Annotated in this window: 48 protein-coding genes (1 of these 48 running past the window's edge); 24 read left to right on the forward strand and 24 right to left on the reverse strand. The window is 35.8% G+C overall.

From position 1 onward, the window contains the following. Positions 1-64: 64 nt before the first annotated feature. The 10 genes from A8L32_RS06395 to uxaC all read right to left on the reverse strand — a co-directional run bounded on the left by A8L32_RS06395 (position 65) and on the right by uxaC (position 11,724). Complete coding sequence (locus A8L32_RS06395; protein WP_066629171.1) at positions 65-1,438, reverse strand: T9SS type A sorting domain-containing protein; 1,374 nt, start codon at positions 1,436-1,438, stop codon at positions 65-67. A gap of 122 nt (positions 1,439-1,560) precedes the next feature. Then, positions 1,561-2,610, reverse strand: coding sequence for a LacI family DNA-binding transcriptional regulator (locus tag A8L32_RS06400; RefSeq protein WP_066629173.1), 1,050 nt, complete (start codon positions 2,608-2,610; stop codon positions 1,561-1,563). A 121-nt stretch (positions 2,611-2,731) separates the two neighbouring features. Continuing rightward, positions 2,732-4,192: a TRAP transporter large permease gene (locus tag A8L32_RS06405; RefSeq protein ID WP_066629179.1), complete on the reverse strand. Its 1,461-nt coding sequence runs from the start codon at positions 4,190-4,192 to the stop codon at positions 2,732-2,734. Beyond that, entirely contained in the window at positions 4,192-4,665 is a 474-nt protein-coding gene (locus A8L32_RS06410; RefSeq protein WP_066629182.1) for a TRAP transporter small permease, read from the reverse strand. The genes A8L32_RS06405 and A8L32_RS06410 overlap by 1 nt, the downstream gene beginning before the upstream one ends. 2 nt (positions 4,666-4,667) lie before the next feature. Then, entirely contained in the window at positions 4,668-5,651 is a 984-nt protein-coding gene (locus A8L32_RS06415) for a TRAP transporter substrate-binding protein (RefSeq protein WP_066629185.1), read from the reverse strand. A 135-nt stretch (positions 5,652-5,786) separates the two neighbouring features. After that, a complete protein-coding gene (gene uxuA, locus A8L32_RS06420; protein ID WP_198931733.1) occupies positions 5,787-6,974 on the reverse strand; it encodes a mannonate dehydratase in 1,188 nt (395 codons plus the stop codon). Between the two features lie 237 nt (positions 6,975-7,211). Beyond that, positions 7,212-8,057: an SDR family oxidoreductase gene (locus tag A8L32_RS06425; RefSeq protein ID WP_066629187.1), complete on the reverse strand. Its 846-nt coding sequence runs from the start codon at positions 8,055-8,057 to the stop codon at positions 7,212-7,214. Between the two features lie 112 nt (positions 8,058-8,169). Continuing rightward, a complete protein-coding gene (locus tag A8L32_RS06430; RefSeq protein WP_066629189.1) occupies positions 8,170-8,841 on the reverse strand; it encodes a bifunctional 4-hydroxy-2-oxoglutarate aldolase/2-dehydro-3-deoxy-phosphogluconate aldolase in 672 nt (223 codons plus the stop codon). A gap of 427 nt (positions 8,842-9,268) precedes the next feature. Further along, on the reverse strand, positions 9,269-10,306 hold the full coding sequence (locus tag A8L32_RS06435) for a sugar kinase (protein WP_066629192.1): 1,038 nt from the start codon (positions 10,304-10,306) through the stop codon (positions 9,269-9,271). Positions 10,307-10,317: 11 nt separating this feature from the next. Beyond that, complete coding sequence (gene uxaC / locus A8L32_RS06440; protein ID WP_066629194.1) at positions 10,318-11,724, reverse strand: glucuronate isomerase; 1,407 nt, start codon at positions 11,722-11,724, stop codon at positions 10,318-10,320. Positions 11,725-12,124: 400 nt separating this feature from the next. Between uxaC and A8L32_RS06445 the strand changes: the two genes are divergently transcribed. The 6 genes from A8L32_RS06445 to A8L32_RS06470 all read left to right on the forward strand — a co-directional run bounded on the left by A8L32_RS06445 (position 12,125) and on the right by A8L32_RS06470 (position 18,072). Continuing rightward, positions 12,125-13,129 (forward strand): LacI family DNA-binding transcriptional regulator, encoded by a 1,005-nt coding sequence (locus A8L32_RS06445; protein ID WP_066629197.1) that lies wholly within the window; start codon positions 12,125-12,127, stop codon positions 13,127-13,129. 40 nt (positions 13,130-13,169) lie between these two features. Further along, positions 13,170-14,006, forward strand: coding sequence for a 5-dehydro-4-deoxy-D-glucuronate isomerase (kduI, locus tag A8L32_RS06450; RefSeq protein WP_066629200.1), 837 nt, complete (start codon positions 13,170-13,172; stop codon positions 14,004-14,006). A 136-nt stretch (positions 14,007-14,142) separates the two neighbouring features. Then, complete coding sequence (locus tag A8L32_RS06455; protein WP_066629206.1) at positions 14,143-14,940, forward strand: gluconate 5-dehydrogenase; 798 nt, start codon at positions 14,143-14,145, stop codon at positions 14,938-14,940. Between the two features lie 10 nt (positions 14,941-14,950). Then, positions 14,951-16,120, forward strand: a complete 1,170-nt coding sequence (locus A8L32_RS06460) for a DUF4861 family protein (RefSeq protein WP_066629341.1) — start codon at positions 14,951-14,953, stop codon at positions 16,118-16,120. Between the two features lie 259 nt (positions 16,121-16,379). Continuing rightward, positions 16,380-16,631, forward strand: a complete 252-nt coding sequence (locus tag A8L32_RS06465; protein ID WP_066629209.1) for a hypothetical protein — start codon at positions 16,380-16,382, stop codon at positions 16,629-16,631. Between the two features lie 154 nt (positions 16,632-16,785). After that, positions 16,786-18,072 (forward strand): metallophosphoesterase, encoded by a 1,287-nt coding sequence (locus A8L32_RS06470; protein ID WP_066629212.1) that lies wholly within the window; start codon positions 16,786-16,788, stop codon positions 18,070-18,072. A 51-nt stretch (positions 18,073-18,123) separates the two neighbouring features. Here the strand turns inward: A8L32_RS06470 and A8L32_RS06475 are convergent, their stop codons facing one another. Continuing rightward, complete coding sequence (locus A8L32_RS06475; RefSeq protein ID WP_066629215.1) at positions 18,124-18,450, reverse strand: hypothetical protein; 327 nt, start codon at positions 18,448-18,450, stop codon at positions 18,124-18,126. Between the two features lie 132 nt (positions 18,451-18,582). After that, positions 18,583-20,271 carry an alpha-amylase family protein gene (locus tag A8L32_RS06480; RefSeq protein WP_066629217.1) on the reverse strand — a complete coding sequence of 563 codons (1,689 nt, stop codon included), beginning with the start codon at positions 20,269-20,271 and terminating at the stop codon, positions 18,583-18,585. Positions 20,272-20,551: 280 nt separating this feature from the next. Here A8L32_RS06480 and A8L32_RS06485 point away from each other — a divergent pair, with 280 nt between their 5' ends. The 5 genes from A8L32_RS06485 (at position 20,552) to menB (ending at position 28,341) form a co-directional block, all read left to right on the forward strand. After that, a complete protein-coding gene (locus A8L32_RS06485) occupies positions 20,552-23,521 on the forward strand; it encodes a TolB family protein (RefSeq protein WP_075590217.1) in 2,970 nt (989 codons plus the stop codon). Between the two features lie 99 nt (positions 23,522-23,620). Further along, positions 23,621-24,670 carry a nucleoid-associated protein gene (locus tag A8L32_RS06490; RefSeq protein ID WP_066629221.1) on the forward strand — a complete coding sequence of 350 codons (1,050 nt, stop codon included), beginning with the start codon at positions 23,621-23,623 and terminating at the stop codon, positions 24,668-24,670. Next, the gene (locus A8L32_RS06495; RefSeq protein ID WP_066629223.1) at positions 24,670-25,785 is read left to right on the forward strand and encodes a chorismate-binding protein; all 1,116 of its coding nucleotides are present in this window, start codon (positions 24,670-24,672) and stop codon (positions 25,783-25,785) included. The genes A8L32_RS06490 and A8L32_RS06495 overlap by 1 nt, the downstream gene beginning before the upstream one ends. After that, on the forward strand, positions 25,786-27,483 hold the full coding sequence (gene menD, locus A8L32_RS06500) for a 2-succinyl-5-enolpyruvyl-6-hydroxy-3-cyclohexene-1-carboxylic-acid synthase (protein WP_066629224.1): 1,698 nt from the start codon (positions 25,786-25,788) through the stop codon (positions 27,481-27,483). It abuts the gene before it with no gap. Positions 27,484-27,519: 36 nt separating this feature from the next. Beyond that, the gene (menB, locus tag A8L32_RS06505; protein WP_066629227.1) at positions 27,520-28,341 is read left to right on the forward strand and encodes a 1,4-dihydroxy-2-naphthoyl-CoA synthase; all 822 of its coding nucleotides are present in this window, start codon (positions 27,520-27,522) and stop codon (positions 28,339-28,341) included. 78 nt (positions 28,342-28,419) lie between these two features. Here menB and A8L32_RS06510 read toward each other — a convergent pair whose 3' ends face one another. Further along, entirely contained in the window at positions 28,420-28,926 is a 507-nt protein-coding gene (locus A8L32_RS06510) for a hypothetical protein (protein WP_066629230.1), read from the reverse strand. Between the two features lie 747 nt (positions 28,927-29,673). Here A8L32_RS06510 and A8L32_RS06515 point away from each other — a divergent pair. The 9 genes from A8L32_RS06515 to A8L32_RS06555 all read left to right on the forward strand — a co-directional run bounded on the left by A8L32_RS06515 (position 29,674) and on the right by A8L32_RS06555 (position 41,046). Next, positions 29,674-30,576, forward strand: a complete 903-nt coding sequence (locus A8L32_RS06515) for a 1,4-dihydroxy-2-naphthoate polyprenyltransferase (protein WP_071797451.1) — start codon at positions 29,674-29,676, stop codon at positions 30,574-30,576. A gap of 15 nt (positions 30,577-30,591) precedes the next feature. Beyond that, positions 30,592-31,635, forward strand: a complete 1,044-nt coding sequence (locus A8L32_RS06520; RefSeq protein ID WP_066629234.1) for an o-succinylbenzoate synthase — start codon at positions 30,592-30,594, stop codon at positions 31,633-31,635. Beyond that, positions 31,617-32,681 carry an AMP-binding protein gene (locus A8L32_RS06525; protein WP_066629237.1) on the forward strand — a complete coding sequence of 355 codons (1,065 nt, stop codon included), beginning with the start codon at positions 31,617-31,619 and terminating at the stop codon, positions 32,679-32,681. The genes A8L32_RS06520 and A8L32_RS06525 overlap by 19 nt, the downstream gene beginning before the upstream one ends. A gap of 248 nt (positions 32,682-32,929) precedes the next feature. Beyond that, positions 32,930-34,129 carry a C1 family peptidase gene (locus tag A8L32_RS06530; protein WP_066629240.1) on the forward strand — a complete coding sequence of 400 codons (1,200 nt, stop codon included), beginning with the start codon at positions 32,930-32,932 and terminating at the stop codon, positions 34,127-34,129. A 196-nt stretch (positions 34,130-34,325) separates the two neighbouring features. Continuing rightward, positions 34,326-34,715 (forward strand): SRPBCC domain-containing protein, encoded by a 390-nt coding sequence (locus A8L32_RS06535; RefSeq protein WP_066629242.1) that lies wholly within the window; start codon positions 34,326-34,328, stop codon positions 34,713-34,715. A gap of 100 nt (positions 34,716-34,815) precedes the next feature. After that, positions 34,816-36,855, forward strand: a complete 2,040-nt coding sequence (locus A8L32_RS06540; protein ID WP_071797453.1) for a ComEC/Rec2 family competence protein — start codon at positions 34,816-34,818, stop codon at positions 36,853-36,855. 162 nt (positions 36,856-37,017) lie between these two features. After that, entirely contained in the window at positions 37,018-38,358 is a 1,341-nt protein-coding gene (gene trkA, locus A8L32_RS06545; RefSeq protein WP_066629247.1) for a Trk system potassium transporter TrkA, read from the forward strand. A 288-nt stretch (positions 38,359-38,646) separates the two neighbouring features. Next, positions 38,647-40,083, forward strand: coding sequence for a TrkH family potassium uptake protein (locus A8L32_RS06550; RefSeq protein WP_233145463.1), 1,437 nt, complete (start codon positions 38,647-38,649; stop codon positions 40,081-40,083). 201 nt (positions 40,084-40,284) lie between these two features. Then, a complete protein-coding gene (locus A8L32_RS06555; RefSeq protein ID WP_066629255.1) occupies positions 40,285-41,046 on the forward strand; it encodes a T9SS type A sorting domain-containing protein in 762 nt (253 codons plus the stop codon). Positions 41,047-41,078: 32 nt separating this feature from the next. Here the strand turns inward: A8L32_RS06555 and A8L32_RS06560 are convergent, their stop codons facing one another. From A8L32_RS06560 to A8L32_RS06585, 6 genes are all read right to left on the reverse strand, one after another. Beyond that, the gene (locus A8L32_RS06560) at positions 41,079-41,855 is read right to left on the reverse strand and encodes a prephenate dehydrogenase/arogenate dehydrogenase family protein (RefSeq protein WP_066629258.1); all 777 of its coding nucleotides are present in this window, start codon (positions 41,853-41,855) and stop codon (positions 41,079-41,081) included. Positions 41,856-41,951: 96 nt separating this feature from the next. Continuing rightward, the gene (locus tag A8L32_RS06565; protein WP_066629263.1) at positions 41,952-43,031 is read right to left on the reverse strand and encodes a bifunctional 3-deoxy-7-phosphoheptulonate synthase/chorismate mutase type II; all 1,080 of its coding nucleotides are present in this window, start codon (positions 43,029-43,031) and stop codon (positions 41,952-41,954) included. A gap of 72 nt (positions 43,032-43,103) precedes the next feature. Beyond that, entirely contained in the window at positions 43,104-44,273 is a 1,170-nt protein-coding gene (locus A8L32_RS06570; protein WP_066629266.1) for a pyridoxal phosphate-dependent aminotransferase, read from the reverse strand. 2 nt (positions 44,274-44,275) lie between these two features. Beyond that, positions 44,276-45,172 carry a prephenate dehydratase gene (locus tag A8L32_RS06575; RefSeq protein ID WP_066629273.1) on the reverse strand — a complete coding sequence of 299 codons (897 nt, stop codon included), beginning with the start codon at positions 45,170-45,172 and terminating at the stop codon, positions 44,276-44,278. A 397-nt stretch (positions 45,173-45,569) separates the two neighbouring features. After that, positions 45,570-47,438, reverse strand: a complete 1,869-nt coding sequence (locus tag A8L32_RS06580) for an ABC-F family ATP-binding cassette domain-containing protein (RefSeq protein ID WP_066629276.1) — start codon at positions 47,436-47,438, stop codon at positions 45,570-45,572. A gap of 92 nt (positions 47,439-47,530) precedes the next feature. Next, complete coding sequence (locus tag A8L32_RS06585) at positions 47,531-47,713, reverse strand: hypothetical protein (protein WP_066629279.1); 183 nt, start codon at positions 47,711-47,713, stop codon at positions 47,531-47,533. A 169-nt stretch (positions 47,714-47,882) separates the two neighbouring features. Here A8L32_RS06585 and A8L32_RS06590 point away from each other — a divergent pair, with 169 nt between their 5' ends. Both A8L32_RS06590 and A8L32_RS06595 read left to right on the forward strand, forming a co-directional pair. Beyond that, positions 47,883-48,989: a hypothetical protein gene (locus tag A8L32_RS06590; RefSeq protein ID WP_066629291.1), complete on the forward strand. Its 1,107-nt coding sequence runs from the start codon at positions 47,883-47,885 to the stop codon at positions 48,987-48,989. A 106-nt stretch (positions 48,990-49,095) separates the two neighbouring features. Continuing rightward, the gene (locus A8L32_RS06595; RefSeq protein ID WP_158027205.1) at positions 49,096-49,629 is read left to right on the forward strand and encodes a DUF4251 domain-containing protein; all 534 of its coding nucleotides are present in this window, start codon (positions 49,096-49,098) and stop codon (positions 49,627-49,629) included. A 57-nt stretch (positions 49,630-49,686) separates the two neighbouring features. Here A8L32_RS06595 and A8L32_RS06600 read toward each other — a convergent pair whose 3' ends face one another. Next, the gene (locus A8L32_RS06600) at positions 49,687-50,235 is read right to left on the reverse strand and encodes a DJ-1 family glyoxalase III (RefSeq protein WP_066629345.1); all 549 of its coding nucleotides are present in this window, start codon (positions 50,233-50,235) and stop codon (positions 49,687-49,689) included. Positions 50,236-50,442: 207 nt separating this feature from the next. On the opposite strand from A8L32_RS06600, the gene A8L32_RS06605 reads away from it, so the two are divergent. After that, positions 50,443-52,920: an AMP-binding protein gene (locus tag A8L32_RS06605; RefSeq protein ID WP_066629295.1), complete on the forward strand. Its 2,478-nt coding sequence runs from the start codon at positions 50,443-50,445 to the stop codon at positions 52,918-52,920. Positions 52,921-53,357: 437 nt separating this feature from the next. On the opposite strand, the gene A8L32_RS06615 is transcribed toward A8L32_RS06605, so the two are convergent. The 3 genes from A8L32_RS06615 to A8L32_RS06625 form a co-directional block, all read right to left on the reverse strand. Further along, positions 53,358-53,819 (reverse strand): hypothetical protein, encoded by a 462-nt coding sequence (locus A8L32_RS06615; RefSeq protein ID WP_066629308.1) that lies wholly within the window; start codon positions 53,817-53,819, stop codon positions 53,358-53,360. A 200-nt stretch (positions 53,820-54,019) separates the two neighbouring features. Next, the gene (locus tag A8L32_RS06620) at positions 54,020-54,427 is read right to left on the reverse strand and encodes a bacteriohemerythrin (protein ID WP_066629311.1); all 408 of its coding nucleotides are present in this window, start codon (positions 54,425-54,427) and stop codon (positions 54,020-54,022) included. A gap of 89 nt (positions 54,428-54,516) precedes the next feature. Beyond that, positions 54,517-55,251 carry a lysophospholipid acyltransferase family protein gene (locus A8L32_RS06625; protein WP_066629314.1) on the reverse strand — a complete coding sequence of 245 codons (735 nt, stop codon included), beginning with the start codon at positions 55,249-55,251 and terminating at the stop codon, positions 54,517-54,519. A gap of 149 nt (positions 55,252-55,400) precedes the next feature. Here A8L32_RS06625 and A8L32_RS06630 point away from each other — a divergent pair, with 149 nt between their 5' ends. Next, positions 55,401-57,290, forward strand: coding sequence for a HAMP domain-containing histidine kinase (locus tag A8L32_RS06630; RefSeq protein WP_066629322.1), 1,890 nt, complete (start codon positions 55,401-55,403; stop codon positions 57,288-57,290). Positions 57,291-57,359: 69 nt separating this feature from the next. Here the strand turns inward: A8L32_RS06630 and A8L32_RS06635 are convergent, their stop codons facing one another. Further along, a protein-coding gene (locus A8L32_RS06635) for a 3'(2'),5'-bisphosphate nucleotidase CysQ family protein (RefSeq protein WP_066629324.1) crosses the window boundary here: on the reverse strand, positions 57,360-57,671 show its end. 612 nt of this gene lie beyond the right edge of the window; 312 of the gene's 924 nt are visible here — the last part of the coding sequence; the start codon falls outside the window, past its right edge; the stop codon is at positions 57,360-57,362.

Here is a 57,671-nt window from a genome sequence, read left to right on the forward strand (position 1 = left end):
GACACTATACAAGACTTTCAGAACATTAAAATAAATCGTTTAGGACGAATTGATTATATAATACTTACCTCTTTATAAACTTTTTAATAATTTGCTTTCCTTCAGTTTCTATTCGAATAAAATAAATTCCGTCAGTCAAATCACTTATAGAAATAGTTAAGTCTTCATTATTTGAGTATTCTGTTTTTACCAATACACCAGAGGTGTTGTAAATAGAAATTTGGTCTACAGGGATAACTTTGTCTGATAGAATGCTGATTTTATCTTTCGCGGGATTTGGAGCAATTGAAATAGATTCCATCAAATCGTAATCAATATCAGTAGTTGTTTCTTCCACCACTTTAATAGTCCATGTTTGTATTGTGTTTGGCGAAATAGTTTGATTAATAGTATAAGTAACATCATTAGTGAAATCAAGGGCGGTACTTCCACTAGTTTGAGAATCTCCATCCACCAATACTTCGGTATATGCAGGTAATTCATAAGTTGGAATTAATGATGTTACATCTGTATTTATAGGTACAGTTAGTGTAACAATTCTATTCTCATAGTCTATATCTCCTTCAACCGATAAAGCTTCAAAGTTGAATAGTTTAAAATCATGCTGGCGATACAAGTTAACTTCTAATTCATAGCTAGCTGTATACTCAGTCCATTTATCAACAATTAAATAATAGGTTTGTGCGTAGTAACAATAACCATCCTCAAAACTACCGCTCCAATCACCATAACCCTCAGCAGCCTGAGTGTCTAAATGTGGACTATATTTGTCAAATGTGCTTGGTTTTTCTCTAATCAGAATAACCGCAGGTCTTGGGGCAAAAGAACCCGCCCAATCTGCTGTTACTTTTGCATCCACATACATTTGAGTTTCCGTTGTATTAAAAGCATATACAATATCTTCCTGTTGCATATAGTTGATGCTTTCGAATTTCTCTCCATAGTTATCTGTATACATTATATACTCTTTACTATCTAAATATGGAAAAGAAGTAATTACAAAGGGTTCGTCATCGACGTCTCCAATAAGATAGTTGATCACCTGTTCTGTATGCTCGTTATTGCTTAAGTCTTCGTCTCCGGTAAGTGTAATTTTACCAATGATTGGATAAGTAGCTCCATCAGTTCCCATAACAGCGGTGTGAGAGCTAAATGTATAAGTTAAATAACCATTTGAATTAATAGTTTGGGAAACTACCTCTTCTTTGTAGGTATTTCCTCCATCTTGAGAGAACCCAACAGTAAAATTAGAAACGGCTTCTGTTCCTATATTTTTAATGGTAAAACGTACTGTTTCATTATCTGTTAAGGCGCCTTTGGAGCGAGGAGCCGACCAGGAAAATATTTCCAAATCTTTTGTAAACTGTGCACTTAATTCAGATTGACTACTGAATAGTATAATGCCAGATAATAATGTTAAGAGTATAAGATGTTTCATGTAACGTATTATGAGTTAATAATGAGAATAATACGATACTGTTATAAGAAAGTTATTACAGATGTGCTTTTTAAATTATTATATTGATTTGTTCAATAATTAAAAAACGATGAATAAGATTTTCACACAAGATCCATATTTTCGGTATTGATAATATCAATGGGCTGATAATCTTTTTTATCAGGAACAGCATTGTGAGCCATAAAGTCAAATAGCTTTCTAAATGTTTTTTCGGCTTGCTCCATTGGTCGCTGACCTATTAAAAAGTTAATGACTCTTTGTTGTAAGAAATAGCTGTTTTTGCCAAATAACTCATAACCCACCAGAAACAAGTTAGAACGATTGTTTTTTTGAAGATAGTCGGCAATTACAAAAGTCCTGGAACTAGATACAAAAACACCACCAATGTTAGGGTTGTTTTTAAATACCTGATCTAATTTTTCTTTTACCACTTTAGGGTTGGTATCCGGAATTTCAATGCTAATTTTTAAACCATTGTTATCGCCCGCATCCATAAAGTAGCTCTGGAAACCTTGATTACGAAGGTTAAGGTGCTGCACATTTTCCAGGTTTTTAGCAATGTTCACGATTAAAATATCCTTGACTTTAGAAATACCTGTATCAATTAAACTGGCAGCCACTCTACCTGCTTGGTAAGCATCCTCACCAACAAACGAAAGGCTATTAGTACCTTCAATATTGGTATCAATAAACACAAAAGGAATTTGTAAATCATCGAGTTTGCCACAAAGTTCCAGCGATTCATTTTTTAAGATAGGAGCCAGAATAACGCCGTTAGCTTGCCACTCTAATAAGGCTGCAGCTTGTTTCAAAAAATCGGCGGGATTGTGCATTTCGTAATAAAAGAACTCCAAAGTACAAGCAAACGGATAAATCGCTTCTTTCCCATTTTCAATACCAATGGGGTGTTTACTCCAGAAAATATTATCGTCCTGAGCAAGTGGGAGTAATACGGCAATTTTGTAATTGGTAGGCGATTTTAAAGCACGAGCAGCAATGTTGGGTTTGTAATTCAGTTTTTCGGCTATGGCCATTACCTTTTCCTTGGTGGCTTTTTTTACCTCACCTCGGTTATGTAATACGCGGTCAACCGTTCCAATAGAAACACCTGCCTTTTCTGCAATATCCTTTATTCTAATTGTTTTGCTCATGTAATGGCTAAAATTCTCTGTGGTTATCTCTGTGTTCTCTGAGTGTTGAGTAAACAAAAATTTTCACAGTATAAATTTAGGGCTTCACTGAAAGCGAAGCCCTAAATATTTATTCGTTTAATTAAAATCCAAACAATTGAGGTAACAGTAAACTGATTTTTGGAATATAAGTCACCATCAACAATACTACAACCATAGCTAAAAACATAGGGAGTAGTGGTTTAATCACCTTATCTATTTTTATATTGGCCACACTACAACCAATAAATAATACCGAACCTACTGGTGGTGTGCATAAACCAACACTTAAATTAAGTACCATGATGATACCAAAGTGAGTGGGGTCAACACCCATGTTAGTTACAATCGGTAAAAATATAGGTGTAAAGATAAGTACAGCAGGGGTCATATCCATAAATACACCAACAATTAGTAATATTAGGTTGATGATTAATAGGATAACGATAGGATTATCACTGATGCCTAATAAACCTGCACTTACGTTTTGTGGTATATTTTCGTAAGCCATAATCCATGAAAGACCAATACAAGTAGCTACTAATAATAATACGATAGCGGTTGTTTTAACCGATCTTAAAATGATATCAGGAATGTCTGCAATTTTGATTTCTTTATAGATTAAAGAAAGTACCAATGCATAAAGTACGGCCACAGCAGAAGCTTCGGTTGCAGTAAATAATCCACCCACAATACCTCCAATAACTACAATTAGTAAGAATAAACTAGGAACTGCGTCCCACAATACTTTTAATCCTCGTTTGATAGAGGCAGGACGCTTTACTGAGAAACGTACAATAAAGAATAAAAGGATAGCTCCAATGCCTGCCCAAACTAAGTTGTAAGCTAACACGGATTGTCCTTTAATCATGAATATACCGTAGATAGCAATGAACGTTGCTGCAGCACCAGCCGTTACTTTAAGTACAGCTAATAAAGAAGCTTTAAGTCCACTTTTGTATTTAATAACTAAAGCCATTGAAGTTAACATGATGGCTAATCCAGTTAGTATTCCAGGTAAATATCCTGCCAAGAAAAGTGCTGTAATAGAAACACCGCCACTGGCTAAAGAATATACAATAAGAATATTACTCGGAGGGATAGATAAACCTGTTGTGGCCGAAGAAATATTTACAGCAGCACTAAAGTTTTCGTCGTATCCATCTTTTTTCATTTCAGGCCCCATAATAGAACCAATAGCTGAAGCTGATGCAGCAGCAGAACCCGAGATAGCACCAAATAACATGTTGGCAAATACGTTTACATAAGCTAAGCCTGCAGGCCATCTGCCCACCATTATTTTGGCCAGGTTAATGAGTCGTATGGCTATACCGCCCCGATTCATAATATTACCTGCGAGTATAAAGAAGGGAATCGCCAATAGGGCAAAACTATCGAGGCCTGTGGCCATTCGTTGTGCGTAAGTTGTAAATGCTGGTAAAGAATCGATGCTCACCAACATGGTTAAAATACCCGAAATACCAATACTAAAGGCGATGGGCACTCCACATACGAGTAAAAATATGAAGGAAAATATAAGAACAAATATACCTAAGTAGTCCATTATGCCAAGTTTTCGTTAGGGTGAATAATAAAGTAAATTGAATAGTATACAATGAGTATTCCGCTGATGGGCATCACCAAGTACACATATCCTAAAGGAATTTGCAAGGCTGCTGAGGTTACCTCAAACTGAAAGCGAGTAATAGCTAACCAAGCTCCTCCAACAACCATAACTGTAATGGCAAATAAGGCAATGCAAATATTAATGAATAAGTACAACCTCGACTGATTAGCCGCTGATGATTTTTGAATCAAAAGGTCAATGGCTAAATGCTGACGTTGCCCTGCTACATAAGCAGCTCCCAATATTCCTACCCATATTAAAAGAAATCCTGCTAACTCATCGGTAAACGAGCTTGGCGAAGAAAGTATATAACGACTCAGTACCTGCCATAATACATCAAGCACTAATATGCTCATGATAAAAATGAGTACCTTTTCCAGATATCTATCTAATGTTTGTTTTATTTTCATGACTATTGTACGTTTCTAATGCGTTGAATCAAATCGTATATCTTAGGCTGAGATTTGTACCCCTCAAAAATAGGTTCTGCTGTTTTCATGAAAGGAGCTTTGTCCGGGCGAATAATCTCTACACCAGCTTTCTGAACTTCAGTTAAAGCTAGTTCTTCAGCCTCTGCCCAAAGTACTCTTTCCTTAGCAACAGAAGCATCAGCTGCAGCTTGTAACCACTTTTGCTCTTGCTCGGTAAGTTTATCCCAAATTACAGTGCTGATAATCATGATATCGGGCACGGCAGTATGTTCGTTTAGTGTGTATTTTTTACAAACTTCGTAATGACGAGAAGTATATAAACTAGGAGGATTGTTTTCAGCTCCATCCACTACACCACTTTGAAGTGCCGTGTATAGTTCTCCCCACGAAATTGGCGTAGGAGAACCGCCCATAGCTTTTACCATATTCATGGCCGTTTGGCTTTTCATTACCCTGATTTTCATGCCTTTTAAATCTTCAGGAGAATTAATGGCTTTATCAATAGTGTAATAACTTCTGAAACCAGCATCGTAAAAACAAAGTCCTTTGATGTTATATTTTTCAGTTGACTTCAGAAACTCTTGTCCAATTTCACCATCTAATACTTTAAAAGAATGCTCTCTAGAACGCCATATATATGGTAATCCCAGCACTTGATAATTAGGTGTAAAACTTTCCATTACAGCGGCTGATACTTTTGTAATAGCCAAGCTGCCTATTTGTAATAGTTCAACACATTGCTGCTCTCCACCTAATTGTCCACTAGGATAAATCTCCAACTTCATTTTTCCGCCAGATTCTTCCTCTAATTTTTCGGCCATATATACCATGGCATTATGAACGGGGTGTGTTGGATCTAAACCATGCGCTAATTTCAGCGTGGTGGTTTTATTGGCGCTTTTACATCCTCCCAGAAGTAAAACCATACCAACAACCAATATGGGCACTATTGATTTTAATTGCATGTGTAAATTTTTCAGTGATTTATAGTTTCGTATATTTTGTACAAACGTTTGTATTATTGCGAATATAACAAAGTTGAGATAAAGAATAATTAGCTCGTGGCTTTTAGCTTTGTTGCTATAACCACGAGCTGATCACTATATTTTTAGACTTCTTCTGATTCCTAATTCTAAGCCTCTGATTTCTGCAAGCCCTTTCATTCTGCCGTAAAGAGAATATCCTGGGTTGTTATCTTGACCAATATCGCCTAACATTTGGTTTCCATGATCAGGGCGTACTGGAATAGAAATGTCTTTACGACCATCTTCTTTTCTGCTTTCTTCTTCTTGAACGATGGTTTTAAGCACCGAATAGATATCAACATCACCTTCAAAAAGATAATCTTCGTTGAAATTATAATCTGTATCTCGCTTTACATTACGCAAGTGCGCAAAGTTAATGCGGTGCGAAAGTTCTTCAGCCATTATGGATAAATCGTTGAAGTGACCAGCACCCCACGAACCAGTACAAAGAGTAACTCCGTTAGAAATAGAATCAACCGTTGAGATGATTGATTTAGCATCTTCCAAAGTGCTTACTACACGTGGTAAACCTAAAAGTCCCCAAGGTGGATCATCGGGATGGATTGCCATTCTAACGCCTGAATCTTCAGCCACAGGAACAATTGCTCTTAAAAATTCCTCTAAGTGCTTTTTCAATTTAGCATTATCAATACCTGCGTATTCATTTAATACTGCTTGAAATTGTTCGAGTGTATAACTTTCTTCTGCTCCAGGAAGGCCTTTAATTACAGTGTTGGTTAATGCTTCTTTTCCAGCATCATCCAAACCATCGAAATACTCTTTGGCTTGTCCAAGTATTTTTTCTGAGTAATCGTTTTCTGCTCCTTTTCTTTTTAAGATAAATAAATCGAAAGCAGCGAAAACCTTTTGCTCATATATTAAAGCTAATGATCCATCTTCGAAAGAACTATTTAGCTCGGTACGAGACCAGTCAAGCACAGGCATAAAGTTGTAGCAAATTGTTTCAATACCACATTTGCCCAAATTTTTAATAGACTCTTGATAGTTTTTGGTGTATAATTCCCAGTTTCCAGTTTGTTTTTTGATGTCCTCATGTACAGGAACACTTTCAACAACCGACCAGGATAAACCCGCATTTTCAATCATGTTTTTGCGGGCAATAATTTCTTCTACAGTCCACACCTCTCCGTTAGGGATGTGATGCAGTGCTGTAACAATACCGGTAGCCCCAGTTTGTTTTATATCGGCCAGTGAAATACGGTCGTTTGGACCATACCATCGCCATGTTTGTTCTATAGCCATTTTTCAAGTTTTAGCTAATAGTTACTTAGTCACTAGTCATTTGTCAATGGTTATTATTGATTCCTGTGACGTTTAACTTTTTGACCTATACTACTAACTTGTTTTACAGTTTTTATTTTCACGTAAAGCAAAGAGCAAAGTGCTTTTTTTGCAGGGCAGCAAAGTTTAAGCGAGCTCTTTAAAATCACTCTTATTCCATTGACTATTGTCTAATGACCCATAATCAATGAGCAGAAGTTATACTCCCGAGTAAGCACTAAATCCACCATCTACAGGAACTACAACTCCGGTAATAAAGTTGGCCCAGTCAGAAAGTAAATAAAGCATGGTTCCTGCTAATTCTTCAGGTTCGCCGTAGCGTTCCATAGGTGTATTTCTGATGATTTTTTCACCACGAGGAGTTGCTTCGCCAGTTTTTTCATCAATCAATAAAAAGCGATTTTGATTGGTTAATAAGAATCCTGGAGCAATAGCGTTAACCCGAATACCTGTTTTTGCAAAATGTACTGCCAACCACTGCGTAAAGTTATTGATAGCTGCTTTGGATGCTGAGTATGCCGGAATTTTGGTTAGTGGCGTGTAGGAATTCATTGAAGAAATATTGATGATTGAACCATCTTTTTTGTTCAGCATATCCTTGGCAAAAACCATAGAAGGAAGTAATGTTCCTTGAAAGTTTAAGGCAAAAACTTTGTCAAAGCCATCCATTTCTAATCCAAAGAATGTGTCTTCAAGATTATCTGAATCATCGCTAGCCATAATTTCAGTTTGGGTAGTTGCTGACGCAGCATTGCCACCAGCACCATTTACTAAATAGTCTATACTACCTAACTTTTCGTTGATAACAGCTTTTGCTTCTTCCAACGATTTTTTATCCAACACATTGGAAGAAATACCTACGGAAATAGTTCCGTATTGTTCTGTAATTTCTTTAGCTACATTTTCTGCAGCCTCTAAGTTAAGATCAAGAATAGCTGTTTTTACTCCGTGAGAAGCCAGGGCTTTGGCCATTGTGGAGCATAATACACCACCACCTCCGGTAATAACAGCTACTTTGTCTTTTAAATTTAAGGGCACCATCATTTTAAATAAGTATAAAGTATAAAGAATTAAGTATAAAGATCTTTATCATTATAGAGTAAGGTTTAAGGGCATAAACCTTACATCTTTTGTCTGTATACTTAATACTGAAATATTATTTTCTTACTGCTTCAATATCAGTCATCAACTGTTTTACCATGTCAGTTAAAGCATTCCAATCTTTATTAGCCATAATATCTTTAGGAAATAAAGCAGAACCCATACCAACACAAGTAACTCCTGCAGCAAACCATCCTTTTAAGTTTTCTTTAGAGGTGTTTACTCCACCAGTAGGCATAATATCGGTCCATGGCATTGGTGCTTTTACTGCTTTAACAAAAGAAGGTCCACCAACTTCTGAGGCAGGGAAACATTTTACTAAATCAGAACCTAGTTCTTGCGCTTTATTAATTTCAGAGATAGTTCCACATCCAGGAGACCACATCACTTTTCTGCGGTTACAGATTTTAGCCATGTTTTCGTTTAATAAAGGAGAAACAATAAAGTTAGCACCTAACTGAATGTAAAGAGCCGTTGTTGCTTCTTCTACTAAAGAACCTGCACCTAAAATCATGCCTGGAAGGTTTTCTAAAGCATACTTGTTTAACTCTCCGAATACTTCGTGTGCAAAATCACCACGGTTTACAAATTCGAAAACACGAATTCCACCATCGTAACATGATTTAACTACTGCTTTACACACTTCAATATCTGAATGGAAAAATACAGGAACTACACCTGTTTCTTTCATTGCATTAAAAACCTCTAATTTTGAATACTTAGCCATTATATGTTTTGTTATAGTTATTTAAAAATAAAAGTGATGATAGATTGCTTCGAAATTTTTACCCCCAGAGGTATTGATGAAAAAATCTTTTTGCCCGAAAGACTTTGTTGATGAATTCTAACAATCTATCATCGTAATAAAGTTGTAAACCAAAGCTGCATCCTTTAAAATATGCCACCTATTGTCTATAAAATAAAGGTCTGATTAGGTATAAACATGTTTCTTAGTTGATGTGGAAGTTTAACTGATTCGTTAACCTAGTAACTTCCGGGTCTCTAAATTTTCTTCAAAAACTATATTCTATGACCAGCAATTGGAATAAGAATAATACATGTTTACACGTTAATCAACGCAAGCTTTTTTCTTTTGAAGCTAAACTTTAATAGGTAAAGTTAGGCAAGCTTCTATTTTGTTATATAGTTATAAACTACCTTGAAACTCTTCCAGAAGCGTCTCCACCCATTAACTTCTCCACTTCTTCTATAGTAGCTAAGTTATAATCGCCATGGATAGTGTGCTTAATACACGATGCAGCTGTGGCAAAGTTTAATGCTTTCTGATCGTCTCCTTCGTAAGTCAATAATCCGTAAATTAATCCACCCATAAATGAGTCGCCACCACCTACACGATCTACAATGTGCGTAATTTGGTAGGTAGGCGCTTCAAATAAAGTTTTTCCATCATAAAGAACACCCGACCATGAGTTATGATTGGCGTTAATGGAACCTCTTAAAGTGGTAATTACTTTTTTAACTCGAGGAAACTTAGCCATAATCTGTTGAGATACACTTCTGTAAGCTTCTGCTTCAACATGTCCGCCGGTTACATCAACACCTTCTGGATGAATATCTAACATCATAGCTGCATCTTCCTCGTTACCTAAAACGATATCGCAACCAGCTACTAGTGCAGGCATTACCTCACCACCTGTTTTACCATATTTCCATAGGTTTTTACGGTAGTTTAAGTCCGTTGAAACCGTTACGCCTAGTCGGTTAGCTACTTGAATAGCCTCTAAACATGCATCCGCTGCTCCCTGAGAAACTGCTGGGGTAATACCTGTCCAGTGAAAGAAATCGGCATCTTTTAATACCTCTTCCCAGTTGACCATACCAGGTTTAATTTCAGAAAAAGCAGAGTAAGCTCTATCGTAAACCACTTTACTAGCACGAGCAACCGAGCCTGTTTCTAAATAATAAGTTCCTAATCTATCTCCTCCGTATACAATTGAGTCGGTGTTTACAGAGTGTTTTTTCATCTCCATTTCACACGCTTTTGCTATATCGTTTTTGGGTAAACGCGTAACAAAAGAAACATCAACTCCATAGTTGGCCAATGAAACTGCTACATTTGCTTCACCACCGCCGTACGACGCATTAAACGAAGTTGCCTGCGAAAAACGTTGGTATTGAGGTGTAACAAAACGGAGCATAATTTCTCCAAAGGTTACTACTTTCTTTGCCATGGTATTATTATTTAAAAATTAAAATATTCTTTAGCATTGTTGTATGAAACACCTTCAATTAGTGTTTTCAACAAATCTTCGTCATCAGGAATTAGGCCTTTTTCCACCTCTTTGCCCACGTAGTTACAAACTATTCTGCGGAAGTATTCGTGACGTGGGTAGGATAGGAAACTTCTTGAATCCGTTACCATTCCTACGAATCTGCTTAATAAACTTAAAGCCGATAAATCTTCTAAATGGCGTTCCATGCCTGTCTTTTGATCCAAGAACCACCACGCTGCACCGTAAGTTACTTTAGAGGCGGTTGTTCCATCCACAAAGTTTCCGCACATGGTTAGTAACATCTGATTGTCAGCAGGATTTAAGTTATATAATATCGTTTTAGCCAATTGATCAGAGCTATCCAAGAAGTTTAGGAATTGCGACATTTTTAAGCTTGGCTGAGAATCGTGAATAGAATCGAAACCCGTATCTGCACCCAGTTTATTGTACATACGGATGTTGTTGTTTCTTAATGCACCCACGTGATATTGCTGTACCCAAGCTCTTTTGTGATTCATGTAAGCCAATTCTGCCATTACAGCAGTGCAGTACTTTTCTTTTTCATCTAATGAGATGGACTTACCATCCATTAATTTAATGAAGATGGCCGAAACCTCTTCTTTGGTAAATGGTGCAAAAAAGAAACGGTCCGGACCGCTATCTGAAATGCGAGCTCCCATACTATGGAAAAACGCATGTCTGCTATCTAAAGCGTTAATTAATTCTGTATATGATGAGATAGAGATATCTGCAGCTTTGCCCAACTTTTCTATGTAAGCCACAAAGCTTGCCGAGTCATCTACTTTTAGTACGTTATCTGCTCTAAACGATGGTAAAACCTTAACCTCAAAGCCATCGTCGATTAGTTTTTGATGATATTCTAACGAATCCGCAGGGTCATCTGTAGTTCCAATCATTTCAACATTCATTCGTTTGATGAAATTTTTGGTGCTGAATTCAGATGACTTCAACATTTCTTCGGTATCATGATAAATCTTTTCTGCTGTTTTAGGCGATAATAGTTCGTTGATATTAAAACAACGAGCAAGCTCTAAATGAGTCCAGTGATAAAGAGGGTTAGCAACAGTATACGGCACTGTCTCCGCCCATTTCATAAATTTTTCTTTGTCTGTGCTTTTGCCAGTAATAAATTTTTCGTCCACACCATTAATGCGCATAGCACGCCATTTATAATGATCGCCACCCAACCACATATTACCTAGGTTATTGTATTGGTAATCTTCTGCAATAGCCTTAGGGTCTAAATGACAATGAAAGTCAATAATAGGTTTATTGACAGAGTATTTATGATACAATTGGTGAGCAGTGTCGTTTTCTAGGACAAAGTCATCGTTTATAAATGTTTTGTTATTCATGATGTGATATAGCGAAATGTGTTCTTTTTAATACCGTTAACGAACACGAAATTACACACAATTTTATTACTACCAAATATTTTAACATTTAATTTTTTGATCTACATGTACTTTGTAAGTTGTAAGGTGCAGTAATGTAGGTGTTTAAGTTTGTTTGGGTTGTAGGTCGATGATGAATGTTTATTTATTAGAATGATGATTGTAGATAAAGAGTTTATTTTTAAAGTTGGTTTTGTATATAGATTATGTGTAATGTGCACATAATTAATGTGTAGTGCATTTTATTAGCTGCTTTAGTATTCTGTTTATGGGCGTATTTTATCAGATAGTAAAAGAAAAATGAGGCAAGGTGTTGGAATTTGTGCAAACGTTTGTATTTTTGTTGTGAAATTTATCAGAAATGAAAAGGATTACCATAAATGATATTGCTAAGGAATTGAATGTTACACCTTCAACGGTGTCGAGAGCTTTAGCAGGAAATACGCGTGTTAGTGTAAAAACGCGCGAGCTGGTAACGCAGAAAGCGAAGGAGTTAGGGTATCAGCAAAACGTTATTGCAGCTTCCTTACGAAAAGGAAAAAGCGATACTATTGGTATGATTGTACCTCGTATTAATCGTCATTTTTTCAGCAATGTAATAAGTGGGGTTGAGGAGATCTTAAATCCTGCAGGATATACTTTGGTGATTGTTCAAAGCGGTGAGAATCTTATTAAGGAAAAAAAAGCTATTGATATGCTCTTGGCTAATCATGTGGGCGGAATAATTCTTTCATTATCGGTTCAAACCAATACTTACCAACATATAGAAACGGTTATTAATCGAGGAATTCCTTTGGTTCAGTTTGATAGAGTCAATTTGGATATAAAGAGCTCCAAAGTGTTGAATGACAATTTTACAGGAGCATATCTGGCTACAAAGCATTTAATTAAAAGTGGTTATCAACGCATTGCTCACTTGGGTGGTGCACGTTCCTTAAAGGCTTACGATGAAAGATTTAAAGGTTATAGTAAGGCTATAGAAGAGTCCGGAAGGTTGATTGAAGATGCTTTGGTTTATGAAAATGCTATTACACGTGAGGCTGGATACAAGGCTATTAACCAAGTGATGGAAAGGGCTAATCCTGATGCTGTTTTTTGCGCAGGCGATTACTCTGCTTTGGGTGTGCTGGATGCGCTGAAGGAAAAGAATTTAAAAATTCCTGAAGAGTTTGGTGTGGTTGGCTTTGCCAATGAACCTTTTTCTGAATTAATTCATCCAACATTATCAACGGTGGAGCAAAATGCCTTTGAAATGGGAACACGTGTAGCAACAGCTATGATTAAGAATTTAGAAGGTAAACATTACGAAGAAGAAGAGGTGATTCCTACTCGACTAATTGTTAGAGATTCATCCTGGAAAAAGTAATTTAAGTTATTATAATATAAATATTTAATACATATTAGTTATGAATTTTGAAATAAGATATGCTGTCCATCCAGAGGACATGAAAAGCTACGATACAACACGTATTCGTAAGGAGTTTTTAATTGATAAAGTGATGATTCCTGGCGAAATTAGCATGGTGTATTCATTTTATGATAGATACATTATTGGCGGTGCTGTACCTACAGATAAGCCAATTAAATTAGAGGCGCATGACGAATTAAAAGCCGATTACTTTTTGGAGCGTCGTGAGATGGGTATTGTAAATGTTGGAGGAGATGCAAAAGTTACTGCTGACGGAACTGAGTACACTTTAAAATATAAAGAGGCTTTGTATTTAGGGCGCGGTGTAAAAGATGTAGTTTTTGAATCTTTAGACTCATCTAAACACGCTCATTTATATATTAATTCATCTCCTGCACACAAAGAGTGTCCTTCGCGTCATATTACTTTAGGCGATGCAAATGTTTTACAATTAGGTAGTTTAGAGACTTCTAATGAGCGTCAGATTAACCAGTTGTTAGTAAAAGAAGTAGTAGAGACTTGTCAGCTTCAGATGGGAATGACTGAGTTAAGGCCAGGTAGCGTTTGGAATACAATGCCAACTCATACACATAATCGTAGGATGGAAGCTTATTTCTATTTTGAGGTGCCAGAGCAACAAGCAGTTTGTCACTTTATGGGAGACCCTGATGAGACGCGTCATATTTGGATGAAGAACGAAGAGGCTGTTGTTTCACCTTCATGGAGTATTCATAGTGCTGCAGGAACTTCTAATTATATTTTTGTTTGGGGTATGGCAGGTGAAAATCTAGATTATACAGATATGGATATGCGTCGTCCAGACCAACTAAAATAATATTTAATAGTTTAAGGTCTAATTAACTTTACGCCTTAGTTTTCTGATAATAATAAATAAGCGTTTTTTTTGTGGATATGAGCAATCGATTGCACAATAATTATTTCACAAGAAAAAATGCGTAAAAAAATATAACATGATTAACGAATTATTCGATTTAAAAGGAAAAATAGCTCTAGTAACGGGTGGAACACATGGTATTGGTATGGCTTGTGGTAAAGCTTTAGCTGCCGCAGGAGCTAAATTATGTGTGAATGATATTAACGATGAAAAATTGGAAGAGTGTAAGGCAGAATATGCAAAAGATGGCATTGATGTATATACAATCAATTTTAACGTTTGTAGTGAAGAAGGTGTTGATAAGGGAATTAGCCAAATAGAAAAAGAAGTTGGTCCAATCGATATTCTTGTAAATAACGCAGGTATCATTAAGCGTATTCCTATCTTAGATATGAAAATAGCTGAGTTTGAACAGGTGATTGATGTAGATTTAGTAGCTCCGTTAATTGTTGCTAAGCGTATTGCTCCAGGAATGATTGAGCGTCGTCAGGGAAAAATCATTAATATGTGTTCTATGATGAGCGTTTATGGTCGTCAGAATGTATCGGCTTATGCAGCTGCTAAAGGTGGTTTAAAACTACTAACAGAAAATATGACTTGCGAGTGGGCTAAATATGGTTTGCAAATCAACGGAATCGGACCTGGTTATATCGCTACTGCGCAAACTGCTCCTATCCGTGTTGGTGGTCATCCATTTAACGATCTAGTTATGACTCGTACACCTGCAAACCGTTGGGGAGAGCCTGAAGATGTTGGTAATGCTGCCTTATTTTTAGCTTCTAAAGCGGCTGATTTTGTTAACGGTCACATTTTATATGTAGATGGTGGTATCTTGGCTAACTTTGGTTACGTTAAAGGAGAAAACGAAATTTAAGCTACTTATTATGGGTAATCTTATAAAGATATTTTCAATATTAATTGCAGCTATTGTATTCAGTAGTTGCAATCATAATCAGAACGCATTAGTTGTTTCTGTTACTAATCCGCTAAATGCGGAAAGATACAGCGAAACGATTAATGTTGCACTTGGAACTTTGGCTTCTTCGTCTAAGGATATAGTTGTGATTGATCAAGCCAGTAAAAAGGAAATTCGCAGTCAGTTGTTAGATGTGGATGCGGATGGAATTTTTGAAGCAATTATTTTTCAATCATCATTTAAGGCAAATGAGAAAAAAGAATTTGCCATTAAGCAAGGAAAAACTGAGATAGAATCTTCAGAAGTTAAAACCTTCGCTCGTTTTGTTCCTGAGCGTACGGATGATTTTACCTGGGAAAATGATAAAGTGGCTTTCCGTGTATACGGTCCTGTTGCGCAACAGTTGGTTGAAGCAGGTAAAAAGGGCGGAACGCTTTCTGGTGGAGTAGATTGTTGGTTGAAGAAGGTAGATTACTCTATTATTGATAAATGGTATGCTGGAAATATGGAAAAACCGGGGTATTACCATAACGACCATGGCGAAGGTTTAGATAATTACCATGTGGGCCCAAGTTGCGGTTGTGGTGGTACTGGTGTGATGGTGAATGGAGAATTATATCCACATGTTAATTATACTGGTTATAATGTGCTTTCTAACGGACCAATCAAGTCAGAATTTGCATTGGATTATGCTCCTTATCAAGCTGGAGAGTCTACTATTCAAGAGAAGAAAACATTGTCGATTGATTTAGGAAGTAACTTTACCAAGTTTGTAATTGAGGTTGAAGGAACAGACACCTTGACGGCAGGGATTACTTTGCATGATAACATAGGTGTAATCACTGCCAATGAAGATTTAGGATGGGCTAGCTATTGGACACCGCATGCTGGAGAAGAGTTAGGAACGGCCATTGTTGCTTCATCAAAATATTTTGCAGGTTATACAAAAATCATATCGGATGTTAAAGATAAGAGCCACTTGCTAGTGAACCTTAAAGTTATTGATGGTAAAGTGGAGTATTACGCTGGATTTGCTTGGAGTGGAAGTAAGCAATTTTCTAATCAGGAAGAATGGAAAAGTCATCTTTCTGAATTTGCTCAGAAAATTGACACGCCTTTAAAAGTAGAGGTGAAATAAAAGTACCATTATAGTTTTTGTAAATAAGGATTAAGCTCTGGAAGTATCATGCTTTCAGGGCTTTTTTACTTGTTGTCATTAGGATTGATATTACATCGGTTTATCCTTAAGATGCAGCAGAATATCAATTCGCTGGAGTATTTGCATAAGATTGTTTGGTTTTAAGGATAAAACATTATACATTAGTTGCGAAGTTAGTACATAGGAGGTTAGTTAAATGTGCAGCTTCGTCATTTGGATTTTGGAGCAACTTTTTTTAATGAAAAACAAACAAGGTTTATTGGACTATTCAGGCTTATTGTTTGAGTGTCCACTAACAGAGGAGCTGGATACTTGTATTTTTAAAAATATTCGAAAGATGAATTTAAAAGACAGGGTAGAGATGTGGCGGAATCTATCTGATCAGGATAGAAACCAATATATCAATGCACACCATGTTTGTATTTATCAACGTGAACATCACTCTTTCGATCCCGTTAACCTACTTCAAAAAGAGAATAAACTACAGTAATATTTACCAATTGAATACTTCTTCTAAATATTAGAATATCGCCTTTTAACCTTTATTAAGATAACATTGCCACAATAATTGCGTAAGATTGCAAGAGTTTTGGAGACCAGGATTATAGACAACAGAAATGAATGTGGGGTAATTTAATGTTGATATGAAGATAACTATATCGGGTTTTATTTTTATAGCTGTATTTATAGCTATTATAGATTTATTAGGTTTATGGGTTTGGAAAAGAGAACTTAAAGACCTAAAAAGTAAGAAGTACAATTGGATTGCTTTTGTATTATTAGGTGTTATTCCGCTTATTGAGATACTTTCTTACTTATACTTTTCGTTACAAATTCGTTCGGCAACATCTCCTAATTTTTATATTTGGTTTATGTCTGCCAACATCACGTTTGCAATTATTTATTTTCCTAAAATACTATTCTTATTTTACTACTTTGTTTTTTTAGCGGTTTCGCGAATTACAGAAACGGTTAAAAACAAAAAGTACTCGAAGGAGCAAACGACTATTCGCTATCCTAAAATAAGCAGGAATAAATTTTTAAGTCAGGTTGGTATTATATTAGCTACGGCACCTATTATTTCCTTAGTGTTTGGAATGCATAAAGGGCGGTTTAACTTTTTTACGCGTCATCAAAGATTAAATTTTCCGAATTTACCCTCCGCATTTGATGGGTTTAAAATCATTCATATTTCAGATATTCATTTGGGTTCGTTTGCCAGTAATTTTCATAAGTTGGAGGGAATTGTTGATTTGATTAATGCAGAGAATGCTGATGCTATATTTTTTACGGGCGATTTAGTGAATAATTTTGCTGAAGAAACCTTGGGATGGGAAAAAGTATTTACCCAGTTAAAAGCCAAATATGGTAAGTTTTCTATTTTAGGAAACCATGATTATGGCGATTATACCGATTGGGATAGCCCTGAAGAAAAGGCGAAGAATTTTAAGGGAATTGTAGATGCGCACCAAAAATTTGGTTTTAGATTATTAAGAGATCAATCGGTTGCTATAGATATTGATGGGCAAGAAATTGCATTAACTGGAGTGGAGAATTGGGGGCACGATCCTTTTCCTAGATACGGAGATTTGCAAAAAGCCATGAAAGGAACAGATAAGTTTCCGTTTAAAGTATTACTATCGCATGATCCTGACCATTGGGATGCAGAGGTGACTGATAAAACTGATTTTGATATAATGTTGGCGGGGCATACGCACGGAATGCAATTTGGTATTGATTGGAAAGGTTTTAAATGGAGTCCAGCTAAATATAAATTTAAACGTTGGGATGGTTTGTATCAGCATAAAAATCAATTTATGTATGTGAACCGTGGACTGGGCTTTTTAGGAATGCCGGCTCGTATTGGTATGCCTCCTGAAATTACTATTTTACAATTGGGTAAAGGTCCTGTGAGTACCGAGCCTATGTAATAAAAAATAGCAGCTATTGGGTATTTAGCTGCTATCTGAAAAATAGTATGGTTATGCTACGCAACAATTGTGCACATACCACGAAACGGGATGTTCTTCACCGTTAATCAATTCTTCAATTATTTTTTCATCGTTCCATCTATTGCTGTAACTGCAAGTTTGATCAAGTGCTCTGGAAAGTAGTTGCCATTCTTTAATGACTTTTAATGTTAATCTCCCCTCAAATTGTTTAAGAATATTTAAACACTTGTTGCCAATAAAGTGTATGGTAGGCTCTTCTCGGGTTAACGATTCATAGGTTGTATAAATGTGCTCTCCCACTTGAACAAATTCAGAATCGTCCAAGGTAATTTTTAAAGTTATATCAACTTGCGACATATATTATTCCTCCAGATAATGATTAATAAATATGCTATTTAAGATAGCGTATTTGTTGTTCAAATAAAAGGAGTACAGTGAGTTATGTTTTAATTTAAAATGTATATAAATAGAAAATGACTATTAATGCAATTATTCCAGTTCGTAAATTCTACCTGAATAAGGCTGTATTTTAAAGCCTGCACCATTGCTTATGGCAACCTCCTGAGGAAAGCTAATTTTACTTTTCCCACCTAAAATATCTATTCCTTTAAAATACTTTTTACTTTCTAAACCCATGGTGAAGAATGCGTGCGCAGGAATTTTAATTCTTCCTTTTATTTTTTCGTCTGAGAAGTTTACAATGACTAATACAGCTTTGTTATTATGGTATCTTAAAAAGGCATAAAGTTTAGATGAATCAAAACCTTCATTATCCTCGTTACTCCACATAATATCATATAGCTTTCCTACTTTTAAAACCTCGTTATTTTGTAGGATGCATAAAAATTTCTGATGCCAAGCTCTAAGGTTTTTAGCTTCGTCAGAAAGTAAGGCTCCGTCAAATTTATGCTCATTTACCCAATCTTGAAAAAGAGAAACTCCCCAGTAATCAAAAATGGTCGTTCTTCCGTCTTCTCCACTAAAACCTTCGCTGTCCATTCCTTTTTCCCCTAATTCCTGGCCAAAGTAGAGCATCAACGGATTTGAATAAATAGCACCCGATACAACCATGGCAGGTATGGCTTTTTGTGCTTCGTTAGCAAAAAATGGAGAAGCTATTCTTTGCTCATCATGATTCTCTAAAAAGAAAAGCATATGCTGATGAATTCCATTTAATATATCCCATGCACGGGTTATAGCTGAAGGCTGTTTGTGGCCTTGGATAATATCTTTAAGCGTATCGTAGAGACCTACTTTATCATATAAAAAGTCAAAGCCTCCAAAGGTAATGTACTGACGGTATAAATCAGGATTATAAACCTCAGCTATAAATATTATTTTAGGGTATTGCTCTTTTACTTTTTGAATGGCCCAATTCCAAAACTCCACAGGAACCATTTCGGCCATGTCACACCTAAATCCATCAACCCCTTTTGCCGACCAATACAATAAAATATCCAGCATTTTTTGCCAGGTATTTGGTACAGGATTAAAATGTTTTTCATTTTGGTTAAAAATATCTAAACCATAATTGAGCTTAACCGTTTCATACCAGTCGTTAATGCTAGGTTTGGCATTAAGGCAATCGTTTCCTGTTACTTTAGCTGGGTTTTCAATAAGGTGTTCAGAGCCTTTAGCAGTTACAGGGCCATCGAATTGTTCGCCAGGTATGTAATAAAAGTTATTGTTCTTATCAAAGTTAACATTTGTGTTATCCTCTTCTCCAAAGTCCTTAATCCCATCTGGTTTAGCATCCGAAATATAATTTCGAGCTAAGTGGTTAGGAACAAAGTCAATAATTACTTTCAGGTCTTCTTGGTGACTTCTTTCTAGTAGTTGCTCAAACTCAGCCATTCGTTTATTAACATCTACTGCTAAATCAGGATTTACATCGTAATAATCCTTAATGGCATATGGCGACCCTGCTTTACCCTTGATCACTTCGGGGTAGTCTTTGGCAATATTAAAAGCAGTATAGTCAGTAGTAAGTGCGTGTTCAATAATTCCAGTGTACCAAATATGCGAACAACCCAGGTTTTTAATTTCTTTTAAAGCCTGGTTGCTGAAATCATTCATTTTGCCACACCCATTATCAGTTATGGTTCCGTTTTTTGTATTGTTGCGATTCAGGTTTCCGAATAACCGGGTTAGTACCTGATATATAATTATTTTTTGCATAACGATTCGTCATTTAAAATTGTAATACTCACATTTCGGAGTTTCTTATTACAGCACTAAAAATACATTTTTAATTAAAATGTAAGGTTAAATATTTGATTTAGATATCATATTTAAATCATTTTTTCATTCGATAATTAAAATGGAATATCTACTTTTCGTGCTGTAGTGTGCCTTAGGGGTAAATAACTCGGAATTATTGTATTTTTGCAGTTTGCAGGGCAACTATCGCCATTTTAATTAATCTAAGCTAAAAGAAGCGTTTTAATTTGATTCGTTAATGATAAATTTAAGAAAAATAATAATTGTCGTTTGTATATCTCTTTTTTGTGTATTGATACAGGCTCAGTATTATAGCTCAGGAGTTGATCCTGCTAGTGTTAAATGGAATAAAATAGAAACAGAGAATTTTAAAATTGTTTTCGCAGATACTTTTCAGGTTAAGGCGCAATATGTTGCCAAGGTACTTGAGGAAGTTTATAAATATGGAGGTAATTCTTTAACGCATAAGCCTAAAAAGATCAGTGTGCTAATTCATAGCGAAACAGCGTATTCAAATGGTTTTGTAACGTGGGCTCCTAAACGCATTGAGTTATATAATAATCCGAACCAGGATATGTATGCTCAAGAGTGGTTGCAGCAATTGGCCATTCATGAATTTAGACATGTTGTACAAATAGATAAACTCAATGATGGTTTAACTAAGATGTTATCGTACATACTTGGAGAACAGGCCGTAGGTGGTGTACTTGGCTTGTTTGTTCCTATGTGGTTTTTAGAAGGTGATGCAGTGGTGGCAGAAACGGCATTAACAGAGTCCGGTCGGGGTAGATCACCATGGTTTCAGCAAGGCATGCGGGCACAAGTTATGGATAAGGACATCTATTCGTACGAAAAAGCCATGTTTGGCTCTTATAAAAACTATGTGCCCAATCATTACGAAATGGGATATCTACTGGTGGCAGGAGCAAGAGCTAAATATGGTCAGGACATTTGGGAGGAAGCTCTATATAAAACAGGTAGGGTGCCTTTGGCCATAACTCCATTTAATCAGGGTCAGAAAGAACATAGTGGTTTAAATAAAGTGAAGTTGTATAAAAACACGTTTAACGAGCTAAAGCAACAATGGGTAAAGCAGGATGAAACACCTAAGAACGAATTTAAAGAAATCAGTAAGATTTCATCAGAATATTTAGATTACAAATACGTTGTTGCTTTGGGCGATTCGGGTTATTTGGCAGAACGGTCGGGAATGGGAGTTATAAAGCAGTTTGTTTTTGTTGATAACAATGGAGGTGAGGAAGTTGTTTTTACGCCAGGGTCGAGAAATCGAGAACCATTTACGTTTGCCAATAATACTATTTGTTGGTCGGAGTTAGAGCCTGACCCTCGCTGGGATAACAGAATGTATTCTGTAATTAAAACTTATGATCTCTCAACAAAGATTAAGAAGAAGGTGACATCAAAATCAAGATATTTTTCTCCCGCTATTAGTCCTGATGCTTCTAAAATAGCAGTAGTTGAGGTGGATAATAAAAATAACTATCGCTTACTTATTTTAGATAGTTCAAGTGGGGAAGTTACCAAGGAATTCAAACATGGGGCGAATGACTATTTATATACACCTTCGTGGAATAAGGAAGGTGATAAAATTGTAATTGTTGCTTTATCAGGAAAAGGGAAGAGTATTAGTGTTTTGGATGTAGATAAAGAGGAGTGGAGTCAAATTACGCCTCCGTCTTTTGCCGATATATCAATACCCAAATGGGGTGAAGGTGATGAAATATTATTTACGGCTGGTTACAGTGGTACTGAGGAAATTTATAGTTTGATTAATGGTGAAATCAAACAGTTAACGCAATCCAATTTTGGTGTTACGGGAGTTCATCTTAATAAAAACGAAATTGTGTATAGTAGATATACTTCGGATGGTTTTCAGTTGGTAAAATCGAACATTGCTGACTTGCTAAATAAAGAGTTAAACCTTGTCGAAAATAGGTCGGTTAAACTATACGAGGAAATTTCGAAACAAGAAATAGGCAAACCTGATTTTAACGCCATTGATTCAGTAGCCGATTATGAGGTGAAAAAATATAGTAAATGGAACTTGTTTAACGTGCATAGTTGGGCACCTGTGGCCATGAATTTAAACGATGCTGAAATAGGAACTGGAGTTTCTGCCCTTTCGCAGAATTTGTTAGGTACAGCAACTACATCTGTTGGTTATAATGCAGATTCTCAGAAAAGTTTGGAGAAATTCTATTTCAACTTAAAATATGAAGGATTTTACCCTGTGATAGAATTTGACGTAAAGCATGGTAATGATAGGGTACAATATAGTGACGATGATTTATACCATAACGAGGTAGATACTTTTAGCTTTTATTCCAATAGCAAAAGAAACCAAACACAAATGAACTTAAGCGTACATGTTCCTATTAATTTAACAAGGAGCAAGTATTATACGAAAATTCAACCTGGAGCAAAATACGGTTTTGTAAATAGAGATGGTTATAGCGTGCGAAGAACTAATTATACATTAGTTGATGAGAAATTAATAGCTACTGGAGACACCATGCTTACATCACCAGATTTTAATTACCAAACCATGGAGTATTCATTGTATTTTCATCATTTGTTAAGGCGTTCGCAGCGCGATGTCACCTATCGTTGGGGATTATCAGGAGAAGTGATGTATCAGCATACACCTATGGGGAATTATAATGCTGGTGGTATTTTTGGTGTGCATTCAAGGCTTTATGTACCCGGTTTCTTAAAGCATCATGCATTTACAATAGAGAATAATTATCAATATAAAACAATGGGTGATGCTGTTGAATCAAGAGATATGATAGTTTACCGCAAACAGGGAGATTATTTTTCCTTCCCAAGGGGTTATAGTTCATATACCAACGATCAATTATATTCTTTTAAAGGGGATTATATCTTTCCTTTAATGAATCCTGATTTAACTTTACCAGGCGTTTTGTATTTAAAACGAATTACGAGCAACTTGTTTTATGACTTCTCAAGAGCTTCTGAAACGTTTCATTACCAAACGGGAGATCAAGTAATGGTAAACAGAAATTATAGTTCTACTGGATTTGAAATGCGAGGCGAATTACATGCCTTTAGATTTCTGTTTCCGATCAGTCTGGGGTATAGATATGCTAGGTTGTTGGAGTTGAATACAAACAAACATGAATTGCTACTAGGTCTTAATATTTCTGGGTTCTCATTGGGTAAATAACCATAAATTCAGCTTTATTCTCATAAACTTTGAGCTAAGTATTCTTAACTTGCTACTATATATTATATTTGTAGGCTGTTTAATTCTATACAATAAACAATGATTGATTTTTCGCAAGCCACCATCGATAAAATGGTAGTACATCAGGTAGGATGTAGAGCAGAGGCTGAGCCAATGCGCTTTTCTAAAGATACTATGCACCTGCAAGATGATGAAATGGTAGCCGACGTTTTGTTGAGTTATTTTTTCAAACCCTTTAAAGATGATGCCTATTATAACTTTTTTCATCCTGAGGATATCAACAATAACCCAGTTTACAACACCACTAATATGTTGTTCGAGAGTCCATCAAACTTTTATGATGCCTCTATTAATGTAGCCGAGTTGTTATATGAAAATTCTAATCATCCAAAAATTAGAGGTGGCGAGTTTTATATGGCTATGTTTAGCAATGTGGTGGTAGATGGCGAGTTGGTTAATGCCATCGGCATTTTTAAGTCGGAGAATAAAGAAACCTTTTTAAAAGTTTATTTGAAAGAGCAAAACTTTGAATTAGGTACCCAGGAAGGAATTAACATTAAAAAGCTAGATAAAGGCTGTTTAATTTTTAATACAGAAAGGGAGCAAGGTTATAAAATTTGCTCTTTAGATAACATCAATAAAGGAAACGAAGCACGTTTTTGGGTGGACGACTTTTTAGGTTTACAGCCACGTGAAGATAACTATTATTTTACGCGTAACTATATGGATATGTGTAAAGGTTTTGTGGATGATGTTTATAATAAGGATAACGATGTAGCTCGTTCCGACCAAATCGATATGCTGAATAAGTCAATGGATTTCTTTACTAGTAAGGATAACTTTAATGAGGCTAACTTTGAGCACGAAGTGATTGGGCAGCCAGAAGTTATTGAAGCATTTAAAGATTATAAAGAAAGTTATCAAAACGAATCGAGCATTCCTTTAAAGGAAGAGTTTGATATTTCTAAAAGTGCAGTAAAAGGACAGAAAAGTACTTTCAAGTCAATCTTGAAATTAGATAAGAATTTTCATGTTTATATTCACGGTCGTCAGGATTATGTGGAGCGCGGATACGATCAAACGAAAGGATTGAATTATTACACACTGTATTACGAAATAGAAAGTTAGTGCCTGAGCAGAGAGGAAAAACAGTGGAAAAAGTTAGTCAGTCCGAAGTTCTTGAATATTGCATTCAGAAGAAAATACCATTCGCAATTTATAAACTTCCTCAACAGGAAGAAAATACATTGATCGTTTCTCGTGCTGTTCAAGAAACTAGCATAAACGAAATGTTTCATTTGCATTCGGATGCCTATGTGTTTGCGCCTTTCTCACTTAAAAATCAGAACCCTGTTAGTTTTAAGGCAGACTATATTATCAATGCCGAAATAGCTGATGATGTTTTTGAAGAAATTAAATCAATTTCGGGTATAGAAGAAGAAAAGTTAGAGGCAACTTTTTATGCCGATTATACTGCTTATAAAGAGCAGTTTGGTAGCATGTTTTCAGCCATAGAGTCAAGAGATATTTCTAAAGCCATATTATCCCGAATAAAACATGTTGCTGATGTTAGCAGAACTGATGCAGGTGAGTTTTATGGTAAACTGAGTAAAGCATATCCTCGAGCATATACCTTCATGATTTACACACCGCAATCTGGTTTGTGGACAGGAGCTAGCCCTGAGCTATTGTTTAGGGCGGAAGATAAGCACGGAACAACGGTGTCGTTGGCAGGTACGCGAAAAAATAATGGTTTAGATAATTGGAATGCCAAGGAGCAAGAAGAGCAGCAGATAGTTACTGATTTTGTAAATGAGATAATGCTGAAGTATGGCGTAGAGGATGTAAGTGTTCAGGGACCCGAAACCATTCAGGCAGGTAAGATGTCCCATTTAAAAACACAATATAATTTTCCACTTCAATATGTAAGTGATAAAATGGGTGAGTTTGTGAACGATCTTCATCCAACCCCAGCAGTTTGCGGTTTACCCAAACAAGCTTCTATGGATCTTATTGAAAAAATAGAACAGCATCAACGTACTTTTTATGCCGGCTTTTTGGGCAGAATGCAAAAGCAGGACATGAGTTTATTTGTCAACATTAGAAGCATGAAGTTTGTGGATGGAGGTGTTGATTTATACTTGGGCGGTGGAATTACTGAAGGCTCGGATGTGGAGAAGGAATGGCAAGAGACGGAGCTTAAATCGCAAACCATGCTAAGCGTGCTTAAAGAATTAAAATAAATGAGTAAAAATTTATCAGATAAATCGATAGTACAGGTATTAGTGCAACAATGCGTTAAGCTGGGATTAAAAGAGGTGGTTGTCTCTCCTGGGTCGCGTAATGCTCCGCTAATTATATCGTTTAATGCAGTTCCCGAAATTAAATGTTACACTATTGTGGATGAGCGTAGTGCTGGTTTTTTTGCTTTAGGGATGGCACAACAGCTAAAGCGCCCTGTGGCTGTGTTATGCACCAGTGGAACGGCAGCTTTGAATTATGCACCGGCTGTAGCAGAGGCCTATTATCAGGAAGTGCCCTTGATGGTTTTAACGGCGGACAGACCGCAAGAATGGGTAGGTCAAGCAGATGGACAAACGATAAACCAATCTTCGGCATTTGCCAATTATATAAGGATGGGTATTGATTTACCGGTAAAAATAAATCATCCAGACGACCAGTGGTATGCGGAAAGAAGTATTACCGAAGCCTTTCAAAAAACAAATTATCCGATAGCAGGGCCTGTACATATTAATATCCCGCTAAGGGAACCTTTATATGGTCGTACTTCGGCTATGGCTATGCAAAAAGAACCCTTTAAGCAGTTGATTCCAGATGCTGTTTTATCAGAAAATCAGCTGACGGATTTGGCAAAGGTATGGAACAAGTCGGAATCGGTTATGATATTAACAGGGGTGTTGTCTCCTGACGCAGCTTTAAATAAACTGATTAATCAACTGGCTGAAAACACCAATACCATTGTATTGACCGAAACGACCTCTAACTTAAAAGGAGAGCGATTAATTGATTGTATCGACCGACAAGTGTTTAGTATAAATGAGTATGAAACGGCTTTATTTAAACCATCTTTGTTGATTACTTTTGGAGGGCAGATTGTCAGTAAACAAATAAAAAAGGTGCTGCGGGATAATCCTCCAAAGCATCATTGGCATATTTCCTTAAATGATAATGTGATAGATACTTTCCAGAATTTGTCTTTATCGATAAAAATGAAACCACTTGATTTTATGCAGCAGATGGTGGATAAAATAGAGAATAAAAAAGGTAGGTTTCAGGAGAAGTGGAAGCAAAGATGTAATAAAAACCGAAAAGCACACGAGGCCTATTTAGAAGAAATAAAATGGAGTGATTTAAAGGCGTTGGCACATATTTTTAGTCATATACCTAACGGAACGGATGTACATTTGGCCAATAGTACACCTGTAAGATATGCCCAATTATTTCAGGATGATATTCAGGTAAATACTTATGCCAATAGAGGAACCAGTGGCATAGACGGTAGTTTAAGTACGGCAGTTGGAGCATCACAAACTTCAGATAATTCTACCTTATTAATCACTGGTGATTTGTCTTTTTTTTACGACTCCAATGGTTTGTGGAATAAATATTTGAAGCCTAATTTTAAGGTGGTAGTGATGAATAATGGTGGTGGCGGAATTTTTCGTTTTATACCAGGCCCAGCAGAAACACCTGAGTTAGAAGAGTTTTTTGAAGCTAAACACACACAATCAGCGGAGCATTTGGCAAAGGCATTTGGATTAAATTATTTATCTTGTTCCAATGTTGAGGAGTTAGCATCATCCTATCAAAAGATGATGGATAATAATGAACAACCCGTTTTGTTGGAGGTATTTACACCTGGCGATAAGAACGGTAAGATATTGAGAAATTATTTTAAAAATTTTCAGTCAGGATCCTGATTGAATGAAGAAGTTTAATAATTAACAGTCTATATTATGAGCAAATTTGCTTGGGAAACCATAAAAGAATATACCGACATTAAATTTGAGTTTTTTGAAGGTATTGCAAAAGTTACAATCAACCGTCCTGAAGTATATAATGCATTCCGACCAGAGACTAACATTGAAATGTTGGATGCTTTTGATATTTGTCGTGAGCGCACCGATATTAATGTGGTGGTATTAACGGGTATTGGTGATAAAGCTTTCTGTTCGGGTGGAGATCAAAATGTAAAAGGTACTGGTGGTTACATTGGTGAGGATGGCGTGCCGCGTTTAAATGTATTGGATTTGCATAAAAAAATCCGCTCGCTGCCTAAGCCAGTAATTGCTATGGTAAACGGATATGCCATTGGTGGAGGTCATGTTTTACATGTAGTTTGTGATTTAACGATTGCTTCGGATAATGCCCGCTTTGGACAAACAGGTCCTAAGGTAGGTAGTTTTGATGCAGGTTTTGGATCATCATATTTGGCTCGCCACGTAGGCCAAAAGAAAGCCCGCGAAATTTGGTTTTTATGTGAGCAATATACTGCTGAAGAAGCCGAAAAAATGGGTATGGTAAATAAAGTGGTTTCATTAGATGAGCTGGAGACAACAACGGTAGAGTGGTGTAGAACTATTATGAAACGTAGCCCATTAGCTTTACGAATGATTAAGCGCGGATTAAATGCTGAGTTAGATGGTCAGCATGGGTTAATGGAAATGGCCGGGGATGCTACTTTAATGTATTACCTGATGGAAGAAGCACAGGAAGGTAAAAATGCATTCTTGGAAAAAAGAGATCCTGACTTTAAGCAGTTTCCTAAGTTTCCTTAATAAAGAAACTCATAAGAATATATACAACAGGGGCTTGGATTTATTTTCAAGCCCCTGTTTGTTTTAGGTTGAATATTATTACTGAATAATAGATTGCTGTTGCCATTCCATAATTCCATCTTGAAAAAAGGCAAAGCTCAGAATCATACCTATAATAGCCACTATGTATAGGCTTATCATCACAATTACAAATATGCCTACAAACTTAAAATATGATTTTATGTTTTTAACGGCTTCCTCCATATGACCTGTACTAAATAAAGTAATAGCCTGCTGTGTTTTAGAGGAGAAATTATACATGTAAAAGGCTGGTAAAAAGTAAACTCCAGCTAGTACAAGATATAAAAGACCCAATATAACAGGAGGAAAAGGCATCATGTCCATTTCGTTGCCAACAAATGAAAATACAATTGTAGCTAATAAACCTCCAGAAGCCATTAGACCGCAAGCCACAAAACCCAGTATAGCTAAAAATTTAGTCCATCCAGCAGCGCTTTTTAAATATTCTAATGTTTTTTCGGTCAGGGTAATTGAAGGGGCAAGAGGTTTCTCCTCAGCAATTTGATCATCCATAGTTGAATTCATTTAGTTAATTATTAATTCTAGTAGCCTGCAAATATAAGCACATTGTTTATTTGCACAAGTAATGAGTGTATGGGTGGTCAGGATAATGGCATTGAAGCAAATATCTAATAACCCACTCCGCCTAACACCCAGAGAGGAAAGTGCAGTGAAGTTCGTATGCTGATGTTGATAGGGATAATACAATTTCTTGATATAAGTAGATTATTTTTGATATAAATTGCTTTAGATAATTAAAAAGGAATTGGATAAGGTGTGCTTATATGATAATATTGTAGGCAGAAAAATGGCTAAATGATATTTATCTGTTTTGATGATAAAAGGGTTTGTTTCTGGTATTTACGGAGAAGTATCCACTTGAATCACTCTTTCAGCTAAGTGTGTCAAACAAGCATCTATGTTTGTCTTTTCTCATCTAAGTATGTCAGATTCCTATCTATGTGTGTCATATTTCCATCTAAGTCTGTCGGATAATCATCTAAGTGTGTCAAATGTCCATCTATCTTTGTCTAAGTTCATCTAAGTGTGTCATATTTGTTTCTAAGTGTGTCCTTAAGCCAGCTATCTTTTGTCAGATGAGCTTCGATCAATGTCAAACGTTTATCGAAGTGTGTAGGGTGTATTGCGATACTAATTTGAGATATGTCTACAGTTTAATATCTTTACCGCCTGTTAAAAAAAAGAAAGCTTGTTTTGTATCCTAAAAACAAGGCTATCATTAAGCTCTAAGAACGACTGAATTGTTACTGAATGTCTAAAATAAAATCATATATAAGCGCCTTTCGATTACGCACCCTTCCTTTGGCTCTTTCATCTATACTCATGGGTAATTTTATAGCCGCTTATCATCTTTCGTACAAGTGGCAGGTAGGTATTTTGGCCATCATAACTACCGTGCTTTTACAAGTATTGAGTAATGTGGCTAATGATTATGGAGATGCGGTTTCTGGAGCGGATAACGAAGAGCGCGTTGGGCCAGAAAGGATGGTTTCGTCGGGTAAAATATCCACGGCTGCTATGAAACGTACTGTCATCGTTTTTTCTATTTTATCATTCATATCAGGAATTACTTTAATCTCTTTCGGAAATTTTGAGGCCATGAGCTTTAAAGCATGGGCTTTGTTTTTGTTGGGTTTAGGTGCTATTGCTGCTGCCATTAAATATACCGTGGGTAAAAATCCATACGGCTATAAAGGCATGGGCGATATTTTTGTGTTCCTGTTTTTTGGCTTGACTGGTGGATTGGGAACTTATTTTTTACATACAGGAACTGTGGATATTTGGTTATTGTTGCCTGCTTCTGCCGTTGGACTTTTAAGTGCTGGTGTTTTAAATCTTAATAATTTAAGAGATGTAGAAAATGATGCCAAAACAGGAAAAAATACCCTAGTGGTTAAATATGGTAGTGAATGGGGTAAAAAGTATCATCATTTTTTGCTGATTACCGCGCTGCTTTTTATGGTGTTATATGGTGCTTTTCAGTTTCATACCTACTGGCAATGGTTGTTTTTACCTACTTATATTTTGGTGGTTAAAAATTTACGTACTGTACGTAAAAATGAAGAACCACAACTACTTGATCCTGAATTGAAGAAATTAGCCTTAGCTACTTTTTTTATGGTGCTGTTATCTGGTGTAGCGCTTTTATTTTAGCAAAAAACGGATGATATGTTAAAAGCAAAATACAGAAAACATACTTTAGAATTTATCACTCCAGGTGGAACTTCGCGAGGGGTATTAAATACCAAAGAGAGTTGGTATATAGAGGTTTTTGAGGAAGCTTTGCCTGATGTAGTAGGGGTGGGTGAGTGCTCTATTCTACCTAAACTCAGTATAGATGATCGTCCAGATTTTGACGATAAACTAGAGGAGGTTTGCAATGAAATAAATCAATTTGCAGATAGCTATCATCATACATTACAAGATTGGCCAGCCATACGTTTTGGTTTGGAGATGGCTCTTCTTGATTTGAAAAATGGTGGAGTTAAAACCATTTTTCCTTCAGCATTTGTATCGGGCAAAAAAGCCATTCCTATCAATGGATTAATTTGGATGGGTGATGTTTCTTATATGAAGGAGCAGCTTCAGCAAAAGCTGGAAGATGGTTTTGATTGCATAAAAATAAAAGTGGGCGCCATTGATTTTAATACAGAAATAGAGCTCATTAAAGAAATCAGAAAACAGTTTAGTGTAGATGAAATAGAGATTAGAGTAGATGCAAATGGCGCATTTCATCCAGACGAGGCTAGGGCTAAACTTACCGAGCTAAGTCAATTGGGAATCCACTCTATAGAGCAACCTATTAAACAAGGTCAATGGCGTAAGATGGCTGAGCTTTGTGCCCAAACTCCTTTGTCAATTGCCTTGGATGAAGAACTAATTGGTATTCACGAATTTTCTCGTAAAGAAGAGCTGATAAAGACTATTAAGCCACAATATATTATTTTAAAACCTTCGTTGTTAGGAGGTTTTAAGGCATCGGAAGAATGGGTTGAAATTGCCGAGAAGCATGATGTTAAGTGGTGGGCTACTTCGGCTTTAGAAGCAAATATTGGTTTAAATGCCATTGCTCAGTGGACCGCCATTCAGGATAATCAACTACCCCAAGGACTGGGAACAGGTAAGGTGTTTTCGAATAATATAACCTCGCCTTTGCAAGTGCAAAACGGACATCTTTTATACAATCAGGATTCATGGGGGAAGCTACCTTAAATAAATATTCATCCATAAGACTCAATGGTGTTTTGCGAAAAGGCGAGGACTTAATCTCGTTTTGCGAAAAGGGACTCAAACAAAGCGATATCCCAGAATGGCTAAAGGATGTGTACCAGTTTATTTTGGAATGGGTATCTTCAGATGAATACATTATAGCCCATACTTCAGGCTCTACAGGCCAGCCCAAAAAAGTTAAGTTAGAGAAGAAGCATATGATTGCTTCGGCAAAAAAAACGATAGACTATTTTGCCCTTACTCCGGAAAAAACGGCCTTGCTTTGTCTTTCGGCCAATTATATTGCTGGTAAAATGATGTTGGTTAGAGCTTTTGTCGGGGGCTTTAATCTATGGGTGGTTGAGCCCAGTGGTACGCCTTTAAAAGGTATTTCAGAATCGCTTGATTTTTTGGCCATGGTACCCCTGCAAGTATTTAATTCTTTAGCAGATTTCTCAGTACAAATTAAAAATGTAATTATTGGTGGAGGGGCTGTTTCTAATGAATTAAAGGGTGAATTACTTCGTCTTCCCACCATGTTTTACGAAACCTACGGGATGACAGAAACGGTTTCGCATGTCGCTATCAAAAAAATAAGTGCGCATAGTACCACTTTTAAAGCTATGCCTAATGTTAAGTTTGATACAGATGAGCGAGGCTGTTTAAAAATAATGGCTCCAGATATTTCAGAACAGACTATTGTAACCAACGATATTGTTCGCTTAACGAATGATCAAGAGTTTCAGTTTTTAGGAAGGTATGATAACATCATTAACACGGGAGGTGTTAAGGTTATTCCTGAGGAAGTGGAGGCAAAGTTAGCTCCGCAAATAATGGTACCCTTTCTTGTTTCTGCTGTGCCTGATAATCGATTAGGAGAAAAGTTGGTATTGGTTATAGAAGAAAGCAGTGAATTAAATGATTTAGATTATAGCGAATTAAGTAAATTTGAAACTCCCCGCGACATCATCGCAATACAAGCGTTTCCTTTAACAGATACAGGAAAGATAAAACGAGCAGTACTGAAAAATAGCTTGGTATTAAAGTAAATTAAATACTCATTCCTGACTGTTAGACTTAAACATGAAAAAAGTCATAAATAAGTAATTCAATATTTATTTCCTTTGGCAATTCGGTTTCTATTGAATCCAATAGGCACTTTTATAGGACACTCCGATAGTTTAAAATGAATAATTTAGTATGAAACGGACATGTAAATTTGATTATCCAATTTCAAAAAAGGATTGTCAAATTTAAATGAGCGTTCCATCTGACAAATGAAAACGAGTTAATACAGATGAATAATTTTAAAAGTATGTGCGTGGTAATGCTGGCCTTTGTTGGTTTAAGCTCAATCAATGCACAAGAGGAAAAGAAAGAAGGATACGAATTCAAAAAGATTTATGATTTAGATGCCACTTCGGTTAAAAATCAATACCGCTCAGGAACATGCTGGAGTTTTTCAGGGCTCTCATTTTTAGAGTCGGAAGCCCAAAAATTGGGAAAAGGAGATTTAGATTTTTCAGAAATGTTTGTGGTAAGAAACTGTTATTCTGATAAAGCAAAAAAATATGTGCGTTTACATGGCGCTTTAAATTTTGGTGCTGGCGGTTCTTTCGAAGATGTTTTATATACGTTACGCAACTACGGTTTAACTCCTGAGGTAGCTTGCACCGGTTTACAATATGGCGAAGCAAAACATGTACACGGAGAAATGGATCATGTTTTAAAGTCGTATGTAGATGCGGTTATCGATAACAAAAACAGGAAATTATCTTCTGCGTGGCACGATGGATTTAATGGTGTCTTAGATGCTTACTTAGGCGAGTATCCTGAAACTTTTACGTATGATGGAAAAGAGCATACGCCTCAATCATTTGCCAGTGAGGTAGCGGGTTTAAATGCTGACGACTATATCATCTTAACTTCATTTACACATCATCCTTATTACTCAAAATTTATTTTTGAGGTGCCTGATAACTGGGTTTGGGGTGAGGTTTATAATGTTTCTTTAGACGATTTACAAGAGATTATGCACAACACATTAAAAGAAGGACATACTATAGGATGGGCTTCGGATGTGAGCGAAAAGGGATTCTCGTTTAAAAATGGTTTAGCCATTGTGCCAGAAAGTGACATTGAAGAAATGGATGGTTCTGAGCGCGAAAAGTGGGAAGCTATGTCTAAAGCAGATCGAGAAAAAATGATGTATAGCTTTGATGCTCCGGTAAAAGAAAAAGAAATTACGGCTGAAATGCGTCAGGAGCAATTCGATAATTACCTTTCTACCGATGATCATGGTATGCACATTACAGGATTGGTGGAAGATCAAAATGGAGCCACTTATTACAAAGTGAAAAACTCATGGGATGTAAATAACAAGTACGATGGATATTTTTATGCATCGGAGGCGTTTGTTATGCTAAAAACCATGAACATCATGATTAATAAAAATACACTACCCAAACACTTAAAAAAGAAGTTAGGTATAAAATAAACGTTATCATCACCATTGATTTACCCAATCGACTTATATATGATAACGGGGAAAGCCGCTTTCGTTTTTACGAAGGCGGTTTTTGTTTTTATACTGTTGATATACTTTAGGTTTTAATATGTGTTTATAAGATATGATGTTATATTTGCCAACGACAAAGTAGCTAAGCTTTTTCGGTATATGAAAACATCATAAAATGAACTATAAAGACTATAAAACTCGCTTAAAGCTAAAGGCGGAAATAGAAGATATATATGCGGCTTTAACTAATCCATTTACCATAGAATTGTGGTCGGGTTATAAGGCGGTGATGAGCACAGAACCAGGCTCTGAGTTTTCGTTATGGGATGGAGATATTGTGGGTAAGAACCTGGAGTTTGAAGAAAATAAAAAAATGGTTCAGCAATGGTATTTTGGTGAGCAACCAGAGCCTTCAATTGTAACTATTAAAATATTTCAGCAAAAAAATCACTGTCAGGTGGAGTTGGTGCATACCAATATTCCCGAGGAAGATTTTGAGGATATATGTGAAGGCTGGAATGATTATTACTTGGGAGCGATTAAAGAGTTTTTTGAGCAAGAGTAATATAAAGTTTTATAATTCAGTAGAATAAAACCTTTGTTCTATTGTTTTTGGTCAATGATTTTGTTAATATTGGTTAAGCTGTTTAATCAAACCAGTATTAATGAAATCATTTAATTTTAGTGCTATCCCATTTGTTCGGCTGTTGATTCCGCTACTAGTAGGCCGATTTGTTTCCGTTTTTATTCCACTACCATTTCCCGTTAGTTACCTCCTTATACTATTTATTCCCCTTGCTATTGGCTTGATAGTAAAAACACCCAAACGTAAGTACTCCAACCGTAACTTAGTTGGTTATGTAATTTACTGTGCAGTATTCTTATTGGGACTGTCTAACTCAAAATATTCGGCCTTCAATTCTTCTTTATATGAGCAACAAAAGCTTTATCACGCACAGGTACAAGAACTCATCAGAGAAGATAGTTTAAAGCAAAGTCTATTGGTTAGGTGTATGCCTTTTGAGGATAAGCAGACTACATTTTTTGAGGCTATATTGTATGTGAAGGCAGATAGTGTAAAGCCATTCTTCTTGCCTGGCGATGAGCTGGTATTTGAAACAAAAATTAATGCTTTCACCGAAACGGGAAATCCTTATGCCTTTGAATATGCGAGGTACATGGCTATTCGTCAGGTAAAAGGACAGTGTTTTGTGGATGCACGGGATGTGATGCTCTATTCGTCTTCGTGGAGTTTTAAAAAAGTTTTCTACTCCATCCGTAAAGGAGCAGAAGAGAAATTACGTCAGCTAAACTTAAATAAACGTGAGTTTGGGATAGTATATGCTTTATTACTGGGTGATAAAACCATGTTGGAATACGATACAAAAGCTAATTTTTCCAGCGCAGGAGCCATTCATGTATTATCGGTTTCTGGACTTCATGTGGGTATTATCTACCTGTTATTAATGGCCTTTGTTGGTCAGATTGGCAAAGGATATAGAGGCACTTTAAAGGTGTTAGTTGTAATATTCGTTTTGTGGATGTATGCTGCCATTGCAGGTATGTCACCTTCCGTATTTAGGGCTACGATAATGTTTTCGGTATTTGTCATCTCCAAAAGAATCAATCAGCAATACAATATTTATCACTCTTTGGCTATTGCTGCTTTCATTATTCTAATTATAAACCCGCTCGCCATCATTCATGCAGGATTTTGGTTGAGTTTTTTGGCAGTAGCTTCCATCGTTTATTTTTATCCACAAATCAATCACTTATTTTATTTTACAACACCTTGGTTCAAATATATTTGGGCTTTAGTATCTGTTTCATTAGCAGTTCAAATTGGTACGGTTCCATTTGGTATTTATCTATTTGGATATTTTCCTACTTGGTTTATTGTGGCCAATGTTATGATTGTGCCTATTTTACCCTTTGTGTTGGTGGGTGCTATCGTAGTTGTTTTAGTTCCAATGGATTCATTGGTTGTAGAGATGATTGGAGGTGCAGTGGCGAGCTTATTATATTATTTAAGTGAGATAACTGCCTGGATAAGTCATCTAAAGTTTGCTAAGTTCACAGCTATTCAACTTCAGTTTTATCAAGTAATTATCTTATATGTTTCAATTGTTTTGTTTATTGTTTGGCAACATTTAAAATCAGGTAAATATCTGTTTCGTGCTTTAGTATTCTTCTTTGTGGGTGTTTTTTGTATATCTGCTGTAAGCTTTAAGCGATATCAGGAAGAGATATTTACAGTCCATCAAATTAAAGGAAAAACGGCGGTTTCAATAATCAATAAAAGTGCCTGTACCTATTGGGTAAAAGATTCTTTATCTAAGCAAGAGTTTGAATACGCTATACTCCCTGTTGCTTTGATGCAAGAATCTTCTGCTTTAAATAGGGTTGAAGTGATGAATGATGTAATAACGCCTATTGTATTTGCTGGCTATCGAATACTAATAGTAAGTGATGTGGTGGATTACGAAATAATTCAGGAAGCTGATTATATTGTACTGAGCGCTGGAATTAAAAAATATCAGCTTGAAAATATACTGAAGCAGTTATCAGACCAGTATATTATTTTTGATTCTTCGTTTCCGAGATATGCTAGTTTAAAATGGCAAGAGCAACTGGCGGATTATGAATCAGAAGTTCATTTTGTATCTCTGCATGGTGCTTTTTCATTAAAGTTTGAAGGGAGATGAATTAAAATCTAATAAAACTTATCTATCTGTCACTTGTTAAATGATTGTAACCATAGGCTTTAGGCTGTTGATAAGAATTATGGGTGGGGATAGATATTTTTAATTATTATCTTTTAAATTTGCCACGGTTTTCGTATTTCGATTTAAAGAAAAGAATTAGCGATGAGGATTATTATTGCAGGAGCAGGAGAGGTTGGAACACACGTAGCAAAAATGATGTGTCATGCCAATCACGATGTTATCTTGATTGATGATGACGAAGAACGTCTACGACAAATAGACGCTCATTTTGATTTAATGACTATTGTAGGGTCGGTTTCTTCTATTGAGGATTTAAAACAAGCTAATGTTTCGGCATGCGACTTGTTTATTGCCGTTCCGCCATATGAGGAGTTAAGTATCATGTCGGCAATTTTGGCCAAGAAATTGGGTGCCAAAGTTACTATTGCCCGCATCAATAATTACGAATATTTATTGCCCGAAAATAAAGAGTTCTTTAAGCAGTTGGGTGTAGATGAGTTAATTTATCCAGAGCAACTGGCTGCCAAAGAAATTGCTACTTCCTTAAAGCGAGTGGGTATTCGTCAGCAAATAGATTTTTCGGATGGTAAGCTGATACTTTACGCTATAAAAATTAGAGATAATGCGCCAATCGTTAATAAAACATTGGCAGAGGTGGCAGAGATGCACCATACTAAATTGTACAATACTGTTGCCATAAGTAGAAATGCCGAAACCATAATTCCGCGAGGTAACGAATCTTTTCGCCATAACGATTTAGCGTATATATTAACTACGCCAGAGGGCACTAAGCAGGTGATGCAGGATGCAGGCAAAGAGCATTTTGATGTAAAAAATGTGATGATTCTGGGAGGTAGCCGTATTGGTAAAAAGGTATCGCAACGTTTGGAGGATGGATACAATATTAAGCTGATTGAAATTGACCGCGAAAAAAGTACCAAGTTAGCAGATACTTTAGAACATACCTTGGTGATTAATGGTGATGGTAGAAACCTGGAGCTATTAAAGGATGAAGGTATTAAAAAGATGGATGCCTTTGTGGCTGTAACGGCTAACTCTGAGGTTAATATATTGGCTTGTCAGTTGGCCAAAAAAATGGGTGTTCGAAAAACCGTTGCCGAGGTTGAAAATATGGATTACATTGACTTGGCAGAAAATATTGGTATTGGAACCCTGATTAATAAAAAGCTGATAGCTGCAAGTTATATCTATCGTTATACAGTAAAAGCCCGCGTTTCGCATGTGAAATGTTTAATTGCATCCGATGCTGAGGTGTTAGAATTGGTAGCTGGCGAAGGTTCTAAAATTACTAAGGGACGTTTAGGAGATTTAAAACTACCTAAGGATGTTAATGTAGGCGGTATCATCAGAAACGGTACTACCATTATTGCCACAGGTAATACACAAATTATACCCAATGATAAAGTGGTGGTGTTTGCCATGCCATCTGGAATCAGAAAAATAGAGAAGATGTTTTTGTAAGAAAATTTTACGCAGAGTATTGTTTTGATATTCTATGTCTTGAAGTGAAATTTTGTTAAGTTGTAATCAAACCAAAGTGCTTTTAAGAATACGCTAAACTCGCAAAGGTGTTTTTGCGGCGCCAAAACTGTGTAAATAAAACTCTGTGCGCATTTCGGTGATTATCTCTGTGTTCCTCTGTGGTTTAAAAAAATGAATTCTGGTTTAAGCAGCAATTATTTTGCAAAAGTAAAATAGCGGAGTAAATTTGCAGCTTTAAAACTATCCTTTTGTATGATAAATGGTCGTATGGTCCTGCTAATAATGGGACTACTTCTGGTTGTTGAAGGTGCATTTATGTTACTTTCGTCTGTGGTGGCTGCCATCTATGGTGAATATGATTTGCCATACTTTTTATGGTCAGCATTAATTTGTATTTCTATTGGAGGAGTGCTAAGTGCCACAAATTATAAAGCCGAAAAAAATCTAGGTAAACGAGAAGGATACATCATTGTATCAATGGTTTGGGTAGTTTTTTCATTTTTTGGATTGTTACCGTTTTATTTAAGTGGAGCAATACCTTCGTTTACCGATGCCTTTTTTGAAACCATGTCTGGTTTTACTACAACAGGTTCTTCTATTTTAAATGATATTGAGGCGCTACCACATGGAATACTGTTTTGGAGAAGCCTTATTCAATGGCTTGGAGGAATGGGTATTATCGTATTCTCGCTAGCCATTTTACCTTTGTTGGGAGTGGGAGGAATGCAGCTGTTTGTTGCCGAAGTTCCTGGTCCTGTGGCTGAAAAACTGAGCCCAAGAATTGCAGATACGGCTAAACGTCTTTGGGTAATTTATGTGTTATATACGGTAGTAGAAACCTTATTGCTTTGGGTAGGAGAGATGAATTTATTTGACGCTATCTGCCATTCATTCACCACTATGGCCACGGGAGGATACTCAACCAAACAAGCTAGTGTAGCTGCTTATACTTCGCCGTACACGCAATACATTATTATCATCTTTATGTTTATTGCGGGTGCTAACTTTACCCTTTCCTACAATGCACTTCATGGTAGAGTGCGCAAGGTTTTTAAGGATGAGGAATTCAGGTATTATTTTGGTTTTGTGATTTTGGTTTCTGTGTTGGTGGCTGGCGTATTATATTTCTCTGGTGATGTAAATAACGTTGAGCAAGCTGTTAGAGATGCCTTATTTCAAGTGGTTTCCTTAATTACAACTACGGGATATGCAACGGCAGATTATCTGGTCTGGTTTCCTACCTTAAGTATCATCATGTTTATGTTAATGTTTATAGGTGGTAGTGCGGGTTCTACAGGTGGTGGAATTAAAGTGGTACGTATAGTACTATTATTAAAAAATGCCTATTTCGAGCTGAAACGTTTAATTCATCCCAATGCAGTTATTCCAGTTCGCTTTAACTCAAAGGCAGTTTCTCCTACCATCATTACTAATGTATTGGCATTTATTGTTATATACATGCTAATAGTAGGTGTGAGTATGATTATCATGTCGTTTATGGGGTACGACTTAAATACTTCCTTGGGTGCCGTTGCTACATGTATTGGTAATATTGGTCCTGGTTTAGGAGAGGTTGGCCCAGCTGCAAACTTTGCTCATATTCCTGATTTTGGTAAGTGGTTTTTAAGTTTCTTAATGCTTATTGGCCGTTTAGAGATTTTTACCGTTGTATTATTATTCTCACCTCATTTCTGGAAAAATTAAATAAATTTCTTAGGTAGGTTCTATTAAGTTCTTTAATAGAGATGTAAGCCCGTGCTTTAAAGTATAGAATATATGGAGCAAGCAATATTCTTATTTTATGGCGCGTTTATTGATGTATACGCTCATGAACTAAACTCTCTAGGCAACGAATTCACCTAATTTATATCTTTTATTAAAAAGGTGTAATTTAATAATAGCTCTATGAAGAACTTAAGTAAATTTTTAAAGCAGCTTGGAGTTATGCTGTTGATGATAACTCTAGCACTAGGCTCTTTTGCTCAGACAAAATTACCAGCTAATTATAGCATTAAAATAGATGTATTGCTTCAGAATAGTCTAGAGGATTATACGGTTTCATTTAATGAGGAAGAGTTTTATATTGAAGCTGGGCAAAATTTTGAAGTAAATAATTTACCTACAGGTCGATATCAATTTATTGTTACTGCACAAGGCTACGAAAGTCAGAAGTTAACGATTAGGTTAAAAGATAAGGATATCGTAAAAAACGTTCAACTACATAAGGAAGAATTTACTGTAACATTTTTTGATGATGATGGCTTTTCTGTATTAAAAGAAGATAGGGTTAATTTTGGTCATAGTCCTGTAGCTCCTAAAGTTCCCAGTAAACACGGTTATACTTTTATTGGTTGGAGTAAAGAGGTTAAGCCGGTGGAGTCAGACGTTTCCTATCTAGCAAGATATAAGAGGAATTCAGAAAAATCTATGTTAGAATTAAGTTCTATACAAGTATACCCTAATCCTACACGTAATTATATAAATGTAGATTTAAATATGACTAGTTTGGAGACTTTGGTGGATATCACAATCGTTGATATTTCGGGGAGTGTAGTTTATCTGGATAAAACGTGTAATGTCAAAAATGTAATTGATGTTAGCGGCTTTTCGTCAGGTATCTATTATGTGAAAGTGGCTGATAGGAGTTTTAAAATATTAAAGTTGTAATAAGCCCCTGTGTATTACAAGGGCATATGATCTTACTCCTTTATATTTTCTCTTACTTCAGCTAAAAAGGCTTTCATTCTGTTGGTGTCCTTATCTTCAATAATCGATAAGAGTTCTTTAAGTTTTAGCCTAATACTTTCAACCTGACCACCCGAAAATGGGTTGAATAGAATTTCAGATAGTAGATAATCATCTTCACTTAACAAACCTTTAGCAATATCAAGATGTTTGCTGAATGTGGTTCCTGGCGCATCTTGTTTCTTCATGCAAGAGGCAAAAACCAATGATGATGAAAACGGGATGGATAAAGAGTATGCAATAGTTTCATCGTGCTCAATAAAACTATACTCATGAATATTTAATCCCAGAGATAAAAAGAAATCCTTAAAAAAAGCTTTGCCTAAGTGGTCGCCTTGTGAGATGATGATGGCATGGTGCTCACGCAATGATTTTAGGTTACCAAAGGTAGGTCCAAACATAGGGTGGGTAGAAACATAGCGCATGCCTGTTCCTTCATAATACGTTTGAAAATCTGTTTTTACCGAAGAAATATCTGAAATAATACAGCTTTTAGGAAGGTAAGGAATTACTTCATCGAAAGCAGCTATGGTATACTTTAAAGTAACCGCATTAATTAATAGTTCAGGAGCAAACTCAGTAATTTCTTCCAATTTTGTTAAGCGTTGTGTATTAAAAATATACTTCAGCTTTTCAAGGTTTGGGTCGTAAATAGCCACTTCATGGTCTAAGCAAAGTGCGTCAGTAAGCCATGTGCCCATTTTACCAGCACCCAATATACAGATCTTCATTTCGTATCAAGTATCAAGTATCAAGTATCAAGTATCAAGTATCAAAACTATCGTAGTAGTCTTGATACTTGTGTCTTATGTCTTGATACTAATTTATTATTGATTCATTATTTTATTCTGACGAGTAACAGATTCTTCGTGAATGCTTTCGAATAATTTCACTAAGAACTCATCTGATAATCCCAGTTTAGCACCACGTTCTTTACGATTATTCATGATTTCATCGTAACGACGTGTTTGTAAAATGGTAATGTTATTCTCTTTTTTGTAAGTACCAATGGCCTCAGAAATTTCCATTCTTCTCTGAAGTGTTTCTAATACATCCGTATCTAACTTGTCAATCTCCTGACGAAGCTCATCTAAAGTAACCCTTGGTTTCTCTCCAATTTGAGGCTCGCGAAGAACAATTTTATCTGTAATTTCTTTAAGCTCAGTTGGTGTTACTTGTTGGCTAGCATCACTCCATGCTTTTTCTGGACAACGGTGCGATTCAACCAATAAACCATCAAAACCTAAATCCATCGCTTCTTGAGAAATTTCGTAAATCAACTCCGCTTTACCGCTGATGTGAGATGGGTCACAAATGATTGGTAACTCAGGACAACGACGCTTTAATTCAATTGGAATTTGCCACTGTGGGTGATTACGATATTTAGTTTTGTCGTAAGTAGAAAATCCTCTATGGATAGCCGCTAATTTTTTAATACCCGCTTGATTAATTCTTTCTAAAGCACCAATCCAAAGCTCTAAATCTGGGTTAACAGGGTTCTTTACTAATACAGGAATATCTGTGCCTTTAAGCGCATCAGCAATTTCTTGCACTGCAAAAGGGTTAGCAGTTGTACGAGCACCTACCCATAAAATATCGATACCATGTTTGATAGCTTCAAAAACGTGATGAGCATTGGCTACTTCAGTTCCAACAAACATGCCTGTTTTTTCCTTTACTTTTTTAAGCCAAGGTAAGCCAATGGTTCCTACACCTTCAAAAGCTCCTGGACGAGTTCTTGGTTTCCAGATACCAGCTCTAAAAATTTTAAATCCAGCTTCTGATAATTGAGTCGCAGTATCTAATACTTGCTCTTCTGTTTCGGCGCTACATGGGCCTGCAATCATCCAAGGACGAACTACTTCAAGTCCAGGAAGGCTAATTTTTTCAAGGTCTAATTTTACCATCTTATTGCGTTTTTTTGTTCTCTCTAAAGGATGATGACTTATCGTGAAAGTGCTCCATCACTTAAAGTCACGTTATTTTAATACTAAGCTATTTTTTATTTTCTCTATCGATTCTTTTAAAACGGCTTGCGTGGAACACAACGATATTCTAATGTATCGTTCTCCTTGCTTACCAAAAATGCTGCCAGGTGTAATAAATACATGCGCATCATTTAAAATAATATCCGATAGTTTTTCGGCAGATTCGGTTTGCTCAGGAATTTTAGCCCATATAAACATGCCCGATTGAGTTTTATCGTACTTGCAGTCTAGCATATCCATAATTTCCCAAACCAATTCTCTTCGCTCATAATATTCTTTGTTTACTTCAGCATACCAGCTTTTATCTAAACTTAAAGCTTTTACCGCTGCTAATTGCAAAGGTTTAAACATGCCGCTATCCATATTACTTTTTACACGTAATATATACTGTACAAAGTCCGGGTTAGCAGCAATCATTCCCACGCGCCATCCAGCCATGTTATGCGATTTGCTCAAAGAGTTTAACTCGATGCAAATATCTTTTGCTCCTTCAATTCTGAAAATACTTAAAGGATTATCATTTAAGATGAAGCTATAAGGATTATCATTACAAATAAGAATGTCGTGCTTTTTACCAAAAGCGACTAGTTTTTCAAAAAGCTCTAAAGTTGCATTGGCGCCAGTAGGCATGTTAGGGTAATTCACCCACATTAGCTTTACCTTTGATAAGTCCATTTTTTCCAACTTATCAAAATCAGGCTGCCAATTTAATTCTTCTTCTAAATCGTAGGTTACCATCTCAGCTTCTACTAAATTAGAAACAGAAGCGTAAGTAGGATAGCCAGGATTGGGAACTAATACTTGATCGCCCTTATTTAAAAAGGCCATAGAAATATGCATGATGCCTTCCTTTGATCCCATTAATGGCAATATTTCTTTGGCAGGATCTAAATCTATTTGAAAGTATGTTTTATACCACTCAGAAAAAGCATTTCTTAACTCAGGAATACCAATGTAACTTTGGTAGCCATGATTACCTTTTGCTGAAGATGCTTTGTTAAGCTCCTCTAATACTTCTGGATGTGGTGGTCTATCAGGATTTCCGATGCCCAAATTGATAATTTGCATACCTTGTTGACGCATCTCATCTATTTCTCTCAATTTTTTTGAGAAGTAGTATTCCTTTACTTCGCTGATGCGATTTGCTGGCTGTATGGACATGCTTAAAATGTTTTTTGTTCTGAAAGAGGTTTGTTATCGTTGCTTACCGTGTCAAATGACCGTTTGCCTACGTGATATTCACCTAAGCTTTTTAGGTTTTTAGTCAAAGGACGAATAGCATCCAATGACTGTAGATAACGATTGTAATCTTCAAACACCAAGTCTATATAAAATAAGTATTCCCACTCGCGACCAACAACAGGAAGCGATTGTATTTTAGATAGGTTGATATTATAAAATGCCAATATTGAAAGTACTTTCGAAAGACTTCCTTCGGCATGTGGTAAGGCAAAAACTACAGATGATTTATTAACCTTATTTTGAATCAATAAATCCTCCACTTCTGTTTTTCCTTTGTCTGAGATAATTAAGAAACGGGTAAAGTTTCTTTTATTGGTCTCAATATCTTTAGCAATAATTTCTAAATCGTATTTTTCAGCAGCTAATTCTGGTGCAATGGCAGCCATTCCTTTTAGCTGATTATCCTGAATCCACTTTCCGCTTAGGGCAGTGTCATCTCGCGAAATCATTTTAATATGCGGATATTCCTTAAAAAACTCTCTACACTGAGCCAAAGCCATAGGGTGCGAATGTACTTCGGTAATATCTTCTATGGTTTGTCCTGGTAAAGCCAATAGTTGGTGCTTAATACGTAGTTTGTATTCGCCAATAACTACCAATCCAGAGTCCTTAAGTAAAGTGTAATTTTGAAGAATGCTTCCTACCAAAGTGTTTTCGATGGCAATAATACCATAAATAGAATTATCCTGCCTTAGCGTTTCAAACAGCACTTCAAATGAATCGCACTGAACGGTTTCAATGTCATTTGTTTCGAAATATGCTTTGGCCGCAATTTCGTGGTTTGAACCACCTCCTCCTTGAATCGCTACTTTCTTCATGTTTACTCTTGTTAACTGCTTCCGAATGAACGGAATTGCTATAAAATAAAAAAGTCCCACCTGTACTAGGTGGGACTTTAAATTTTTTCAAATTTTATATACTATAAACCCACCTCTTTTTGATTACAGAATCCAAAAAAGTAAAAATAAAAGCTATAAAAAAATGTAAAATGGGTCATTTGTTTCTTTTTAAACTGATGGCAAATGTAGTATAAAAATGTACGCAACAAAAATATTTGTACTAAAATTAATTATTTTTTAAGATGCGGTGCTGATAGATTGCAAGTAATACCTTGTTTTTAATGATAATTTATTGCTTAAGGCATTATTGTATATTTATTCATTTATGCACTGATGTTTATCATGCGTCAATTATGAGCTCATCCTTTACAGTAATTTACCCTCCAATCTCACTTAGCTCAAGCCAACGCATTTCCTTTTCATCTAATAAATCGATTACCTCGCTTATGCGTTTCGATTTTTCAGTTAATGCATCCGCATCCAAGGCGCCAGAATTTAAGGCTTCTTCTATTTCAGATTTTTCAGAATTTAAATCTTCCATAGCTTGCTCCAGCTCTTCCATTTCCTTTTTTTCTTTAAAAGATAACTTTCGAGGTTTATCTTTAGCAGGCACAGCTTTTATAGTAGGTTCCTTTTTTACCTTGACAACCTTCTTTAGTTCTTTCTCTTCTTCTAATTTAAAATCGTGGTAAATGGTGTAGTTACCAGGGAAATCTTGGATGACCCCTTGTCCTTCGAATACAAACAGATGGTCTACTATTTTATCCATAAAGTATCTATCGTGCGAAACAATGACAACACAACCTTTGAAGTTTTGTAGGTATTCTTCGAGTAGGTTGAGAGTGAAGATATCCAGGTCGTTGGTAGGCTCATCCAGTATCAAGAAGTTAGGGTTCTTCATTAATACAGTCATTAAGTATAAACGTTTCTTTTCTCCACCACTTAACTTATCCACCTGTACATGGTGCATTTCGTTGGTAAATAAAAAATGACGCAGAAATTGAGCAGGGCTCATGGAGCTACCAGAGCCAACAGTGATATTCTCCGAAATGTCAGCAATCACATCGAGTACTCGCTTGCTAGGGTCAATATTCATTCCTGACTGACGATAATAGCCAACAACTACAGTTTCTCCTGTTTCAAGGTATCCCGTATCAGGTTTTAAGGCTCCAGTAATGGTATTTAAAAAAGTAGATTTACCTGTCCCATTTTTACCGATGATTCCTACTTTTTCGCCTTGTGCAAATTTGTAATTAAAATCATCCAGTATTTTAAGTTCTCCAAAGGCCTTACATACATTGTGGCATTCTATAATTTTCTTTCCTAAGCGAGCAGATTTGATATCCAAGTTCATGGTTTGTTCTTGAAGACCGCTGTTTGCTTTCTTTTTTAAATCATGAAAAGCATCAATTCTATATTTAGCTTTTGTAGCCCTTGCCTGAGGCATTCTGTTCATCCAATCTTGCTCAGTTTTGAGTAGGTTTTTTGCCTTCTCCACCTGGGCGTTATGGTTCTGAATACGTTCTTCTCTTTTTTCAAGGAAAAACTGATAGTTCCCTTTGTAGGGATAAAGGGTTTGGTCAGCTAGCTCAATGATTTCGTTACACACACGATCCAGAAAATATCTATCGTGAGTAACCATTATTAAGGTGCACTTCGATCTTTCTAGATAAGCCTCTAGCCACTCAATCATCTCTAAATCGAGGTGGTTGGTAGGCTCGTCTAAAATAAGAAATTGTGGCTCGTTAATTAATATGTTGGCCAGTGCAACTCTCTTTTTTTGTCCACCCGAAAGTTGACTTATTTGCTGGTCGAAATTCGTGATTTTTAACTCAGTAAGGATTTGCTTAATCCTCGATTCAAAATCCCAAGCATTAAGTTTATCCAGCTCTTCAATTAAATGTCCCAGTTCCTCATGGTTTTCATCAGCTAAAGCTTTTTCGTAGGCTTTAATAGCAATTACCTGAGGATTATCCGAAGCAAAAATTTCTTCTATTACTGAATGATTATCGTCTAATTGAGGAATTTGAGGTAAATAGCCTACAGATATCCCTTTGCGATATGTAATTAGACCGCTTTCGTTAGGAAGTACGTGTGCAAGTATATTTAATAGCGTAGTTTTTCCTGTTCCGTTACGAGCAATTAAACCAATTTTTTGTCCTTCAGAAACGCCAAAATTGAGGTCGTCAAACAATCTTATATCGCCCCAATGATGGGTCAGGTTTTCTACAGATAAGTAATTCATGTTTTCAGTTTTCAGTAATCAGTTTTCAGCAAACAATTGTTAGCTAAAAACAAGATTTAAATGATAATTGATAACCGTTAATTGATAACAGTTTAAATGCAGCCACACACAAAGCCATCGGCTAAAGAGTCTAATACTTCTTGCTCTTTTACTTTTTCCTTATCTGTACCTTTGCATTGTTTACAAACCGGTAGATTAGTTACTTTGTTTTTGCTTTCAATCTTCTCCAACTCTTTTTCGCAAACAAAGCACTTTTTAGAAAAATTACTATTCATGGTGACTACTTCAAATTTAGGCAAAAGTAACTAAAGGTTTTGATTTATTGTATGGAGGTCATATCTAAATTAATCACTTAAGTATTATCATCATTATTGCAATATTTTTGAGGTGTAAACGTAATGATGTTAGCCTTGGAACTCTTATTGAAATTCAAAAAATATATTGATGTATTTACCTTGTCGTATTTTGTTTTTTTTATTCTGCTTAAGTTTTCTTTTGTCAAGTTGTTCTGAGGAAGAAGGAGCAGGTGATGAAATTTTTAATCCGTTGAAAAATCCTGAAAATGGTCCTGCTGCTGGTTATCCCGATGGAAATTACTTTATACCACAGGAGGCTGGTTTGGAAGATGTATCGGAACCTGATTTTATCATTGGAGATGGAACGCCAGAGAGTTGTACTTGTGAGAAGTTAGTAAATGCTATAGCACTTGGTGGTCGAATCGTTTTTAATGGTGGGGCAAAGCCATTTACTATTGAAATGACAGAAACTGCCAAGGTATTTAATGGAGCTAAACCGGATGTAGTAATTGATGGAGGAGGATTGGTTACCTTAAGTGGCATGGGGAAAAGACGAATTTTGTACATGAACACTTGCGATAAAAATCAAACATGGACTACTGCTCATTGTCAGGATCAAGATCATCCACGTTTAACTATTCAAAACATAACGCTTGCTGATGGTAATTCAGTTTCTGAGAGTGAATATGATGGAGGAGGAGCAGTTTGGGTAAGAGGTGGCCGATTTAAAATAGTTAATTGTCGCTTTTTCAATAATAGGTGTATTGATAAGGGTCCCGATGTGGGAGGAGGAGCTGTTCGTGTTTTTAGTCAGTATCAGAACAAACCAGTTTACGTTGTAAACTCAACTTTTGGTGGAGCTGATGGATATGGAAATATAGGAGCTAATGGAGGAGCTGTAAGTAGTATTGGTGTGTCCTGGACGTTTGTTAATTGTTTTTTCTCGCATAATAAAGCCATTGGTATAGGTGGCAATCCGAAACAACCAGGTACTCTTGGAGGGGGAAGTGGCGGAGCTATTTATAATGATGGGAATATGATGACATTAAGAGTGTTGGGATGTAAACTGGAGCACAATGAAGTAAATACACATGGTTCTGCAATTTTCTTTGTGACCAACAATCATTCGGGAAACATTATTATTGAGAATTCAATTGTAAGTAATAATATAGGAGGCTCTTGGTATCCTACGTATCCTCAAATTTCGATGCATAGTGATACTAAAATTGAAGTTGAAAATTCTGTATTTGAATAATAGATAGGTTGTTATTTTAAGTTTTATAGGTAATAGATTTAAGCCCTGTAATATTTATGGCATGAGATTTGAATTAATTTTAATCGAACCTCTAAAATTAATAGATATGGTTAAGTTAATAAAGTTTTCTTTTGTGATAATGCTGTTTGCTTGTGGTACCGTAATTGCTGGGCAAAAGTCAGATAGTAAGAAGGCCGATAGAAAGCTTAAAAAAGTAGAGGCCTTTGAAGAGATGGTAGAGTTGGTTAAAAATAAACCTATAGAGTTTGTTGCCGAAAGGGCGTATCCTTCAGGATATCGAAATGTGGATTTATTTTCTAATCCAAATCATTTAAGAATTGATAATGATAATGCAGATATTGCTATGCCTTATTTTGGTAGAGCATATCAAGTAACTCCTGGTGAACGAGGTGGTTTTTATACCGAAAGTGAAATAGAGGATATGAAACTGGAGGTGAATGAAAAGAAACGTAAGGTTAAAATGGATTTTGTTTTACGTAATAAAAACGACCTATACACGTGTAGCTTAGAAGTCTTTGGCTCGGGTAGCGCTACATTATCGATTATTAGTAATAATAGAAATAGTATTTCATATAATGGCTCGGTGAGCGAGTGGATTGAGGACGGTAAGGAAGAGTAACTTATTGAAATGTAAAGTAGAGGGTTTTCATAATGAATGGAAACCCTCTTTTATTTGTTATTCAATAACCATTTTATCTGCCAATTTAATAGCTAGTTCTTCGTCTTTAAGCATGCTGACCAGTTGTAAGGCAAATTTCATGGCAGCACCAACACCTTTTGCGGTTATTATATTATTGGCCACTTCAATAGGAGCATCAGTAGTTTTTGCACCAATTAACTTATCCTCAAAACCAGGATAGCAGGTTACATTTTTATCTTTAAGAATACCTTGACCGCCTAAAACAAGCGGTGCAGCGCAAATAGCACCAATAAGTTTGTTTTGATTGGAAAAGTTTAGCAACAGTTCTTTTAAATCATCGTGTTTATCCAGATTTAATGTTCCTGGCATACCACCAGGTAAAATAAGTAGGTCGGCATCTGAAAAGTCACAATTATTGTAAATCGCATCAGCTAATACTTTAATATTATGCGCTCCTTTAACCTCCAAACTATCTGTAATAGAAACGGTCGTTACATTGATTTCTGCTCTTCGAAGCACATCAATTGGAGTAATAGCTTCAATTTCTTCAAAGCCATTTGCTAGAAATATATATACGTTTTGCATCATTATTTATTTAAGAGTAAGACGTGTATAAAAGTATGAATTGAAGTAGTTATAATCAAACATACTTTGCTCGTTAAAACAAATACGAGTTGAGTTTGTAATAATATTTAAACATTTTGATGTTAAATTTTATCGCTTACATGCTAAAAAGCATATTAACATATGTAAATTGTATATCTTTGACATCTTATTAACGCATTTGATAGTATGTTTTTACTACAGGGAGAGAATACTGCTTTAGTGCAGTCAGGAAAGGAAATATCGTATTACCAGTTAGGTCAGAAAGTTCAGTTATATTCTTCATTATATAATACTGAAGAAACTAAAAAGGTAAGTATATTTTCAGAGAACAGGTTGGGTTGGGTGTATAGTTTTTATTCTGCCTGGAATAACCATTCCGTTGTTGTTCCCATTGACTTTATGAGTACAGTAGAGGATGTTTCTTACATTTTAAATGACTGTAAGCCAGAAGTTATTTTTGTTTCTAAAGAAAAAGATAGTGATTTACAGGAAGCATTATGTCAAGTTGGATACTCACCACAAGTAATTGTTATTGATGAGTATGAGGATAATGCGGCTAGTGAATATGCTGAGTTTCCAGTTATTGAAGCTAAGGGAGATGATACTGCAGTTATAATTTATACATCAGGAACAACAGGAAGTCCTAAAGGGGTAATGTTAAATTATACCAATCTAATAGCAAATATAGAGGCTGTTTCTAAAGATGTAGATATTTATAATCCTGATGATCGGGTTTTGATGTTGTTGCCTTTGCATCATATTTTTGGTTTAGTAGGTAATATGTTAGCACCTTTATCTCTAGGAGGTCTGGCTGCTATTCCTCCTTCAATGGCTTCAGAAGATATTATCAATACTTTGCAAGAGAATAAAGTTACGCTATTGTTAGGTGTACCTCGATTATTCTCTGCTATTCATAAGGGAATAAAAGATAAAATTAATAAAAGTAAGGTCGCAGGAGCTTTGTTTTCTTTTGCTGAAAAACTGAATTCAAAAGCCTTTTCAAGATTTGTATTTAAGGCAGCGCATAAAAAGTTTGGAGGGAGCATCCGATTTATGGTTTGTGGCGGTGCAGCCTTAGATCAAGTGGTTGGTCAAGATTATAAAACTTTAGGTTTTGACGTGTTAGAAGGGTATGGGATGACAGAAGCTGCTCCTATGATAACCTTTACTCGTCCTGGGCATATTAAAGTTGGTTCGCCAGGTTTTGTTTTACCAAAATGTACGGTTGAGATTCGTGAAGGTGAGATTGTGGCAAAGGGAGAAAATATAATGCAAGGGTATTATAACCGACCAGAAGAAACCGCTGAAGTTTTGAAGGATGGATGGTTGTATACAGGTGATTTGGGGCATTTTGATAAGGAAGGATTCTTAATTATTACAGGGCGTAAAAAGGAAATTCTGATTTTATCGAATGGTAAAAATATTAACCCCGTTGAAATAGAATTAAAGCTAGAGCGTTATGCTGCCTTTGTAAATGAAGTAGGTGTATATCAATCGGGTGACCAGTTTAGAGCAATTGTTGTGGTTTCAGACGAATTAAAGCAGCAATATGCCGATAAAATTGAATTGCATAAGCAGATTAAATGGCAAGTGTTTGACGATTATAATCAGCATTGTACTTCGTATAAAAAGGTGGTTGACTTTACGATTTTTGATGGAGAACTACCTCGAACTCGATTGGGGAAATTACGTAGGTTTAAGCTAGCAGAGTTGGAAGGTATTAATGGCGAGGAAGAAGTAGCTGAGGTGCAGGTAGACAGCAAAGAGTTTAATATACTGGCAGATTATTTAGGGCAGGAAAAAGGGAAAAAGATATTACCTCAGCATCATCTTGAGATGGATTTGGGTCTTGACTCTTTGGATAAGGTGAGTTTACAAGTCTTCATTAAATCTACTTTTGGATTAGAGCTCGACCCAAGTGAGTTGGTTCGTTTTAAAAGTGTGTTGGAGTTGAGCGAATATATTCAGGAGCATCGCAATAAAATGGAAGTGGAAAAGATTGACTGGACCCATATTTTAAAAGAAAAAGTAAATCTTTCTTTGCCAAAGACTTGGTTTACAGGCCGTGCTCTTGTAAAAATGTCGAAGGCATTTTTTAGTTTGTATTTTGGCTTAAAAGGAAAAGGAGTAAAAAACATCCCTGATGAACCCTGTATTATAGCTCCTAATCATCAAAGTTATTTTGATGGTTTATTCGTAGCATCATTTTTAAAAGGGGCAACTATTAAAAATACATACTTCTACGCCAAAGAAAAGCACATAAGAAGAGCTTGGCTTAAGTTTCTGGCAAATCGTAATAATATCATTATTATGGATTTGAACAAAGATTTAAAAGAATCTATTCAGAAAATGGGTGAAGCTTTAAAAAAGAAAAAGAACCTGATTATTTTTCCAGAAGGAACTAGAACTCAAAATGGTAAAATGGGAGATTTTAAAAAGACCTTTGCTATTTTAAGTCGTGAATTAAATGTACCTATTGTGCCTGTATCTATAAAAGGAGCTTATGATGCTTTACCTAAAGGAAGTTGGTTTCCAAAACCATTTAAAAAGGTGATGGTGGAGTTTTTAGAGCCAGTGCAACCAGGTACTGAAACGTATGAAAATATTTCAAATGCAGTACACGATAAAATAAGCCATCAATTGGCGATTCGTAAAGTAAGCTAATTATATAGTTTTTGAGATTTAGCCTGTTGATGTTTTCAATAGGCTTTTTTATGGGTAAATGTAGAGCATATACTTCCACAATGGAATTAACAAAGTTACAACAGAAAGAAGGCATGAAATAAGGGCAAACCAGCTATTACTTAGACTATCTCTGTTTTTTATACCAACCAAAGTTAAAACGATAGCAATTATTTGAGGTGGTAATAAATAGTATTTATACGAATAGTTCAGCGCTTCTTTTAGTCCAAACAAGGCTTGAGTTTTACCTGTAGCGTTTGCGTAATCATGTGCAATTGATATATTAATACTTAGCAAGATTAAAATACAAAGTACGTTAGTGAAAACGGCTGATTTGGAATAAGTATCTGGTTTCATGTTAAAAAAAATACCCCGATGTAATTAAATCCGAAAGGGGTAAATTGTTTTTTTTACGTTTTTTAGATATCAAGATTCTTCATGGCTTTTTTCAGGCCTTTGCTAGGTTTTAGTTTGTTTTCTTTGTTTTTACAATACTCAGCCAATTGCTTAGTTGAAAGCTTATATATTTTGTCACTACTTAGTTTTTCGTGAGGGTGATTAAGTACTACATTGGTCATGGAAGCCAAGTAAAGACTAAATAATTCGGAATTATCATCTGTTATTTCAAGTACTCTTGCATCCAGTTCAAAAGTGTAGTCGGGTGTGCCTTCCATCCATTTCATAACTAGTTTAGTTGCTTGTGATCTAATAATGACATCTTGATTTATAGGAGTGTCAATTAAATACTTAGAAGCTGATTTAACTTGTTCTTCTACTTTTTTATAATCAGATTTCTCTTTTAAAGGAGAAAAGTCGAAGTTCTGTGCAGATACCGTGGAAAATGTAATGATAAGACTCAGTAGTATGAAGATTTGTTTCATAGGTGTTTTTGTTATGGTTTTGACAATGTAAAGATAAAAAAATCGAATATTCAAACAAAATAGTCGCAAGGCAAATACCTTGATTTAAATCATCTATATGAGTAGATGACTGACCTAATTTTAAAGGGTTGCGTTACTATGGCAAAATATTTAACAAATAAGATGCCATGGATGATTTAGAAAGTGGATATAAGTAGTCGCTATATCATGCCGTTGTCCTTAAAAAGCTTTAGGTATCTTCTGTCCGTGCCTTGTATGTGGTGTATAAGCCAGCTTTTTAAGAATTTTGTAATCTCGAGTGTTAAAACAATTTGGCTGTGTTTATGCTGATGCTCCAAATCGGTAATTTTATGGATAAACTTTTTATGCTCTAATTGGTGTTCTTCTAAATGTTCAAAGTTATACTTTAGTAAAAAGTCTTCTTCATTTGAAAAATGGTTAATGGTGTATTGTTTCATCTCTATCAGCAATTGGGTTATCTCTTCGTGCGATGAGCCTTGCTGAATGAGTACATGAAACCTGTTGATAATGTCAACTAATGTTTTGTGCTGCTTATCAATGGAAACAATACCTAATTCAAATTTATCTGACCACTCTATTAATGCCATAATCTATTATTCCGTGGTGATTAGGATTTCTGTAAATTCAGAAGTTCTATCATTCGGAAGATAATTATAATATTGTAGAATATAGATATTTATTTACCCAATTCTTTTTTTATCATTGCTTCAATCTCAGCAGTTACTTCCTTTAAATCCCTGCCTGTTGGGTCAATCGCCTCTAAAGCTTTGAAGGTTATCTTGGTTCCAAATTTTAAAGGGTAATTACCGTATTTTATCAGTTCGCTGTTACCGTCAATTACTAAAGGAACAATTTTAGCCGAAGGTGCAGTTTTAACTAAAGCAGCTATACCAGGATGTTGGAACTTCCTTACGCTTCCATCCTTTGTTCTTGTTCCTTCAGGAAATATGCTGGCGCTATATTTTTCTTTTTCAATATGTCTTCCTAATTTGGCAATCTCTAACATTGATTGTCTACCGTTTTTACGATCGATTAAAGCAGAGCCTCCATGACGTAGATTATAAGAAATGCTTGGAATCCCTTTGCCTAATTCTTTTTTAGATACAAACTTAGGGTGGTGCTTTCTAAAGGCCCAAACAATTGGCGGAATATCGAAAGTACTTTGATGATTAGATGCTATGATTAGAGGGCAATCTTTAGGAAGATTATCAAAACCGACAAAACGAATTCGAGCACCATTTATTCCTAAACCATATATTAACAAAAAGTTAAGTACATCAACCGATTTTTTGCGAAGTTTATAGCCTCCAATGAGGTTGCAAACCACTTGGATTACATGAAAGATAAGCAGTAGTAATCCAAAGTATACCCAGTATATAGCTGAAAAGATGTAAGATAAAACAATCATCATTATTAATTATTGGTTTAGTATTTTTGCTAAGTAATATCTCTTGAAATTTGTTTTCGTGGCAAAAGTAAGATATTTTACAGAAACATTGATTTATTTGCATATAATGTATGCTAATCTAGAATCCGTTTATTCATTAAAAAGCAGGCAGCGTGTTTAATTTTGGAAACATTAGAACTAGACTTCAGATTACTTTAGGAATACTTGTAATTGTAATAATTACAGTTTCAGGTGTGCTTAATTTTTTCTCGGCAAAAGATTCTTTATTTGATCGATACAGAGATAGGCAATTTTCTTTAATAGTATTAAGGTCAGCACAAAGTAATCTGCAGGCCAAACTTGAAAGAGCTATGGAAACGTCAGAACTTTTAGCGAAAGATCCTACCCTTATTTCATGGTTTGTAACAGATGAAAATAGTTTATATAAAGAGTTGTCGTTACATAGATTAGATCATATTCATAAAAGCTATTCTTACGAAACAGTTTTTGCAGTTGATGCTAGTACATTGAATTATTGGTCGGAAGATTTTAAGAAACTGGAAGTGCTCGATTGGGAAGATGATGATGATAGTTGGTATTTTAATACAATACAAAACAAAGTTACTACTTCTTTAAATTTTGATCATAACAATAAATTAGGTAGAACAATGTTGTTCGTGAATGTTTTGATGTATCACGAAGATAGTATTGTTGGTATTGCTGGAGTGGGAGTGGATCCATCTGACTTACTTAGAGAGATTGAATTTCATAAGCCTACAAAAAATAGTAATATTTGGTTGGTGCGTGAGGATGGTAGGGTTGTAGTGGCGTCTAACTTAAATGATGTACATAGTAATATTGAAAAGTTTTTAACTCCTCAAACGGTTGAATATATATTATCGGACCAGGATAAAGGAATTGTTCCAAGGGATGTTGTTGAGGGTGATTCGGAGGTGTCATTTTTACGCTTAAGTGGCACTGAGTATAAGTTGGTGATGCACTCACCTAAGCACGATTTATTTCCTGTGTTGGATGTGATTAAAGTGCAGACTTTCTGGTTTAGTTTATTGTTTTTTGCAATAACACTTTTTGTAGTAGCAGTTTTATCAAAAAGGATAACCAAACCTTTATTGCGTTTGCAAAATATTACCGAAAAGTTCTCAGAAGGAGATTTGCATTTAGTGGTGGATAAAAGCTTATTGCATCGACAGGATGAAATTGGTTTGTTAGCCAAGGCTTTTGATAAAATGAAATCTCAATTATCATCTTATATTGATAAGGTAAATCATGCAAATGAGGAGCTAAGTAATGAAAAAGAGCAGCTGAAAAAAGCCAATATGCAATTAAATGTTGCATTGAACAAAGCTTCGGAAAGTGAACGTTTAACGCAGTCTTTTTTGGCTAATATAAGTCACGAAATTAGAACTCCTATGAATAGCATTTTAGGGTTTTCTCAGTTGTTGGAGTTTGTTGAAGCGGATTCAGCCGATCATAAAATATATGCAGGGCATGTGGTTAGAGGAGGACAGCAGTTGTTAACGATATTGGATAGTATTATCAATCTGTCAAAAATAGAGTCAGGAGTCATAAAACCAATCATTGAACCTATTTTGGTAAATGCAATGTTGGAGGAAACGTTTGAGTTATATAAAGTTTTAGGTGACCAAAAAGGACTAAGAATGCATTTAGATATTGATACAAATAATGATGAATTAAAAGTAGATTCTGATATTGCGTTATTTCAACTGGTGCTAAATAATTTAATTTCTAATGCGATTAAATATACAAAAGAAGGGTTCATTAATATAGGGTATAAAAAAACAAAGGGTAGTGTCGATTTTTATATTTCTGATACAGGCATCGGTATAAGTAAAGATAATCTGGATTCTGTATTTAAACCTTTCCGTCAGGTGCAATTAAATCAATCGGAAACAACTGGAGGAGCTGGGTTGGGACTAGCTATTGTAAGCAAGGTGCTTAATATATTAGGCGGCAGTATTAGTGTTTATTCTGAGTTAGGAAAAGGGTCTACATTTACAGTATCCATGCCCTTGAAAGGATAGGTTAGATATAAATAATTTTTAAAAGTAAAGCGAGATTGGAGCGAATATCCAATCTCGCTTTTTATATGATTAGCTTTTTGCTTTGGCCAATTGAGCGTCCTCTGCTATTTGTCTAACTTCTTCCAGGTTAATTCCTGCAGCATAAAAAACGCCTTCCGTATTCATAAAAGTTGACTTACTTGAATTAAGAGGCAATAGTTCACCGGAAAAATTACAAGCCTTTAATCCAAGTTCGTTAAAGATACAGCTGGTGGCTGCAAAATCCCATACACTTCCGCCGCCTTGCTCTTTTTTAGGAAGTTTAAAGTAACAAGCAGGTTGATTTTCTAATACCCAAATCGCGTTCATAACAGCACCACCTTGTTTCTTCATTTTAAAGGC

The organism is Labilibacter marinus, from assembly GCF_001659685.2.
GTDB classification, from domain to species: domain Bacteria; phylum Bacteroidota; class Bacteroidia; order Bacteroidales; family Marinilabiliaceae; genus Saccharicrinis; species Saccharicrinis marinus.

Bases quoted from the DNA above. Each gene is read 5' to 3' on its own strand.
- A8L32_RS06395 (WP_066629171.1), bottom strand. From the start codon at position 1,438: ATGAAACATCTTATACTCTTAACATTATTATCTGGCATTATACTATTC.
- A8L32_RS06400 (WP_066629173.1), bottom strand. From the start codon at position 2,610: ATGAGCAAAACAATTAGAATAAAGGATATTGCAGAAAAGGCAGGTGTT.
- A8L32_RS06405 (WP_066629179.1), bottom strand. From the start codon at position 4,192: ATGGACTACTTAGGTATATTTGTTCTTATATTTTCCTTCATATTTTTA.
- A8L32_RS06410 (WP_066629182.1), bottom strand. From the start codon at position 4,665: ATGAAAATAAAACAAACATTAGATAGATATCTGGAAAAGGTACTCATT.
- A8L32_RS06415 (WP_066629185.1), bottom strand. From the start codon at position 5,651: ATGCAATTAAAATCAATAGTGCCCATATTGGTTGTTGGTATGGTTTTA.
- uxuA (WP_198931733.1), bottom strand. From the start codon at position 6,974: ATGGCTATAGAACAAACATGGCGATGGTATGGTCCAAACGACCGTATT.
- A8L32_RS06425 (WP_066629187.1), bottom strand. From the start codon at position 8,057: ATGATGGTGCCCTTAAATTTAAAAGACAAAGTAGCTGTTATTACCGGA.
- A8L32_RS06430 (WP_066629189.1), bottom strand. From the start codon at position 8,841: ATGGCTAAGTATTCAAAATTAGAGGTTTTTAATGCAATGAAAGAAACA.
- A8L32_RS06435 (WP_066629192.1), bottom strand. From the start codon at position 10,306: ATGGCAAAGAAAGTAGTAACCTTTGGAGAAATTATGCTCCGTTTTGTT.
- uxaC (WP_066629194.1), bottom strand. From the start codon at position 11,724: ATGAATAACAAAACATTTATAAACGATGACTTTGTCCTAGAAAACGAC.
- A8L32_RS06445 (WP_066629197.1), top strand. From the start codon at position 12,125: ATGAAAAGGATTACCATAAATGATATTGCTAAGGAATTGAATGTTACA.
- kduI (WP_066629200.1), top strand. From the start codon at position 13,170: ATGAATTTTGAAATAAGATATGCTGTCCATCCAGAGGACATGAAAAGC.
- A8L32_RS06455 (WP_066629206.1), top strand. From the start codon at position 14,143: ATGATTAACGAATTATTCGATTTAAAAGGAAAAATAGCTCTAGTAACG.
- A8L32_RS06460 (WP_066629341.1), top strand. From the start codon at position 14,951: ATGGGTAATCTTATAAAGATATTTTCAATATTAATTGCAGCTATTGTA.
- A8L32_RS06465 (WP_066629209.1), top strand. From the start codon at position 16,380: ATGAAAAACAAACAAGGTTTATTGGACTATTCAGGCTTATTGTTTGAG.
- A8L32_RS06470 (WP_066629212.1), top strand. From the start codon at position 16,786: ATGAAGATAACTATATCGGGTTTTATTTTTATAGCTGTATTTATAGCT.
- A8L32_RS06475 (WP_066629215.1), bottom strand. From the start codon at position 18,450: ATGTCGCAAGTTGATATAACTTTAAAAATTACCTTGGACGATTCTGAA.
- A8L32_RS06480 (WP_066629217.1), bottom strand. From the start codon at position 20,271: ATGCAAAAAATAATTATATATCAGGTACTAACCCGGTTATTCGGAAAC.
- A8L32_RS06485 (WP_075590217.1), top strand. From the start codon at position 20,552: ATGATAAATTTAAGAAAAATAATAATTGTCGTTTGTATATCTCTTTTT.
- A8L32_RS06490 (WP_066629221.1), top strand. From the start codon at position 23,621: ATGATTGATTTTTCGCAAGCCACCATCGATAAAATGGTAGTACATCAG.
- menD (WP_066629224.1), top strand. From the start codon at position 25,786: ATGAGTAAAAATTTATCAGATAAATCGATAGTACAGGTATTAGTGCAA.
- menB (WP_066629227.1), top strand. From the start codon at position 27,520: ATGAGCAAATTTGCTTGGGAAACCATAAAAGAATATACCGACATTAAA.
- A8L32_RS06510 (WP_066629230.1), bottom strand. From the start codon at position 28,926: ATGAATTCAACTATGGATGATCAAATTGCTGAGGAGAAACCTCTTGCC.
- A8L32_RS06515 (WP_071797451.1), top strand. From the start codon at position 29,674: ATGTCTAAAATAAAATCATATATAAGCGCCTTTCGATTACGCACCCTT.
- A8L32_RS06520 (WP_066629234.1), top strand. From the start codon at position 30,592: ATGTTAAAAGCAAAATACAGAAAACATACTTTAGAATTTATCACTCCA.
- A8L32_RS06525 (WP_066629237.1), top strand. From the start codon at position 31,617: ATGGGGGAAGCTACCTTAAATAAATATTCATCCATAAGACTCAATGGT.
- A8L32_RS06530 (WP_066629240.1), top strand. From the start codon at position 32,930: ATGAATAATTTTAAAAGTATGTGCGTGGTAATGCTGGCCTTTGTTGGT.
- A8L32_RS06535 (WP_066629242.1), top strand. From the start codon at position 34,326: ATGAACTATAAAGACTATAAAACTCGCTTAAAGCTAAAGGCGGAAATA.
- A8L32_RS06540 (WP_071797453.1), top strand. From the start codon at position 34,816: ATGAAATCATTTAATTTTAGTGCTATCCCATTTGTTCGGCTGTTGATT.
- trkA (WP_066629247.1), top strand. From the start codon at position 37,018: ATGAGGATTATTATTGCAGGAGCAGGAGAGGTTGGAACACACGTAGCA.
- A8L32_RS06550 (WP_233145463.1), top strand. From the start codon at position 38,647: ATGGTCCTGCTAATAATGGGACTACTTCTGGTTGTTGAAGGTGCATTT.
- A8L32_RS06555 (WP_066629255.1), top strand. From the start codon at position 40,285: ATGAAGAACTTAAGTAAATTTTTAAAGCAGCTTGGAGTTATGCTGTTG.
- A8L32_RS06560 (WP_066629258.1), bottom strand. From the start codon at position 41,855: ATGAAGATCTGTATATTGGGTGCTGGTAAAATGGGCACATGGCTTACT.
- A8L32_RS06565 (WP_066629263.1), bottom strand. From the start codon at position 43,031: ATGGTAAAATTAGACCTTGAAAAAATTAGCCTTCCTGGACTTGAAGTA.
- A8L32_RS06570 (WP_066629266.1), bottom strand. From the start codon at position 44,273: ATGTCCATACAGCCAGCAAATCGCATCAGCGAAGTAAAGGAATACTAC.
- A8L32_RS06575 (WP_066629273.1), bottom strand. From the start codon at position 45,172: ATGAAGAAAGTAGCGATTCAAGGAGGAGGTGGTTCAAACCACGAAATT.
- A8L32_RS06580 (WP_066629276.1), bottom strand. From the start codon at position 47,438: ATGAATTACTTATCTGTAGAAAACCTGACCCATCATTGGGGCGATATA.
- A8L32_RS06585 (WP_066629279.1), bottom strand. From the start codon at position 47,713: ATGAATAGTAATTTTTCTAAAAAGTGCTTTGTTTGCGAAAAAGAGTTG.
- A8L32_RS06590 (WP_066629291.1), top strand. From the start codon at position 47,883: ATGTATTTACCTTGTCGTATTTTGTTTTTTTTATTCTGCTTAAGTTTT.
- A8L32_RS06595 (WP_158027205.1), top strand. From the start codon at position 49,096: ATGGTTAAGTTAATAAAGTTTTCTTTTGTGATAATGCTGTTTGCTTGT.
- A8L32_RS06600 (WP_066629345.1), bottom strand. From the start codon at position 50,235: ATGCAAAACGTATATATATTTCTAGCAAATGGCTTTGAAGAAATTGAA.
- A8L32_RS06605 (WP_066629295.1), top strand. From the start codon at position 50,443: ATGTTTTTACTACAGGGAGAGAATACTGCTTTAGTGCAGTCAGGAAAG.
- A8L32_RS06615 (WP_066629308.1), bottom strand. From the start codon at position 53,819: ATGAAACAAATCTTCATACTACTGAGTCTTATCATTACATTTTCCACG.
- A8L32_RS06620 (WP_066629311.1), bottom strand. From the start codon at position 54,427: ATGGCATTAATAGAGTGGTCAGATAAATTTGAATTAGGTATTGTTTCC.
- A8L32_RS06625 (WP_066629314.1), bottom strand. From the start codon at position 55,251: ATGATGATTGTTTTATCTTACATCTTTTCAGCTATATACTGGGTATAC.